Source organism: Staphylococcus sp. acrmy (assembly GCF_022690565.1).
Classification (GTDB): Bacteria; Bacillota; Bacilli; order Staphylococcales; family Staphylococcaceae; genus Staphylococcus; species Staphylococcus caledonicus.
In genome coordinates this window covers 1-57,671 of record NZ_JALCVE010000007.1, presented here as the reverse complement: position 1 = coordinate 57,671, position 57,671 = coordinate 1, and the positions used below count along the sequence as shown (strand labels likewise).

The 57,671-nt window shown below is 35.1% G+C and carries 48 protein-coding genes, 2 tRNA genes, 1 riboswitch and 2 other annotated features (1 of these 53 running past the window's edge); of the genes, 33 read left to right on the top strand and 17 right to left on the bottom strand.

Annotation, left to right across the window (positions count from 1 at the left end; genetic code table 11):
- On the bottom strand, nt 1-405 hold the start of the coding sequence (locus tag FH144_RS08560) for a mechanosensitive ion channel family protein (protein ID WP_242315125.1). It extends 471 nt beyond the left edge of the window; the window shows 405 of its 876 coding nt (coding positions 1-405); it begins with the start codon at nt 403-405; its stop codon lies beyond the left edge, outside the window.
- Between the two features lie 161 nt (nt 406-566).
- Nucleotides 567-1,394, bottom strand: a complete 828-nt coding sequence (locus FH144_RS08555; RefSeq protein ID WP_242315124.1) for a ParB/RepB/Spo0J family partition protein — start codon at nt 1,392-1,394, stop codon at nt 567-569.
- Nucleotides 1,395-1,767: 373 nt separating this feature from the next.
- Nucleotides 1,768-2,173 (top strand) — a binding site (T-box leader).
- Between the two features lie 69 nt (nt 2,174-2,242).
- Here FH144_RS08555 and FH144_RS08550 point away from each other — a divergent pair.
- The 6 genes from FH144_RS08550 to FH144_RS08525 all read left to right on the top strand — a co-directional run bounded on the left by FH144_RS08550 (nt 2,243) and on the right by FH144_RS08525 (nt 10,174).
- A complete protein-coding gene (locus FH144_RS08550; RefSeq protein ID WP_242315119.1) occupies nt 2,243-3,346 on the top strand; it encodes a PLP-dependent transferase in 1,104 nt (367 codons plus the stop codon).
- Nucleotides 3,343-4,518 carry a cystathionine beta-lyase MetC gene (gene metC / locus FH144_RS08545; protein ID WP_242315117.1) on the top strand — a complete coding sequence of 392 codons (1,176 nt, stop codon included), beginning with the start codon at nt 3,343-3,345 and terminating at the stop codon, nt 4,516-4,518. The genes FH144_RS08550 and metC overlap by 4 nt, the downstream gene beginning before the upstream one ends.
- Nucleotides 4,472-6,310 carry a bifunctional homocysteine S-methyltransferase/methylenetetrahydrofolate reductase gene (locus FH144_RS08540; RefSeq protein ID WP_242315115.1) on the top strand — a complete coding sequence of 613 codons (1,839 nt, stop codon included), beginning with the start codon at nt 4,472-4,474 and terminating at the stop codon, nt 6,308-6,310. The genes metC and FH144_RS08540 overlap by 47 nt, the downstream gene beginning before the upstream one ends.
- On the top strand, nt 6,307-8,553 hold the full coding sequence (metE, locus tag FH144_RS08535) for a 5-methyltetrahydropteroyltriglutamate--homocysteine S-methyltransferase (RefSeq protein WP_242315113.1): 2,247 nt from the start codon (nt 6,307-6,309) through the stop codon (nt 8,551-8,553). The genes FH144_RS08540 and metE overlap by 4 nt, the downstream gene beginning before the upstream one ends.
- A 151-nt stretch (nt 8,554-8,704) precedes the next feature.
- Entirely contained in the window at nt 8,705-9,448 is a 744-nt protein-coding gene (locus FH144_RS08530) for a cyclase family protein (protein WP_242315111.1), read from the top strand.
- A 258-nt stretch (nt 9,449-9,706) separates the two neighbouring features.
- Nucleotides 9,707-10,174, top strand: a complete 468-nt coding sequence (locus FH144_RS08525) for a DinB family protein (protein WP_107507679.1) — start codon at nt 9,707-9,709, stop codon at nt 10,172-10,174.
- A 79-nt stretch (nt 10,175-10,253) separates the two neighbouring features.
- Here the strand turns inward: FH144_RS08525 and FH144_RS08520 are convergent, their stop codons facing one another.
- The 3 genes from FH144_RS08520 to lepB form a co-directional block, all read right to left on the bottom strand.
- Nucleotides 10,254-11,444, bottom strand: coding sequence for an MFS transporter (locus tag FH144_RS08520; protein WP_242315109.1), 1,191 nt, complete (start codon nt 11,442-11,444; stop codon nt 10,254-10,256).
- Between the two features lie 217 nt (nt 11,445-11,661).
- A complete protein-coding gene (locus FH144_RS08515) occupies nt 11,662-12,228 on the bottom strand; it encodes a GNAT family N-acetyltransferase (protein ID WP_242315107.1) in 567 nt (188 codons plus the stop codon).
- A gap of 189 nt (nt 12,229-12,417) precedes the next feature.
- Nucleotides 12,418-12,990, bottom strand: coding sequence for a signal peptidase I (gene lepB / locus FH144_RS08510; protein ID WP_242315104.1), 573 nt, complete (start codon nt 12,988-12,990; stop codon nt 12,418-12,420).
- A 306-nt stretch (nt 12,991-13,296) separates the two neighbouring features.
- Between lepB and FH144_RS08505 the strand changes: the two genes are divergently transcribed.
- From FH144_RS08505 to FH144_RS08495, 3 genes are all read left to right on the top strand, one after another.
- On the top strand, nt 13,297-14,055 hold the full coding sequence (locus FH144_RS08505) for an ABC transporter ATP-binding protein (RefSeq protein ID WP_242315102.1): 759 nt from the start codon (nt 13,297-13,299) through the stop codon (nt 14,053-14,055).
- Nucleotides 14,045-15,928: an ABC transporter permease gene (locus FH144_RS08500; RefSeq protein ID WP_242315100.1), complete on the top strand. Its 1,884-nt coding sequence runs from the start codon at nt 14,045-14,047 to the stop codon at nt 15,926-15,928. Before FH144_RS08505 ends, FH144_RS08500 begins: the two co-directional genes overlap by 11 nt.
- Nucleotides 15,929-15,990: 62 nt before the next feature.
- The gene (locus FH144_RS08495; protein ID WP_107507674.1) at nt 15,991-16,182 is read left to right on the top strand and encodes a VraH family peptide resistance protein; all 192 of its coding nucleotides are present in this window, start codon (nt 15,991-15,993) and stop codon (nt 16,180-16,182) included.
- Nucleotides 16,183-16,398: 216 nt separating this feature from the next.
- On the opposite strand, the gene FH144_RS08490 is transcribed toward FH144_RS08495, so the two are convergent.
- The 11 genes from FH144_RS08490 to rpmH form a co-directional block, all read right to left on the bottom strand.
- Nucleotides 16,399-16,971 carry a helix-turn-helix transcriptional regulator gene (locus FH144_RS08490; protein ID WP_242315098.1) on the bottom strand — a complete coding sequence of 191 codons (573 nt, stop codon included), beginning with the start codon at nt 16,969-16,971 and terminating at the stop codon, nt 16,399-16,401.
- A 316-nt stretch (nt 16,972-17,287) separates the two neighbouring features.
- Nucleotides 17,288-17,671, bottom strand: a complete 384-nt coding sequence (locus FH144_RS08485) for a hypothetical protein (RefSeq protein ID WP_242315096.1) — start codon at nt 17,669-17,671, stop codon at nt 17,288-17,290.
- Between the two features lie 220 nt (nt 17,672-17,891).
- A complete protein-coding gene (locus FH144_RS08480; protein ID WP_242315094.1) occupies nt 17,892-18,434 on the bottom strand; it encodes a TetR/AcrR family transcriptional regulator in 543 nt (180 codons plus the stop codon).
- Complete coding sequence (locus FH144_RS08475) at nt 18,397-18,795, bottom strand: DUF3147 family protein (protein ID WP_103166491.1); 399 nt, start codon at nt 18,793-18,795, stop codon at nt 18,397-18,399. Before FH144_RS08475 ends, FH144_RS08480 begins: the two co-directional genes overlap by 38 nt.
- Before the next feature lie 18 nt (nt 18,796-18,813).
- Nucleotides 18,814-19,176 (bottom strand): DUF3147 family protein, encoded by a 363-nt coding sequence (locus FH144_RS08470; RefSeq protein ID WP_107507670.1) that lies wholly within the window; start codon nt 19,174-19,176, stop codon nt 18,814-18,816.
- Between the two features lie 191 nt (nt 19,177-19,367).
- Nucleotides 19,368-20,207, bottom strand: a complete 840-nt coding sequence (gene noc, locus FH144_RS08465; RefSeq protein WP_107507669.1) for a nucleoid occlusion protein — start codon at nt 20,205-20,207, stop codon at nt 19,368-19,370.
- Between the two features lie 45 nt (nt 20,208-20,252).
- Nucleotides 20,253-20,975, bottom strand: a complete 723-nt coding sequence (gene rsmG / locus FH144_RS08460) for a 16S rRNA (guanine(527)-N(7))-methyltransferase RsmG (RefSeq protein WP_242315093.1) — start codon at nt 20,973-20,975, stop codon at nt 20,253-20,255.
- A complete protein-coding gene (gene mnmG, locus FH144_RS08455) occupies nt 20,975-22,852 on the bottom strand; it encodes a tRNA uridine-5-carboxymethylaminomethyl(34) synthesis enzyme MnmG (protein WP_242315091.1) in 1,878 nt (625 codons plus the stop codon). The genes rsmG and mnmG overlap by 1 nt, the downstream gene beginning before the upstream one ends.
- A 111-nt stretch (nt 22,853-22,963) precedes the next feature.
- Nucleotides 22,964-24,343: a tRNA uridine-5-carboxymethylaminomethyl(34) synthesis GTPase MnmE gene (gene mnmE / locus FH144_RS08450; protein ID WP_242315089.1), complete on the bottom strand. Its 1,380-nt coding sequence runs from the start codon at nt 24,341-24,343 to the stop codon at nt 22,964-22,966.
- A 147-nt stretch (nt 24,344-24,490) separates the two neighbouring features.
- Nucleotides 24,491-24,841, bottom strand: coding sequence for a ribonuclease P protein component (rnpA, locus tag FH144_RS08445; protein WP_242315087.1), 351 nt, complete (start codon nt 24,839-24,841; stop codon nt 24,491-24,493).
- Between the two features lie 154 nt (nt 24,842-24,995).
- Entirely contained in the window at nt 24,996-25,133 is a 138-nt protein-coding gene (gene rpmH, locus FH144_RS08440) for a 50S ribosomal protein L34 (RefSeq protein ID WP_000240855.1), read from the bottom strand.
- Between the two features lie 692 nt (nt 25,134-25,825).
- Here rpmH and dnaA point away from each other — a divergent pair.
- From dnaA to gyrA, 6 genes are all read left to right on the top strand, one after another.
- Nucleotides 25,826-27,181: a chromosomal replication initiator protein DnaA gene (dnaA, locus tag FH144_RS08435; protein WP_242315077.1), complete on the top strand. Its 1,356-nt coding sequence runs from the start codon at nt 25,826-25,828 to the stop codon at nt 27,179-27,181.
- A gap of 309 nt (nt 27,182-27,490) precedes the next feature.
- Complete coding sequence (gene dnaN, locus FH144_RS08430) at nt 27,491-28,624, top strand: DNA polymerase III subunit beta (RefSeq protein WP_107507663.1); 1,134 nt, start codon at nt 27,491-27,493, stop codon at nt 28,622-28,624.
- 393 nt (nt 28,625-29,017) lie between these two features.
- Entirely contained in the window at nt 29,018-29,260 is a 243-nt protein-coding gene (gene yaaA, locus FH144_RS08425; RefSeq protein ID WP_242315075.1) for a S4 domain-containing protein YaaA, read from the top strand.
- Nucleotides 29,257-30,372, top strand: coding sequence for a DNA replication/repair protein RecF (gene recF, locus FH144_RS08420; protein ID WP_242315073.1), 1,116 nt, complete (start codon nt 29,257-29,259; stop codon nt 30,370-30,372). The genes yaaA and recF overlap by 4 nt, the downstream gene beginning before the upstream one ends.
- A gap of 9 nt (nt 30,373-30,381) precedes the next feature.
- On the top strand, nt 30,382-32,319 hold the full coding sequence (gene gyrB / locus FH144_RS08415) for a DNA topoisomerase (ATP-hydrolyzing) subunit B (protein WP_242315071.1): 1,938 nt from the start codon (nt 30,382-30,384) through the stop codon (nt 32,317-32,319).
- 146 nt (nt 32,320-32,465) lie between these two features.
- The gene (gene gyrA, locus FH144_RS08410; protein WP_242315069.1) at nt 32,466-35,153 is read left to right on the top strand and encodes a DNA gyrase subunit A; all 2,688 of its coding nucleotides are present in this window, start codon (nt 32,466-32,468) and stop codon (nt 35,151-35,153) included.
- Nucleotides 35,154-35,208: 55 nt separating this feature from the next.
- Here the strand turns inward: gyrA and FH144_RS08405 are convergent, their stop codons facing one another.
- Nucleotides 35,209-36,021, bottom strand: coding sequence for an NAD(P)H-hydrate dehydratase (locus FH144_RS08405; RefSeq protein ID WP_107507659.1), 813 nt, complete (start codon nt 36,019-36,021; stop codon nt 35,209-35,211).
- Between the two features lie 276 nt (nt 36,022-36,297).
- Nucleotides 36,298-36,504 (top strand) — a binding site (T-box leader).
- A gap of 78 nt (nt 36,505-36,582) precedes the next feature.
- On the opposite strand from FH144_RS08405, the gene serS reads away from it, so the two are divergent.
- The 18 genes from serS (at nt 36,583) to FH144_RS08315 (ending at nt 56,862) form a co-directional block, all read left to right on the top strand.
- Nucleotides 36,583-37,869 carry a serine--tRNA ligase gene (serS, locus tag FH144_RS08400; protein WP_107507658.1) on the top strand — a complete coding sequence of 429 codons (1,287 nt, stop codon included), beginning with the start codon at nt 36,583-36,585 and terminating at the stop codon, nt 37,867-37,869.
- 362 nt (nt 37,870-38,231) lie between these two features.
- A complete protein-coding gene (locus FH144_RS08395; protein WP_242315067.1) occupies nt 38,232-38,927 on the top strand; it encodes an AzlC family ABC transporter permease in 696 nt (231 codons plus the stop codon).
- Nucleotides 38,924-39,253: an AzlD domain-containing protein gene (locus FH144_RS08390; RefSeq protein WP_242315065.1), complete on the top strand. Its 330-nt coding sequence runs from the start codon at nt 38,924-38,926 to the stop codon at nt 39,251-39,253. The genes FH144_RS08395 and FH144_RS08390 overlap by 4 nt, the downstream gene beginning before the upstream one ends.
- A gap of 98 nt (nt 39,254-39,351) precedes the next feature.
- A riboswitch (SAM riboswitch) is annotated at nt 39,352-39,450 on the top strand.
- A 66-nt stretch (nt 39,451-39,516) separates the two neighbouring features.
- Nucleotides 39,517-40,485, top strand: a complete 969-nt coding sequence (metX, locus tag FH144_RS08385) for a homoserine O-acetyltransferase MetX (protein ID WP_242315064.1) — start codon at nt 39,517-39,519, stop codon at nt 40,483-40,485.
- A 121-nt stretch (nt 40,486-40,606) separates the two neighbouring features.
- A complete protein-coding gene (locus FH144_RS08380; RefSeq protein ID WP_242315062.1) occupies nt 40,607-41,533 on the top strand; it encodes a YybS family protein in 927 nt (308 codons plus the stop codon).
- A gap of 27 nt (nt 41,534-41,560) precedes the next feature.
- Nucleotides 41,561-43,528, top strand: coding sequence for a DHH family phosphoesterase (locus FH144_RS08375; RefSeq protein WP_242315060.1), 1,968 nt, complete (start codon nt 41,561-41,563; stop codon nt 43,526-43,528).
- Nucleotides 43,525-43,971: a 50S ribosomal protein L9 gene (gene rplI / locus FH144_RS08370; RefSeq protein ID WP_242315058.1), complete on the top strand. Its 447-nt coding sequence runs from the start codon at nt 43,525-43,527 to the stop codon at nt 43,969-43,971. Before FH144_RS08375 ends, rplI begins: the two co-directional genes overlap by 4 nt.
- A 63-nt stretch (nt 43,972-44,034) precedes the next feature.
- The gene (dnaB, locus tag FH144_RS08365; RefSeq protein ID WP_103166470.1) at nt 44,035-45,429 is read left to right on the top strand and encodes a replicative DNA helicase; all 1,395 of its coding nucleotides are present in this window, start codon (nt 44,035-44,037) and stop codon (nt 45,427-45,429) included.
- A 276-nt stretch (nt 45,430-45,705) separates the two neighbouring features.
- Nucleotides 45,706-46,989: an adenylosuccinate synthase gene (locus tag FH144_RS08360; RefSeq protein ID WP_242315056.1), complete on the top strand. Its 1,284-nt coding sequence runs from the start codon at nt 45,706-45,708 to the stop codon at nt 46,987-46,989.
- A gap of 484 nt (nt 46,990-47,473) precedes the next feature.
- A tRNA-Glu gene (locus FH144_RS08355) sits at nt 47,474-47,548 on the top strand.
- Nucleotides 47,549-47,555: 7 nt separating this feature from the next.
- Nucleotides 47,556-47,628: transfer RNA gene (locus FH144_RS08350), tRNA-Asp, on the top strand.
- A gap of 634 nt (nt 47,629-48,262) precedes the next feature.
- Nucleotides 48,263-48,964, top strand: coding sequence for a response regulator YycF (gene yycF / locus FH144_RS08345; RefSeq protein ID WP_103166468.1), 702 nt, complete (start codon nt 48,263-48,265; stop codon nt 48,962-48,964).
- A 12-nt stretch (nt 48,965-48,976) separates the two neighbouring features.
- The gene (walK, locus tag FH144_RS08340) at nt 48,977-50,803 is read left to right on the top strand and encodes a cell wall metabolism sensor histidine kinase WalK (RefSeq protein WP_242315054.1); all 1,827 of its coding nucleotides are present in this window, start codon (nt 48,977-48,979) and stop codon (nt 50,801-50,803) included.
- Nucleotides 50,793-52,124, top strand: a complete 1,332-nt coding sequence (locus FH144_RS08335) for a YycH family regulatory protein (protein WP_242315052.1) — start codon at nt 50,793-50,795, stop codon at nt 52,122-52,124. Before walK ends, FH144_RS08335 begins: the two co-directional genes overlap by 11 nt.
- Entirely contained in the window at nt 52,125-52,916 is a 792-nt protein-coding gene (locus FH144_RS08330) for a two-component system regulatory protein YycI (RefSeq protein ID WP_242315050.1), read from the top strand.
- A gap of 395 nt (nt 52,917-53,311) precedes the next feature.
- Nucleotides 53,312-54,112: an MBL fold metallo-hydrolase gene (locus tag FH144_RS08325; RefSeq protein ID WP_107507648.1), complete on the top strand. Its 801-nt coding sequence runs from the start codon at nt 53,312-53,314 to the stop codon at nt 54,110-54,112.
- A gap of 405 nt (nt 54,113-54,517) precedes the next feature.
- Nucleotides 54,518-54,997, top strand: coding sequence for a 23S rRNA (pseudouridine(1915)-N(3))-methyltransferase RlmH (rlmH, locus tag FH144_RS08320; protein WP_242315048.1), 480 nt, complete (start codon nt 54,518-54,520; stop codon nt 54,995-54,997).
- A gap of 545 nt (nt 54,998-55,542) precedes the next feature.
- Nucleotides 55,543-56,862 (top strand): SEFIR domain-containing protein, encoded by a 1,320-nt coding sequence (locus FH144_RS08315; RefSeq protein WP_242315046.1) that lies wholly within the window; start codon nt 55,543-55,545, stop codon nt 56,860-56,862.
- The last annotated feature ends 809 nt before the right edge of the window (nt 56,863-57,671 follow it).

Genomic DNA, 57,671 nt, shown 5'->3' with positions numbered 1-57,671 from the left:
AAATTGATTTTCGAAAATAATAAAGAAACCTGTAATGATATCTTTAACGATTGTTTGTGCGCCGAAACCAACAGCTAAACCAACTACCCCGGCACTGGCGATAATACCTTCAACGCTAATACCAAATTTACTCAATACCGTAGTAACAACGATAAACCATACTATGTAATTTACTACATTCTGAACGAGCGAAATTAATGTGCGAGAACGTTTTTTATTCCCTTTAGTACTTCTATTTTGCATTTTAAATGCTTGTTCAATAAGTTTATTTAGAATACGTGTTAATATTAGTGCCACTATAATATAAATAATTATTAAAGCGATTTTAATAGCTAAATTTTCATAAGTTTCTATTTTAGTTAGGGGTTCAAATAGTGACGATAACACACTTTTGACCTGATTCATTCGAAAGCAACCTCCCTTTAAGTTCGTTTCATAATTAAATAATTATACATTTATCTCCTATACAATGTATCCGTCTTGAGTTTTAATTTTAGTTACAAATTAGCTTGCAATCTATATTTCTTCCAAGCTTTCTTTCTACATCTAAACGAAACTCACACCATTTATTTTTCATTTAACTTATTAATTAACGTTCTAAATTCGTCTTCTGAGCCAAACTCAAACGTAATTTTACCAACCTTTTTACCAGCTGAGATATCAACTCGCGTGCCAAATTTTTCTTTTAATATTCTTTCTTGTTTTTGAATAAATTTAGGTTTGAGTACTGGTTGCTTCTTCTCATCTTTAGACTGCCTTCCGTCTTGTAACTCATTAACGATTGTTTCTAAGTATCTGACGCTCCAATTTTCCCTAATGGCTTGTTTACTTATTCTTTTCATCGTCTCGATGTCTTTAATACCTAACAACGTTCGTCCATGCGCACCGGAAAGTTTCCCATCCTTAACGAACTGCGACACTTCTTTCGGTAAGTTCAACAATCTCAACATATTAGCAATATATGGTCGAGATTTCCCGAGCCGTTTTGCGACCTCTTGTTGAGTAAGCCCTAAATCGTCCATTAAACGTCTATAACTTTCCGCTTCTTCAATTGCATTAAGGTTCTCACGTTGAAGATTTTCTATAATGGCTAATTCCATCATATCTGCATCAGAGAGGTCTTTCACGATGGCGGGTACTTCTTGTAATCCTGCTATTTGAGATGCTCGAAAGCGTCTTTCACCGACTACAATATAGTATCCTTGTACAGTTCTTCGTAAAACAATAGGTTGCAAGATTCCATGTTGTTTAATCGAATCCGCTAACTCATTTAATCTCGTTTCATCAAACGTTTTGCGTGGTTGGTATGGATTTGCTTTAATATCGGCAATAGTTATTTTTTGTATTTGTTCATGTTGTTTGGGTTGTAAGCGTTCATCTTCTTCATATTTCATTCATTGCTCCCCCTTTCCCTTAGAATTAACGACGATTATCACAATTTCTCTATTTTTTAATACTATAGGGTTCTCCAATTTCAATCCATAAAATTTCACATTTTCAATTCATGGTTAAACATTAGTAATAAAAAACCTATATAGAACCCAACTCTTTACATGCACCTATTAATTTTAAAAATTATGGCTTGTTTCTACAAGTACTTCAAACTGAGTTAAAGAAAAAATATAAATTTTTTTCTAAGACGTTATCTCAACTCTATCAATACTTCAGCCGCTTTCCTAATTAACTTTCTAATCACAATTTTCAGAAAAGTTATTGACAAATGTAATTTAAGTCTGTAAGCTATGAAATATCTTAAAAAAATACAAATTACACACTGTAATAAGGAAAGTAGAACTTACACTGCTAATACAGAGAGTCTCCTGCGCTGAGAAGAGACATTGAAAGAGAGTTTGAAAATGGCCTTTGAGTGTTGATGCCAATACGAGGTATCAACGGGATCGCCCGTTACAGCGATACAGTATTAACATTTATGTTTAATGGCGTACTGGAATCTACTACGTCACTATCCTATCGTTAATACTCATTTACTTATCCCAAGCTAAATGAGTTTTTTAATGTATGCGTTTAACAAGCGTTACATTATTTTCTAACGATATACAGTGACCACCTGTTCAGTATCGCAATCTAACATATTTGGCGTACTGTTTGAGGTTACTTTAGTAATAAAGTAATAAACAAAGGTGGTACCGCGAAACAAGCTTTCGTCCTTTACATCCGATGATTATCGGGTTTAAAGGACGGGAGCTTTTTTTATTGAAACGAAATAACAGGAGGGTTTGAAATGAAAGAGACACAATTAGCACAAATTTCATTAACACAAGATTCAACAGGTGCAATTGCCAATCCTATCTATTTATCTACTGCATATCAACATCCTCAACTTGGTCAGTCAACTGGTTATGATTATACGAGGACTAAAAATCCTACACGCTCAGCATTTGAAGAATCCTTTGCGAAATTAGAAGGCGGTATCGCTTCATTCGCCACTTCAAGTGGGATGTCAGCTGTACAACTAATTTGTAACTTATTTAAACCTGGCGATGAGGTGTTAGTTGCTTTTGATTTATATGGTGGCACATTCAGATTATTCGATTATTATGAGAAACAATATGGCGTTCGATTTATCTATGTGGACTTCTTAAACTATGAAGACGTTGTAAAACATATTACACCTAACACAAGAGCACTTTTCATAGAGCCAATTTCAAATCCACAAATGATTGAAATTGATGTCACACCATATTATGTACTCAGTAAGAAACATAACTTATTGACGATTATCGATAATACGTTCTTAACGCCTTATCTATCCACACCGCTAGAAGAAGGTGCAGATATTGTCCTTCACTCAGCCACGAAATATATTGGTGGGCACAACGATGTATTAGCCGGTGTCGTTACAGTAAAAGATCCAGAGTTAGCTGAGCAACTTGGTCAGTTTCATAATATGATTGGCGCAACGTTATCTCCTCTAGACAGTTATTTACTTCAACGAGGATTAAAGACACTTCATTTAAGGCTAGATCGTTCACAACAAAACGCAAGAAAGCTCGCGGAACGATGTAAAACTTCAGAAGCGATTGATGAAGTATTATATAGTGGCAAAACAGGAATGTTAAGTTTACGTCTAAATAAGGCCTACGACGTTGGTAAATTTTTGGAAAATTTAGAAATTTGTATCTTCGCAGAGAGTCTTGGTGGTACAGAAACACTTATAACGTTCCCTTATACGCAAACACATGTAGATATGCCCGATGAAGAAAAAGATAAACGCGGCATCGATGAATATTTAATTAGATTGTCCATTGGAATTGAAGATTATAACGATATTGAATCCGACATTATTCAAGCACTAGAGAATTCTAAAGTAGGAGTGATTTCATGAGCTTATCCAAAGAAACTGAAGTTATTTTCGATACGCATAGAGGAGTAGATTACGATTCAGCCAACCCTCCACTTTATGATTCTTCGACATTTCATCAAAAAGTGCTTGGAGGCAACGCAAAATTCGATTATGCGAGAAGTGGTAATCCCAATCGCCAATTACTCGAGGAAAAGTTAGCTAGACTTGAAGGGGGCAAATATGCTTTCGCTTTCGCATCAGGTATCGCAGCCATCTCAGCCGTATTATTAACGCTTCAAGCAGATGATCACGTCATTTTACCAGATGATGTCTATGGGGGGACATTTAGATTAACGGGACAAATACTCAACCGTTTCAACATTCAATTCACAACGGTTAATGCGACGGTTCCTGAAGAAATTGAAGCAGCCATACAACCTAATACGAAATTAATTTACGTAGAAACACCGTCCAATCCATGTTTCAAGATTACTGATATCCGAACTGTCGCTAATATCGCTAAACGACATGACCTACTCCTAGCAGTAGATAATACATTCATGACGCCACTAGGACAATCACCACTCGCCCTAGGTGCTGATATAGTCGTTCATTCCGCTACTAAATTTTTAGGCGGTCATAGCGATATTATCGCCGGCGCAACGATTACCAATCGCAAGGATATTGCTGATGCGCTTTACCTCTTACAAAATGGCACAGGTACGGCGCTCTCAGCACATGACAGTTGGACGCTAGCGAAACACTTAAAGACATTACCAATTCGATTTAAGCAATCAACATCTAATGCTGAACAACTTGTAGAATTTTTAAGCAACAGAGAGGAAATTGCCGAAGTATATTATCCAGGAAACAATGCATTACATCGATCACAAGCAATTAGTGGCGGTGCTGTCATTGGTTTCCGCTTGAAAGACGAATCAAAGGCACAAGATTTTGTGAATGCCTTAACCTTGCCGTTAGTCTCCGTGAGCTTAGGCGGGGTTGAAACAATTCTTTCCCATCCTGCGACTATGTCTCATGCAGCTGTACCAGAAGACATTCGACGTGAACGCGGTATTACATTCGGCTTATTCCGATTAAGCGTAGGGCTTGAACAGCCTCAAGAGTTGATTGCAGATATCAACTACGCATTAAAGGAGGCCTTCAATGAGTCGATTATTGAACCAATTACAGAACAACGTTTTAGTAGCTGACGGGGCAATGGGGACAATCCTCTACTCAGAGGGGCTCGATACTTGCCCGGAAGCATACAACCTGACACACCCTGAGAAAGTAGAACGCATCCATCGTTCTTACATTCAAGCAGGCACAGACATTATTCAAACGAATACGTACGGGGCTAATTTTGAAAAGTTAAAAGCCTTTGGTCTAGAACACAAAGTGAAAGAAATTCATAAAGCGGCAGTACAAATTGCGAAACGTGCAGCTAAACCCGACACTTTCATACTTGGTACGGTAGGAGGTTTCAGAGGTTTAAAACAAGAAGACTTACCCCTATCGACCATACAATATCATGCTGAAAATCAAATCGATACACTCGTTGAAGAAGGCGTTGATGGCTTACTTTTCGAAACGTATTACGACTTAGAAGAACTGAGTAATATCGTTACGGTAACACGTCGCAAATATGATATTCCGATCATCGCCCAACTCACAGCATCGAATACCAATTATTTGGTGGACGGCACCGAGATTAACGAGGCATTCAAGCAATTAGTTGAATGTGGCGCTAATGTAGTAGGTTTGAATTGTCATCACGGCCCACATCATATGCAACGGTCGTTCTCACATATCGAATTGCCAGAACATGCATATCTTTCATGTTATCCAAATGCTAGCCTACTAGATATTGAGAATAGTGAATTTAAGTATAGCGATAACGCACAATACTTTGGTGATGTGGCTCAAGAATTGATAAATGAAGGAGTAAGACTTATCGGAGGATGTTGCGGTACCACACCTGAACATATCGCCTATATCAAATCCTCCGTTAAAGATTTAAAGCCTGTAAGCGATAAGAAAGTGATTCCCATCAATCGTAAGACAAATCATTCGCGGACTCACACTTACAAGCATAATTTAACGACTAAAGTTAAAAATGGCCCAACAGTCATCGTGGAATTAGATACGCCTAAACATCTTGATACCGATCTCTTCTTTGAAAATGTAGGCAAATTAGATGAGGCTAACATCGACGCCGTAACACTTGCAGACAATTCACTGGCAACGGTGCGTGTTAGCAATATCGCCGCAGCAAGTATCATTCGACAAAGATATGATATTGAGCCACTCGTCCACATTACATGTCGGGACCGTAACTTGATTGGATTACAGTCACATTTACTGGGCTTATCACTCATAGGCGTTAATGAAATCTTAGCCGTTACCGGAGACCCTTCGAAAGTAGGTCACCTACCTGGTGCTTCTAATGTCTATGACGTAAATTCAAAAGGATTAACCGAACTCGCATTACGCTTTAACCAAGGTATCAATACTGACGGTGATGCGCTGAAGAAACATACGAACTTCAACATCGCCGGCGCGTTTGACCCTAACGTTCGTAAACTCGACGGAGCGGTGAAAAGGCTCGAGAAAAAAGTGGCGGCTGGCATGAGTTATTTCATCACACAACCTGTGTATAGTAAAGAAAAAATTAAAGAGGTATATGAGGCTACAAAACATCTTAATACTCCATTATTCATAGGTATTATGCCAATCGCAAGCTACAATAACGCACTTTTCCTACATAACGAAGTGCCCGGAATTAAAATGTCCGAAGACGTATTAAATCAATTTAAAGCAGTAAAAGATGATAAAGAGAAAACAAAAGAATTGAGTCTTAGACTTTCTAAAGAATTAATCGATACCGTATATGAATATTTTAACGGATTATATATCATTACCCCATTCCAACGTGTCGATTATTCATTAGAACTCGCAGCATATTCTAAAGCAATTACCCAAAACAAGGAGGCAATATCATGACAACAATTACAACTTCAAATTTAGGATTCCCAAGATTAGGTAGAAAAAGAGAATGGAAAAAGGCAATCGAAAGCTATTGGGCTAAAAAAATCGACAAAGCTGAATTAGATGAAACATTAACAAACTTACACAGAGAAAACTTATTACTTCAAAAAAATTACAATTTAGATAGTGTACCTGTCGGAGATTTCTCATTATACGACCATATTCTCGATACATCATTATTATTCAACATCATCCCTGAACGTTTCCAAGGTCGCGAAGTGAATGATGACTTACTATTTGATATTGCACGTGGTAATAAAGAACATGTTGCGAGCGCACTAATCAAATGGTTCAATACAAACTATCACTATATCGTACCTGAATGGGACAATGTAGATCCTAAAGTGAACCGTAATGTATTATTAGACCGCTTCAATTATGCGAAATCTTTAAACGTTAATGCGCACCCTGTGATTGTAGGACCTATTACTTTCGTCAAACTTTCTAAAGGGGGAAATCAAACGTTCGAGGAAAAAGTTAAAACCTTACTTCCATTATATAAAGAAGTCTTTCAATCATTAGTAGATGCAGGTGCTGAGTTCATTCAAGTCGATGAACCTGTCCTAGTGACTGACGAAAGCGAAGACTATGAAACAATTACTAAAGAAGCTTATGACTACTTTGCAGACGCTAACTTAGGGGATAAATTAGTAATTCAAACATATTTTGAACGTGTAAATGTGAAATTCTTAAGTTCACTTCCTGTCGGTGGTTTAGGTTTAGACTTCGTACATGACAATGGCTACAACCTAAAACAAATTGAAGCGGGCGACTTTGATGCTAAGAAAGCATTATACGCTGGTATTATTGATGGTCGTAACGTGTGGGCTACAGATATTGAAGCTAAAAAAGAATTAGTTGAAACGCTACAAAACTATACTGATCATATTGTTATCCAACCTTCATCTTCATTACTTCACGTGCCTGTATCATTAGACGATGAAACATTAGATGAAGCTATCGAAGAAGGTTTAAGTTTCGCTACTGAAAAATTAGACGAATTAGACGCATTAAAACGTTTATTTAATAACGATGACAGTAAAAAATATGATGATTTAAAAGCGCGTTATGAACGTTTCCAAAGTCAATCATTTAAAAATCTTGAGTATGATTACAATAGCGTACCAACAACTCGTAAATCACCATTCCCTGAACGTAAGAAAGCACAAGATGCGCGTTTACACTTACCAGATTTACCAACTACTACAATTGGTTCGTTCCCACAAACTCGAGAAGTGCGTAAATATCGTGCAGATTGGAAAAACAAACGTATTTCAGATGAAGAGTACAACAATTTCTTAGAAAGCGAAATTGCGCGTTGGATTAAAATCCAAGAAGACATTGGTTTAGATGTCTTAGTCCATGGTGAGTTCGAACGTAACGATATGGTAGAATTCTTCGGCGAAAAACTTCAAGGTTTCTTAGTAACTAAATTTGGTTGGGTGCAATCATACGGTTCTCGTGCGGTTAAACCACCAGTCATCTACGGAGATGTAAAATGGACTGAACCATTAACAGTCAAAGAAACAGTTTATGCGCAAAGCTTAACTGACAAACCTGTCAAAGGTATGTTAACTGGTCCTGTCACTATCTTAAACTGGTCATTCGAACGTGTCGACGTCCCACGTAAAGTAGTACAAGACCAAATCGCCTTAGCTATTGATGAAGAAGTATTAGCACTTGAAGAAGCAGGTATCAAAGTGATTCAAGTTGATGAACCAGCATTACGTGAAGGCTTACCATTACGTTCTGAATATCATGAAGATTACCTTGCAGATGCAGTTAATTCATTCAAATTAGCGACATCTTCGGTGCAAGATGAAACTCAAATTCATACGCATATGTGCTATTCTCAATTTGGTCAAATTATCCATGCGATTCATGAATTGGACGCAGATGTTATCTCAATCGAAACATCTCGTAGCCATGGTGATTTAATCAAAGACTTTGAAGATATTAACTATGATTTAGGTATTGGATTAGGTGTGTATGATATTCATAGCCCACGTATTCCAACTGAAGAAGAAATTGCGACGGCTATCGATCGTTCTTTACAACAAATTGACCGTTCATTATTCTGGGTTAACCCTGACTGTGGTTTAAAAACACGTAGAGAAGAAGAAGTTAAAGACGCGTTAACAGTACTTGTAAATACAGTTCGTAAAAAACGTGAAGAGAATAATAACCAACCAGCATAAGATTCAACGAACATGTTAAGCTTTGAAGAGTGGGGTCTCAAATGAGTTATTAATATTTTGTACTCTAGGAGCGGGCATTAGATTCCTGCTCTGCTCCCTCTCTCTATTAAAATTTGTTTTTAAATCATAAACAGTTAAAGTGGTGATAATTATGACCAATTATCCATTATGGGATCAATTGAATCAGTTAAAAGAGGCTCAATGGGTTGATTTAACACATACGTTCGACCCAGAGATTCCTCGTTTTAGTGAATTTGAAAAAGGTGAAGTTTCGACGCTATTCACTGTTAAAGATGATGGTTTTTATGTGCAACGCTGGAATATTGTTACTCAATATGGCACACATATTGATGCGCCAATCCATTTCGTTGAGAATAAACGCTATCTAGAAGAATTAGATTTGAAAGAATTAGTCTTGCCTCTTATTGTCTTAGACTTTTCAAAAGAAGCAGCTGAAAATGCGGACTTCATCGTAACACGTGACCATTTAGAACAATGGGAAGCGGACAACGGACGTATTGAAGCAGGCACGTTCGTGGCATTACGTACAGATTGGTCAAAACGTTGGCCAGATATTGAGAAATTCGAAAATAAAGATGCAGAAGGAAACCAACATTTACCAGGTTGGGGACTGGATGCCTTAAAATTCTTGCTCGAAGAACGTGGTGTGAAATCAGTCGGGCATGAAACCTTTGATACTGATGCCTCTGTCGATACAGCTAAAAATGGCGATATCGTAGGAGAACGTTATGTTCTTGGACAGGACACATTCCAACTCGAATTACTAACAAATTTAGATCAATTGCCTACTCGTGGTGCAGTCATCTATGCGATTAGTCCAAAACCGAAAGACGCACCAGGATTCCCAGTACGTGCATTTGCGATTAAACCTTAACTATTTTTGAAAAAATTTATTACTCTAGCCATTTTGTTTTAGGCTTGATAGTGAGCGATCAAAGCCATAAAACTTCCTAATATTACTAAACTGCCCTGTTACGTAAATTAGTGTGACAGGGCAATTTTATGACTTTCTGAGCTAAATACCGAGCTATTATTAAAAATCTCTTTCTTACCTTCTCTGATTGAAAATGTTGATTCTCGGGTAAATTAATTAGTGTTACAAGTTAAATCTTTAGCAGAAAGGAAGAATATGATGAGTAATAAAACAGTTTATGATGTCGTGGAAACTGGCGTGAACTATATATTATCAGTTTATGATAATTGGAATGTCGAACAAGTTTTAGATAAAGAGGATAATTTCTTCCCAAATACGTTACACTGGCAATTTGGCCATGTGTTAACGATATTTGATTCTGCCTTGTCACTAGGTAACCAAAACGCAGTAGATGTAGAGAAATATACTAAATTATTCGGTTATGGTTCAAGTCCTGCAGATTGGGAAGGACAAGACGTTCCCTCAATTGAGGACATTAAAAAAGATTTAACAACACTTCCAGAACGTGCTAAGCAATTAACTGATGAACAACTCGCTCAAGAATTAGAACAACCGATTGCCGGTTGTAAAACACTAGACGAATTATTAGTACTAAACGCCATTCACGTACCATTACACGCAGGTAAAATTGAAGAAATGGCTCGTGTGCTAAAAAAAGAAGATTAATTCAAAACGCTTAACAGATATGAAAATGCACCTGTTAAGCGTTTTTTATACATAATTTTATAAGTAATCAAACTGTGAATTAAAACTTAATATCTTCTTTTTTTACGGTTTTATCGAAGTAAACTAACACGACTAACATTAATATTGAGACAATTAAGTATGTTAGAGAATGTGAATATTTTAATATAAAACCGAATATTAAAAATGACACAGGCATTAACGATTGAGCGATGGATTGATTCAGTGAGAACACTCTGCCTTTATACTGTTCTTCAACCGTATTCTGCAAGTATATTGAGTACGGTATATTGGCTAAAGGTAATGATAAACCCGCAATGAAATAGACTAATGTAATTAATATAAATGACATGTTTACTGTGAGACTCAAAAATATTGATAAACTTAGTATCCATAGAGCAATAACTTGAAGTATTACTGATATTTCAAAAGGCCCTTTCAGTCTATGTTTTAACGGTCGTATTGATAAGCCTAAAGACACGATAAACATTCCTATTGTCATTCCAGCTTCGGTAAAACCAAATTGTTGAGACGATAATTTCATCGATTGAATTGCTATAATAGGTACCCCTACTACAATCGAGTTAACTAAAAAATTGATTACTAAGCCTACAAGCATGAAATTGAGTAGTATTTTATTTTTAATTAAATATGAACAACCAACTTTAATATCTTTTAAAAAGCTATTGCTGTTGCTTTTACTTTCTATTAATCTATTAATTTTAATAAATAAAAATACAAAAATTGACGATAATTCAGTGATAACATTTATAAGAGCTAAATATTCAATTTTTAAGATAGCTATAAGCATACCACCTAAAATAGGTGCTAAAAAACTAATTGTTACGGTATACGTTTGTCGAATTGAAACAAAACGTGCCATATCTTTTTCAGATATATTTTTAATATTTGAATTCACAATAAGACCGATTATTCCGTCTGTTAAATTTAATATAACGCCTAATATGATGATGTAAATGTAGTTGAATTTTACTATAAATATCGATAAAAAGATTACATTTATTATTTGAGCCACTATGACTAATTTTTTATTATTAAACTTATCTACCCATACGCCAAAGAGTGGTTGACTTAAGATGGTTGATAGAACGATTAATGATAAATAAATTGTATATATTAGAGGATCATTTGTATGTTTTAGAATGTAAAATGCGCATGCAAAGCTAAATATTTTCGATCCAATTGAAGAAATCACATCAAACGCTAATAAGTTGATAGATTTTATACCCATAACATCTTCTCCCTTACAAAATAAAACTAAGTATAAATATCTTAGGCCTTCAAAAGTAATCGAACGTTTTACCATGCTCTGCTTGATTAATATACTTATTTTATTTTCAGACTATTCAGTAAAATAAATATATAATACCATCTTTTTATAAAAATAATATATAATAATCAAAAAACTGTTTAACACGTATCTCTACGCATTAAACAGTTTTGGCTAATTAAAATTCATCTTTCCAATTTAGTTGTTCATATTCATAACGTAACAAACTATACACATAGCTATCTGAGAATTCACCTTGTAATCGTTCATCACTTCTCAAAATACCTTCTTGAGTGAATCCTAAACGTTCTGGTATGGCACGACTTTTAGGATTTTGAGTAGACATACATATTTCAATGCGATTGATATCAAATTCTTCATAAATATATTTAATTAATGCTTTGGTACACTTTGTCATAATTCCTTTTTTCTGGAATTGTTCTGCTAAATAATAGCCAATAGAGGTACGTTTATTTACTAAATCTAGGTAATGCAACCCTATCACACCAATAAGCTCATTTTTATACCAAATACCGCAATGAAAACCGTCGCCTTTTATAAACTTTTGTAGCGCTGATTGAATGAACTTTTTACTATGCTCTACTTGTGTAGTTTGTTCAACAAACGGTAAAAATTGTGATAAATATTGTCTATTATTATCGACTAAATTGAATAATCGTTCCGCTTCTCGTTCTTCTAAAATTTTTAATTTTAAATTATCATTCAATTGATATCCAAATACCATATAAACGCCCTCCATCCAATATTTTCTAATTATTCAGTAAATTAAAGTTATAATATCATATTTTTATATGTAATATGTAAAGACTTGGTTTCTTCTTTTCAAAATCAGTAAGTTTATTCTCTGTTCTCCACAAAAAAACTGTTTAACACGCACTTTTACGCATTAAACAGTTTTGGCTTTGTCTCAATATTAAAATGTGCCTGGATTGAATCCAGCTTTCCATTTGTTAAATGGCCAATATCTTAGTACAACTTTACCTACAAGTTGGTCTTTATCGACTAAACCAACTTCAGGGAAACGGCTATCTACACTATTTTGTCTGTTATCTCCCATGACTAAGTATTTATCTTTAGGGATTTTATTTTTACCGTTAGCACCATTAATATCACTTGTCTTTAATGAACCTGTTAAGTAGTCACCTTGTTTATGTTTCTTATTGTAGTCTAAGTAAGGTTCAGATACTTTTTTATCATTCACATATAATTGATCTTTTTTATACTCTACTTTATCTCCAGGTGTTCCGATAACACGTTTGATAAAGTCACGGTCAGCGTCTTCATGGAAAACAACTACGTCTCCATTATCGATATGATTCAATGTTTTAGATATTTTACTTACGATAACTTTATTTCTATCTTGGAAGGTCGGATACATAGAAGAACCTGATACTGTATACGATACTCCAATGAATTTCATTACAATGCCGACTACTAAGAGTGCGACTGCAATGGAAACAACCCATTCAATGATTTCTTTTTTCAATTTAACCCCGCCTATCATCTTTTATACAATACTCTACTTTATCATACATGCTTTTCAATTATGTTTCACTTATCTTACGACTTATAACATTTCTAATCTTTCATATCCGTAAGAAATAACCGTTACTTTGTAAGGTTAGATAAAGGCAGTAATGACGCCCTCCTTTTAAAATTATAAATGTAATAGCTCATAGAAGTGATGATCTTGGAACTCTTGAAAAATATTATAATCACACAATTTAAAACATTAATCATCCTATCTAAACGCAATAACATCTATCAAATAACTTAAGGAGTATTAATCAATATGCCAATCTTAAATGTAAATCATCTATCTAAAGTATACGGAAATAAACAAAAATATAAAGCCTTACACGATATCAATTTTTCAGTGGACAAAGGAGAATTCGTCGCAATTATGGGACCTTCTGGGTCAGGTAAGACTACCCTCCTTAATGTGATTAGTTCGATTGATAGTATTTCTGGCGGGACTGTGGAAGTAAGCGATAAGGTTATAAATCAATTATCTGAGAAGAAACTCGCCCGCTTCCGTAAAAAGGAACTTGGTTTTATTTTCCAAGATTACAGTGTTTTACCAACACTAACTGTTAAAGAAAATATTATGTTGCCGTTATCAGTGCAAAAAGTCAATAAAGATGAGATGGAACGTAACTATAAAGAAGTAACCGAAGCCCTTGGTATTTATGACTTAAGCGATAAATATCCTAGTGAAATTTCAGGTGGGCAACAACAACGTACTGCCGCTGCCCGAGCGTTCGTACATAAACCATCAATTATCTTTGCGGATGAACCTACTGGCGCATTAGATTCGAAAAGTGCGCAAGATTTATTAAATCGTCTGGAAGAAATGAACAAGAAATTTAATAGCACTATTATTATGGTCACGCATGATCCTTCAGCAGCAAGTTTCTCGGAACGTGTCATTATGTTGAAAGATGGCAATATTTATTCAGAACTTCACCAACAACATAAATCGAAACGTGAATTTTATGATGAAATTATTCAATTACAGTCGGCTTTAGGTGGTGTCGCAAATGACATTTAATCAGATTACACTTAAAAATTTAAAAAGTAATTTTAAAAATTTTGCGCTCTACTTATTCTCATTAATTTTAAGTATCGTTTTATATTTTAGCTTTGTAACGTTGCAGTATACTCATAGTTTAAATAATGGAGAGTCACCAATAATCATTCGACAAGGTGCTAAAGTGGGTGCTGTATTTCTATTTATTACGATTATCATTTTCTTAATGTATGCGAATCACTTATTTATAAAACGTAGAACGCGTGAGTTTGCATTATTTCAACTTATTGGGTTAACGCGTGGCAATATTTTAAGAATGTTGGCCATCGAACAACTGACATTTTTTATAGTCACTGGCATTATCGGTATTCTAGTTGGTGTTGTAGGCTCGGAAATTTTACTTAATATATTAGTGAAGATGATGCATCTCTCAATACACGTGTCAATTGGATTTGAGTTGCCTGCATTGTTCCAAACGATCTTTATGTTGGCCCTAGCGTTTATGTTGATAATGTTTCAGAACTTCCTTTTCCTAAAAAGAAGAACGATCTTATCAATGATGAAGGATAATGCGAAATCTGAGGCGACGAGAGCGAGAATTACGCCTGTGGAGTTGATTGCAGGGGTTTCGGGCGTTGTGATGATTGTGTTAGGTTATTATATTTCTACTGAAATGTTTGGCAAGTTTGAGTGGTTAACAATGATTCTGATATCGCCATTTCTTATTCTATTTTTAACGGTGGTGGGTGCGTATTTATTCTTTAAAAGTTCGGTGTCTATCATTTTTAAATCTCTGAAAAAGTCTAAACATGGGCGGGTTTCTATTACAGATGTGGTATTTACGTCATCCATTATGCATCGTATGAAGAAAAATGCGATGTCATTAACGGTTATTGCGGTAATTTCTGCGGTAACTGTGACGATTCTATGTTTTGGTGCTATTAGTAAGTCGAATACTGATTTTTCATTACAAGCGTCAACGCCTCAAGATATTAACTTCACTAAGGAAAAGTCGGCTCAAAAGTATGAAAAATTATTAAATCAAAATCACATTAACTATGATTTAACGACCTATGAAAATTCAAATACAGCGATTAAGAAAAATGAGGTATTAAAAGCTAAAACAGGTAAAACAATGCAGTCGGCTGGTATGACAATTATGGCTGATAAAAATGTGACAGGTAATCATGCGACACTTACTAATCTGCAAGGCCCTCTAAGTGGGATAGTTGATATTCACCTTAATAAAGATATTACGCTTCAAGGTAGCCAGGAAAAGACGTTTCATGTGGATAAGAAAAATGTTAACGAAGTGATTCCAATGACCGTTTCTATGGGGGGTCCAGTGCTTAAAATCAGTTCTGAAAATTATAATGCTTTAAAATCACAAGATCAGTTAACACATCATTATGGATTCAATATTAAAGATCATGGAAAACTAAACAAAGCTGAAGCATTAGCTAAAAAAGTAAGTCCTGGTGTGGAATTGAAACGTAATATGAAGCAAACGCTTGATCAAAGTAACGGCATTCTAATGTTTGTAACATCATTCTTAGGCTTGGCATTCTTAATCGCAGCTGGTTGTATCATTTATATTAAACAAATGGATGAAACTGAGGATGAAATTAACAATTATCGTATTTTAAGACGTCTCGGTTTTATGCATACGGATATGATGCCAGGTTTAGCTTTAAAGATTCTCTTCAACTTTGGCTTACCGTTAGTCGTTGCATTATTACACGCACTATTTGCGGCGATGGCCTTTATGAAATTACTAGGGGCGTTTTCTTCAACGCCGATTATTATCGTGATGGTGTTATATTCACTTGTCTATCTCATCTTCGCCATCATTTCATTTGTTCATGCAAATCGTATTATTAGATATTCAATTTAAGCAGATAACGAATTTAATTTTTGAAAATATAAACAATATAACAAACGAGAGGATGTTTCTAAATGAATATTAAAGAATTAATTAAAACGTCTTATGAGGATTTATTAAGCTTGAAAGTAAACTGGTTCAATGGGTTAATGTTAGTCTTAATCGTTTTTATCTTAAGTAGTATCGTGACTCCATTTATTGGTGTACCCGTAGGCTTACTAGGCGGCGGTTATGCATTAAAACGCTACGAAGAAAAAGATAAATAATGAAGTAAAGGGGCGGGATAGAAATCAAATGTAATTTCAAAGATTTCGTGGTCCCGCCCCGGCAAGGTTGACTAGAGATGAAGAAAGTACTGTTTTACGTATCTTCATTTCAGTCAACTACTGCCTAATTATAAATTAAGAGATAATATCCTTTTTTCTCATTGCTCGGTTCTGCTCAAATTCTAAACACTTTTGCCCCAATCGTTTTATTATCAATTAAGCTAAAAAAGTATATGACAGATAAATACTTAAACTAGCAATAGCAACAATTCCTCCAACAAAGAATATAAAAGATAATATGCTTGTTACCAAATCACGTCTTTTACTCGTCTTAACTTCACTAGGATCTTTACCATTCATAAACGCGACGATACGATCATAGTTTTCCATATTATGTTTGTATTTAATTTTATCGACTCTAGTTGAACTGTAAACACCTACTAATAAAAGAATCATAACAAAGCTATAACCCCATATATGAAAATACACTATAAGTGGCCCTAACAAAATAGCACCTAAAACAAACGGAACAAGCATCATCCACGTCCAAAAGTCCATTTCTTTTTTTAATTCTGCATTATTCATAATGGTCACGTCTCCTTTGACAAGATCATCTAAAGAAACGTTAAACAGCTCACACATCATCAACAAATTATGAATATCAGGATAACTACGTTCATTTTCCCAATTAGAGATGGTTTGTCTTGAAACATATAATGCTTCAGCTAAACCTTCTTGTGAGTAAGCTTCTTTTTCACGATATTTTTTTATTTGTTGACCGATCTCCATTATTTTAGCTCCCTAACTGTTTTTTAGAATCATCTTGCGTTGTAATAAGAGATTAACAATAAGCCTATGTATATTTTAAAGACTTTGTCTTCTCTCTTCTTACATAGAAACGCTTTCTTATCTAAAAAACTACCAAAGTTTTTTTACAATTACATCTTTTTTTGTGTCAAAATGTTTTTACATGTTGCTATATCAACATTTGAAGACTACCGGATGTCTAATGGTAAATAACTTAATGGACTGATCCGTTTTTATATTAATGTCTCAATTTATATATTTTTTTGCCAAAAAACTTCCTAAAGGAAGATCATTCCACTTATTTAGTATGGCTTGAATGACTCGAGTGGCTTGTATGGCTTGAATGGTTTATGGAATTTGAATGTCCTGCATGATTGATATTATTTGAAGACGAATGTTGTTTATTTTGTGCTTTTTGTGTTTTATTGACTTTATAAACTTTGATTATTTTACGTATTTTGTATATTTTGAGTATTTTGCCTGGTTTTTTGTTAGTGACACCATTTTTTGACTTTATATTGTGATTATTAAGGTTATTTTTTATAATTTTATGCTGTTTGACTGGCGTTTTTACTTTATGTTCTTCTTTATTTTTAGTCGCAGTATGTCCATCTTTAGGACCACACCCACTTAATAATAATGACATTACTATACCTGGTATAAGTAAATATTTTAATTTCATATCTCTCACCCTATCAATTAATCGATTAAACTTTTGCCTAGCTTAATTATTATTATTCTTTAAAATTTTTATAAAATAAATAGAGATAATATATTTTTATAAATTTAATATGAAATAATTATATTATCTTAAATACACTTGCTCAATTACTCTGTACAAAGACTTACGCATATTAAAAGACCTAAGATGAACTTTTGCCACCTTAGGTCTTTATAACAATTTATCTTACTTCATATGCTTCTAGTATAATTTTTAATAAGCGCTCTATATATGCTTTATTTAACGCTTGTGGTTTGATAAGTATATTGAAATAGATTGGAGAAAATACTAAGTCTATAAATAAATCTTGTTCATTCTCCTCAATATACTGATTAATAATCGATTTTAATGTCTGCCGATGATATATAAAATACTTATCCATAAATAGTGATTTTGCTTCGGTTTGTTGATTACTAATTAAAATTTCGATGACTGCTCTACCTAAATTAGTTTGATATACTTCCATCACTTTAGTTAAATAAGTCAACAACGCTTGATATAAACTATTATCCTCAGAAACTTTAATCTGCGTTTGTTCAGTAAACATATCGACGATGATTGAAGATTTATCTTTCCATCTTCGATAAATAGTAGCTTTTGACACGCCAGTATTTTCAGAGATTTGGTCAATCGTAATCTCTCTAAAATGTGTCGTTTCTAATAATTTGCCGAGTTCATTGAATATTTTATGATTGATTGTTGGATCTTTCGGTCTTCCAGCCATGTTTTCCCCTTCTTAAATGCGAAATCAGTTCGACCATTTCGAAAATAATCACTGCACTTACAAACCATACTATAAAGCCAACGACAATACTTAACAACCATTGGTTTGTATAGTATAGCATCCCCCACGTAGCTAAAATACTAAATAACACTCCAGTCATACCAAACACTGCTCCTCTACTGACGTGTTTAGCAATGACATTACCGTGTTGCATACCTGTTATAAATAATGATACTAAAAATACTGCAGGTAACGTCGCAAATACGCCACCCAATTCTTTCCAAGGTAAAACTACCGAAATAATATAACTTAGTGTAACTGCTAACCCACCCACAAGAAATTTAATTAACGCTAATTTCATTGAAAATGCCTCCAAATATTAATAAATGTGTCTGACTGCAAAAATAGCAATTGAAATAACTAACCAACAAACTAAGGCAAAGATTGTCCCTTGTTTATAATCTCGTTTACTAATATAAATTGATGTTAAAAAAACTGTGATGATACAAGATATTATTCCAATAATTGCGCCTGCACTAAGATGAATAGACATTTGGACGAGTTGGTTTCCACGATGATCTATAGCTAAAGCGATAATTGCTGCAAGGTAGACTGCCGGCAGTGTCGCAATAATACCTCCCATTTTACCGCCTACTTTTTCAGACATAATCGAAGCAAATGCTACTGCAAAACCTCCCATAACGAAATGAAGAATAGCACTTGATATTGATATTCCGAACACTTACAAAACCTTCTTCACTAATTATTAAACGACACGTTTCGTTTATTAATATTGTAAGCCCAAACCTTTATATTGTAAACAACTAATGAAATATTAATAATTTTCAAATTTCTTTATAAACTTCTATTGTCATAAAAAAAGATTCAAATTAAAAGCATTGCGCTCTTAACTTGAATCTCATCTAAAATTATTTACTTTTTATAAATTTTTATCTTAATTTCATAGTAATCATCATGATCTTTATCATTATGTTCTACGTGTATACCTGAATCTTCAATTGCTTGAATACTCTTACCTACTTCATCTCTCGCTTGAGTTATATCTTTCGAGAATTGGAAGGTTTGGGCTTTTACTTTTTCAGGTCCTGTTTTTTGTTTAACACGTGCTTCAGTTTGTTTTACATTTAACTTTTGGCTAATCACTTGCTCGATAAGTTCCTCTTGATCTTCATGTTCAAGAGACAACACGGCACGTGCGTGACGTTCAGTAACCTTACCTTCTCTTAAACGCGTAATAACCTTAGGCGCTAACTTAAGTAAACGTAATTTATTCGCAATAAAACTTTGGCTTTTACCAAGGCTTTTAGCGAGTTCACTTTGTGTCGTTTCTCCAATTTCAAGTAACTTTTTATAAGCTTCCGCTTCTTCAACAGCCGATAAGTTCTCACGTTGGATGTTTTCAATCAATGCGACTACCGCAGTTTGTTCATCATCCATATGGCGAATAATAACATCTGCCTGTGCTTTATGCAGTGATTGAAGCGCTCTAAATCGACGCTCCCCAGCGATAATTTCATACATATTTTCTTCAATCGGACGAACCACGATAGGTTGTAATAAACCATGTTCTTCAATAGATTCTGCTAGTTCATTAATCTTACTTGAATCAAATACCTGTCTTGGTTGATAACGGTTTGGAACGATACGCTCTATTTGAATGGATTCAACACTTGAATTGCGATCTTCTTCAATGTATCCAACGATGTCATCTTTATTCTTTAATCCAAATAATTTTGAAAAAGGTTTTTTCATTATCCATTCACTCCTCTTAAAATTAATTTTAACATGTCATTGCTATTAATTTTCTATTAAAGGAGATTTGTTAGGCGTACCGGGCTTTCTAGGATACTTTTTAGAGGTTTGGCGACGTTTATCGATAATAATCATTTGTCTTTCGCCAGCATCTTCAGGTAAATCGAATGTATAAGAATCGCTAAAGACGCCACCTAATATACCAATCCCAAATTGCGCTTCATTTAATTCTTCTTCTCCTTTTGAAGACTTCAATGCGATGAAATGGCCTCCTTTTCTAACTAAAGGAAGACATAATTCACTTAATACCGTTAATCGTGCTACGGCACGTGCAGTCACTACGTCGTAAGTTTCTCTGTACGGGCCTTTACCAAACGTTTCGGCACGGTCGTGGATGAAACTCACTTGCGTTAATCCAAGTTCAGCTGCTAAATGATTGAGAAACTGAATACGTTTGTTTAGAGAATCTACAATCGTTACTTTTAATTCTGGAAAAACAATTTTCAACGGAATACTTGGAAATCCAGCACCTGCGCCTATATCGCAGAGTATTAATGGTTGGTCAAAATCATAATAAAAGCTTGGTGTGATTGAATCATAGAAATGTTTGAGATAAACTTCATGTTCTTCTGTAATACTTGTTAAATTCATTTTTTCATTCCATTCAACAAGCAACTTATAATAAGTTTGGAATTGTTCTTTTTGTTTATCTGTTAATTCAATTCCATGTTCACTTAATTTCTCAGCTAGCCATTCTGCTCCATTCATTATCTTTCCACCCTTTGTAATTTACCTTGTTCTAAGTATACAAGTAAGATTGAAATATCTGCTGGATTTACCCCGGAAATACGTGAAGCTTGTGCAATATTTAGCGGTTTAACTTCGGCTAATTTTTCACGTGCTTCAGTTGCTAAGCTATCCACTTTGCTGTAATCCAAGTCTTCTGGAATTTTCTTCTCTTCCATACGTTTCACTTTTTCAACTTGTTGCAATGATTTATTGATATACCCTTCGTATTTCGTTTGAATTTCGACTTGTTCTTCAACCGCTTCTGGTAAACGATGGTCTTCTTCTAATATTTCTAAAATTGTATCATAAGTCATTTCAGGACGACGTAATAAATCAATCGCTAAGATACCATCTTTTAATCGTGAACCTCCATTTGCTTCAATAACAGATTGTGTATGGTCATTCGGTTTAATACGTGTATCCGTTAAACGTTGAATTTCGTCTTGAATTTGTTGACGTTTTTCATTAAAACGCGCATAACGTTCTTCACTAATCATGCCTAATTCATAACCAAGATCAGTTAAACGTAAATCTGCATTATCGTGACGTAATAATAGTCTATATTCGGCACGAGATGTTAGAAGACGATAAGGTTCATTTGTACCTTTAGTTACTAAGTCATCAATTAACACACCGATATACGCATCTGAACGGCTTAAGATTTTTTCACCTGTACCTAATACTTTACCTGCTGCATTAATACCAGCCATAATACCTTGACCAGCCGCTTCTTCATATCCTGAAGTACCATTAATTTGGCCGGCAGTATATAAATTCTTAATCGCTTTAGTTTCTAGCGTCGGCCATAATTGCGTTGGCACAATCGCATCATATTCAATGGCATAACCTGCACGCATCATGTCCGCCTTTTCAAGACCAGGAATCGTTTCCAACATTTGACGTTGCACATGTTCAGGCAAGCTTGTAGATAAACCTTGAACGTACACTTCATTAGTATGACGACCTTCTGGCTCTAGGAAAAGTTGGTGTCTAGGCTTATCGTTGAAACGCACGAATTTGTCTTCGATTGATGGACAATAACGTGGGCCTGTACCTTTAATCATTCCTGAATACATCGCAGAAAGATGTAAGTTATCATCAATTACTTGGTGCGTTTTATCATTAGTATATGTTAACCAACAAGGAAGTTGATCTAAAATATACTCAGTTGTTTCGAAACTAAATGCACGACCTACCTCATCGCCAGGTTGAATTTCTGTTTTAGAGTAGTCAATCGTTTTCGCGTTGACACGTGGTGGCGTACCTGTTTTGAAACGTACGACTTCGAAACCAAGTTCTCTTAAATTATCAGCCAATGTGATAGATGGGAGTTGGTGGTTTGGACCACTTGAGTATTTCATATTACCTAAGATAATTTCGCCACGTAAAAATGTACCAGTCGTAATAACAACTGCTTGTGAACGGTATTCCGTACCAATATTTGTACGTACACCTTTAACTTCATTATCTTCTATAATTAATTCATCTACCATACCTTGCATGATATCTAAATTCTCTTCATCTTCAATAACACGTTTCATTTCTTGTTGATAAAGAACTTTATCTGCTTGTGCACGTAACGCACGTACTGCAGGGCCTTTACCTGTGTTCAACATACGCATTTGAATATGCGTTTTATCAATCGCTTTCGCCATTTGGCCACCTAAAGCGTCAATTTCACGTACTACAATCCCTTTAGCCGGGCCACCTACTGATGGATTACATGGCATAAATGCGATATTGTCTAAATTAATCGTTAACATTAGCGTTTTAGCGCCACGTCTAGCTGATGCTAAACCTGCTTCAATACCGGCATGCCCTGCTCCAATGACGATTATATCATATTCTTGAACCACCTTAGTTACCTCCTTCATACTTTCCTAACTTTATAAATGACAATTAAGACTAACCGCCGTCTTAATTTTTTAATATGCTTTACTGTTTTCTATATTTAACGTGTTTCTCGTCTATTTACCTAAGCAGAATTGACTAAATAGTTGATCGATGAGTTCATCACTAGCTGATTCACCAATGATTTCACCTAGAAGTTCCCATGTACGTGTTAAATCGATTTGAATCATGTCCATTGGAATTCCAGACTCAGCTGCATCAATCGCATCTTGAATAGCATTTCTAGCTTGTTTTAATAATGAAATATGTCTTGAATTAGAAACATACGTCATATCTTGGTTCTGCACATCGCCACCAAAGAATAAATCTCTAATTTGAAGTTCTAATTGATCAATACCAGATTGCGTCAACATAGACGTTTGAATTAAAGGCATGTCGCCAATCATTTCTTTTACTTCATCGATATCTAATTTTTGTTCTAAATCGGTTTTATTCACGATAACAATTGCATCTTCATTTTTAATGACTTCATATAACGTACGATCTTCTTGTGTTAACGGTTCGTTGTTATTTAATACAAATAGAATTAAGTCTGCCTCACTTAATGCTTTACGTGAGCGTTCGACACCAATCTTTTCAACGATATCTTCTGTGTCACGAATACCTGCCGTATCGACAAGTCGTAATGGCACGCCACGCACATTGACATATTCTTCTAATACGTCACGCGTCGTTCCGGCGACTTCAGTAACAATCGCTTTATTATCTTGAATAAGGTTATTAAGCATAGATGATTTACCAACATTTGGTTTACCAACGATAACAGTTGAAAGACCTTCTCGCATAATCTTACCTTGTGTTCCTGTTTCTAATAGAAGATTAATTTCATTCTTAATCTTTTTAGACTGTTCGAGTAAAAATTCTGTCGTCGCATCTTCAACATCGTCGTATTCAGGATAATCAATATTTACTTCTACTTGGGCGAGAATTTCTAGAATCGATTGTCTTTGACGTTTGATTAAATCGCTTAAACGTCCTTCGATTTGATTCATTGCCACTTTTGAAGCACGATCAGTTTTAGAACGGATAAAGTCCATAACCGCTTCAGCTTGAGATAAATCGATACGTCCATTTAAGAAAGCACGTTTAGTATATTCACCTGGCTCGGCTACTCTTGCACCGTGTGTCATTGTAAGTTCTAAAATACGATTAATTGTTAGAATACCGCCATGGCAGTTAATTTCAATGATATCTTCACGTGTGAATGTTCTTGGCGCACGTAAGACTGAAATCATTACTTCTTCGACTACTTCGTTTGTTTCTGGATCTATAATATGGCCATAGTTAATGGTATGAGAGTCTACATCTTCTAATTTTTTCTTTCCTTTATATAGCTTGTCTCCAATTTCTATTGCTTGTGGTCCAGATAAACGGACTATACCAATTGCGCCTTCACCCATTGGCGTTGAAATACTCGTTATAGTATCAAAATCCATGATTACCCTCGCCTCCTTATTCAAGTAAATTTTCATTATAATATTGTAATTTTTTTCTTTTAAAATTGCGAATATCTTGATTTAAAATAGCTTAGGTAAGACTTCGGTTTGTCTGATGTAAGACTGACGTATGTCTTAAAACTTTATTTATTTAATCTTTTTATTAAATACCTTCGCAATTTTTAGCACATGTTCTAAGCTGCCCTGAATTTCAAGCGTTGTCATATTTTTTGCAGGATGCCTTGCGATAACAACAATATCTCGTGCGATAATATCTTGTTTATGCACTTTAAAATTCTCTCTAATCGCACGTTTAATTTTATTTCTCGTCACTGCGTTACCTAACTTTTTAGAAACACTAATTCCTAAGCGAAAATGTTCATTATTACTATTGTAGGTATAAACTACAAATTGTCTATTAGCTACTGATTCCCCCTTTTTATAAATGGTTTGGAAATCACTATTCTTTTTAATACGGTATGCCTTCTCCACGCTCACATCACTCGCTTATATTATTCTCTACATTTATTTATCTATTTAAATTATCTATGGGGGTAGAACGGAATTCTAAGTTCTATATTAATTATTTTCTATTATCTAGCCTTTAATCGTCATTCAAACGAAAAAAAAGACCACTGAGAAGTCAGTGATCTTATGCTGATAAAACTTTACGGCCTTTACGACGACGACGCGCTAAAACTTTACGGCCATTTTTAGTGCTCATGCGTTTTCTGAAACCATGAACTTTACTATGTTTACGTTTATTTGGTTGATAAGTACGTTTTACCATGCAAAACACCTCCATCTACATATTTATCCAGATCATTAGCAATTCTAATGAACCTGATTATTTTAATAGATAAATTATACTTTCTGATATCAGAATTCTTGATTTAATTAAATTTTATCTAGTCATAATTCAAGCAACTACTACAATATAACAAATTACCATTTATAAAGCAAGCAGCTTTTTAATTGAACGCATGATTTTATTTAAAAAGTAAACGAAAGCCTTTTTTTAATATTTATACATTTTTATTTTCTTGTTATAACGACGTTTTATTCATTTCCGATACATAGTTTATAAATTATTTCCCAGAGCTGTTATAGTACATTTTTTGATTTTCAAAAATTTAAGGAAAAATTATCCACTTATTCACATATAAGATCTGAAATACTGTGGATAATCATTGTAATATTCACAACATTATACCTGATTTAACAACATATTCACACCCATTTGACATCTATCTCGGTTAAAAAGTATAATTATGTGGATAAGTCGTCTAACTCGTTATTTTTATAGGATTTATTTATTGATTTTGTATGTATCGATAGTGTGAATAAATCATAGCATAAATAAAGTTATCCACCGAATGTTATTAACTTGTGGATAATTATTAACATGCTGTGATTATTTTTATCCACTGGGTCAAAATTCTGTGTATAAGTCTTAAATTTATAGAAAGATGGAGTTTATATATGTCAGAACAAGAAATTTGGAAAAAAGTATTAGAAGTTGCTGAATCAGAAATTTCACGAACTACTTTTAATACGTTTTTAAAAGATACAGAGCTTAAAGAAATTCGTAACAATATAGCATATATCTTTGTAATCCATGAATTTTACGCTGATTGGCTAAATTCTAATTATAAAGAAGTCATACAAACAATCATGAAAGATATTATCGGTTATGAAGTTGATCCTACATTCTTAACGGCAGAGCAATTAGCTGAATTAGATGAAACAAGTCGTAAACCTAATAATGCCAGCAAACCACAGCCACATATCATCGAAGATCACCACGAAGGCACTGATCAATTCAACACACATAATACATTCGATACTTTCGTTATTGGACCTGGCAACCGCTTCCCACATGCAGCAAGTCTAGCTGTTGCTGAAGCGCCGGCTCAAGCTTACAACCCATTATTTATTTATGGTGGCGTTGGTTTAGGTAAGACGCATCTAATGCATGCAATTGGTCACCACGTGTTAAGCAATCAACCTAATGCCAAAGTGCTATATACATCAAGTGAGAAATTCACAAATGATTTCATTAAGTCTATTCGTAACAATGAACCTGAAGCATTTAGAGAGAAATATAGAAATATTGATGTTCTATTAATTGATGACATTCAATTTATTCAAAATAAAGAACAGACTCAAGAAGAATTCTTCCATACATTCAATGAACTACATCAAAATAAAAAACAAATCGTTATTTCAAGTGATCGTCCACCAAAAGAAATTTCCAAACTAGAAGATCGTTTACGTTCACGCTTTGAATGGGGCTTAATCGTTGACATAACGCCACCTGACTATGAAACACGTATGGCAATTTTGCAAAAGAAAATCGAAGAAGAGAATCTAGAAATTCCTGCAGAATCGCTTAATTACATTGCGAATCAAATCCAATCAAACATTCGTGAATTAGAAGGTGCCTTAACGCGTCTACTCGCTTATTCAAAACTTCAAGGCAGACCTATTACAACTGAGTTAGCAGCGGAAGCACTTAAAGATATTATTCAAGTTCCTAAATCTAAAAAGATTACCATTCAAGATATCCAAAAAGTGGTTGGACATTACTATAACGTGCGTATTGAAGACTTTAGTGCTAAGAAGCGTACTAAATCAATTGCTTATCCACGTCAAATAGCAATGTATTTATCTAGAGAACTTACTGATTTCTCACTTCCTAAGATTGGTGAAGAGTTCGGAGGCCGCGACCATACTACGGTTATTCATGCTCATGAAAAAATTGCAAATGATATTAAAGCAGACAGTATCTTTAAACAGGAAGTAGAAGATTTAGAGAAAGAAATACGTAATCAATAGATAAAAATTCTTATAAATTGATTAACTGTTGTATAACAGATTACATCTTATTAAAGTGGGAAATAAAAATAGTGGAAAATTGAGCTTCATTTTAGACTTAAAAGAAGTTAAGTCGTCAAAATCACATTTAACGTAATTGTGGATAATGTTTAAAAGTAATACACAGCATCAACAGTTTATCCACATGTGTATAACTTTGGCATATCTAGATTTTTTCGACATATCCACTAATCCACAGGACCTACTACTATTACTATGAATTTAAAACCTATATAATTATATATAAACGACTGGAAGGAGTTTAAATTAATGATGGAATTTACAATTAGAAGAGATTATTTTATCAATCAATTAAACGATACATTAAAAGCCATCTCACCAAGAACAACTTTACCAATTTTAACAGGTATCAAAATTGATGCTAAAGATAATGAAGTGATTCTTACTGGTTCAGATTCTGAAATCTCAATTGAGATCACAATCCCTAAACAAATCGATGGAGAAGATATTGTTACTATTGCTGAAACAGGTTCAGTAGTACTTCCTGGTCGTTTCTTTGTAGATATTATTAAAAAATTACCAGGTAAAGATGTTAAATTATCAACGAATGAACAGTTCCAAACACTGATTACATCAGGTCATTCTGAATTTAACTTAAGTGGATTAGATCCAGATCAATATCCATTACTACCTCAAGTATCACGTGATGACGCAATTCAATTATCAGTAAAAGTATTAAAAAATATCATTGCGCAAACAAATTTCGCAGTGTCCACCTCAGAAACACGCCCAGTATTAACTGGTGTTAACTGGCTTATACAAGATAATGAATTAATATGCACTGCGACCGATTCACACCGCTTGGCTGTAAGAAAATTAAAATTAGAAGATGAGTCTGAAAATAAAAATGTCATTATTCCAGGTAAAGCATTATCTGAATTAAATAAAATTATGAGTGACAATGATGAAGAAATTGATATCTTCTTCGCTTCAAACCAAGTGTTATTCAAAGTTGGTAATGTAAACTTTATCTCACGTTTATTAGAAGGACATTATCCAGATACAACTCGTTTATTCCCAGAGAATTATGAAATTAAATTAGGAATAAATAATGGCGAATTCTACCATGCGATTGATCGTGCATCATTACTTGCACGTGAAGGTGGTAATAACGTGATTAAATTAAGTACTGGTAACGATATCGTGGAATTATCTTCAACATCTCCTGAAATTGGTACTGTAAAAGAAGAAGTTACAGCAACTGATGTTGAAGGTGGCAACTTGAAGATTTCATTCAACTCTCGCTACATGATGGATGCATTGAAAGCCATTGATAACGATGAAGTCGAAGTTGAATTCTTCGGTACAATGAAACCATTTATTTTAAAACCTAAAGATGACGATTCAGTCACACAATTAATTTTACCAATCAGAACATATTAGGAATAAAACAATATTTTCTGTTTAAGACCTTGGCATTTCAATTAAGACAATGTCATGGTCTTTTTTATTTTCACTTGAAAATCATTTACAAGCCCTCTCAGCCATTCAATAAGACGTAAATGTTAGCATTCTGTGGGTAAGTTACGTTTTAATAATTTATAAGCTAAAATACCCCTTAAAATTAAAAATTTAAGTTTTTAACCACACGTGCTTTATAGCGACCTCATTTTCAAAACCTAAAAAGTAGCTTTAAATAGACTAAATAGCTTCTTCTTTCCTCCAAAAAGTGAAATATTGAAAATATATTATAAAGTAAGCGGTTTCGCATTCCATTTTAAATGAAATTTACTCCCAAAAAAGGTATAATATATTAATGACACATAAAGAAACGGAGTGATTATTTTGGTTCAAGAAGTTGTAGTTGATGGCGAAATCACGTTAGGTCAATTTCTAAAAACAGAAGGCATTATAGAATCAGGTGGGCAGGCGAAATGGTTCCTACAAGATTTTGAAGTCTTACTTAATGGTGAACGTGAAACACGTCGCGGTAAAAAACTAGCTGACCAAGATCGAATTGATTTCCCTAATATTCCTGAAATTGATTCTGTAATCATTATTCACCAAGGTGAACAATGAAGCTTAAGACACTCCAATTAGAGAATTATCGTAACTATGAGAATGTTACGTTAGATTGTCATCCTGAAGTAAATATTCTTATCGGTGAAAATGCCCAAGGGAAGACAAATTTACTTGAATCAATTTATACGCTAGCTTTAGCTAAAAGCCATCGTACGTCTAATGACAAGGAGCTTATACGATTTAATGCAGAGTATGCTAAAATAGAGGGTGAGCTAAGTTATAGACACGGTACGATGCCACTAACGATGTTTATAACTAAAAAAGGTAAACAAGTAAAAGTGAACCACTTAGAACAAAGTCGACTAACACAGTATGTTGGACATCTTAACGTGGTTCTTTTTGCGCCAGAAGATTTAAATATTGTTAAAGGTTCTCCTCAGATCAGAAGACGCTTCATTGACATGGAATTAGGTCAAATTTCTGCGGTTTATTTAAATGATTTAGCTCAATATCAACGTATCCTTAAACAAAAGAATAATTATTTAAAACAATTACAGTTTGATCATAAAACAGATACGACAATGTTAGAAGTCTTAAACCAACAGTTTGCGCAATATGCACTAAACGTGACTTTAAGACGTGAGCATTTTATTAAAGAGCTAGAGTCGTTAGCTAAGCCGATTCATGCAGGAATTACGAATGAGCGTGAAACGTTGTCACTGAAATATTTACCAAGCATTAAATTAAGTGATACGAATAAGGATAAGAGTGAGTTATTAGACGAGGTCATTACCTTGTTAAATGACAATATTCAACGTGAAATGGATAGAGGCGTATGTTTGTATGGGCCACATAGAGACGACTTAGGTTTTAACGTCAATGAGATGGATGCCCAAACATATGGTTCACAAGGGCAACAACGGACGACTGCCCTATCTATTAAATTAGCAGAAACCGAATTAATGAATATTGAAGTAGGAGAATATCCCATCTTGCTGCTAGATGATGTACTTAGCGAGCTTGATGATTCTCGTCAGACGCATTTATTAAGTACGATTCAACATAAAGTACAAACGTTTGTAACGACGACTTCAGTAGACGGCATAGATCATGAAATTATGAATAATGCTAAGCTCTATCGAATTAATCAAGGTGAAATTATTAAGTAATAGAAAGTGATGGTGAATACATTGTCAGATGTAAACAACACGGATAATTATGGTGCTGGACAGATACAGGTATTAGAAGGCCTGGAAGCGGTACGTAAAAGACCTGGGATGTATATTGGGTCAACCTCAGAGAGAGGATTGCACCATTTAGTATGGGAAATTGTCGATAACAGTATTGATGAAGCCCTTGCCGGCTACGCTGATCAAATCGAAGTCATTATTGAAAAAGACAACTGGATTAAGGTAACTGACAATGGTCGTGGAATTCCTGTTGATATTCAGGAGAAAATGGGTCGTCCAGCAGTTGAGGTTATCTTAACAGTACTTCACGCCGGTGGTAAATTCGGCGGTGGCGGATATAAAGTTTCTGGTGGTCTACACGGTGTAGGTTCATCAGTAGTTAACGCCTTGTCTGAAGATTTAGAGGTTTATGTCCACCGTAACGAAACGATTTATCATCAAGCATATAAAAGAGGTTTACCTCAATTTGATCTTAAAGAAGTAGGTAGCACAGATAAAACAGGTACAGTGATTCGTTTTAAAGCTGACAGTGAAATTTTCACAGAGACAACAGTTTATAACTATGAAACACTTCAAAAACGTATCAGAGAGCTAGCATTCTTAAATAAAGGTATTTCAATCACATTAAGAGATGAACGTGAAGACGACGAAGAACAACGTGAAGATACGTATCATTATGAAGGCGGTATTAAATCTTACGTTGAATTACTTAATGAGAATAAAGAGCCGATTCACGAAGACCCAATCTATATTCATCAAACTAAAGATGACGTAGAAATTGAAATTGCTATGCAATATAACGGTGGCTATGCGACAAACCTATTGTCTTATGCGAACAACATTCATACATATGAAGGCGGTACGCATGAAGATGGTTTCAAACGTGCATTAACACGTGTGTTAAATAGCTACGGCACGCAAAGTAAAATCATCAAAGACGAGAAAGACAGATTATCTGGTGAAGATACACGTGAAGGCTTAACAGCGGTCGTATCAATCAAACACGGTGACCCTCAATTCGAAGGACAAACTAAAACAAAACTAGGTAACTCTGAAGTCCGTCAAATCGTGGATAAACTGTTCGCAGAGTACTTCGAACGTTTCTTATATGAGAATCCTAGCGTAGCAAGAATCGTCGTGGAAAAAGGGATGATGGCCTCACGTGCGCGTGTAGCGGCTAAAAAAGCGCGTGAAGTAACACGCCGTAAATCAGCCTTAGAAATCTCAAGTTTACCTGGTAAGCTTGCAGACTGCTCTAGTAAAAACCCTGAAGAAAGTGAAATCTTTATCGTAGAGGGTGACTCTGCCGGGGGGTCTACAAAAGAAGGCCGTGACTCTAGAACACAAGCCATTTTACCGTTAAGAGGTAAAATCTTAAACGTTGAAAAAGCCCGTTTAGATCGTATTCTAAACAATAATGAGATTCGTCAAATGATTACTGCATTTGGTACTGGGATCGGTGGCGAATTCGACATTTCTAAAGCACGTTATCATAAAATCGTGATTATGACCGATGCCGATGTCGATGGTGCGCATATTAGAACATTGTTATTAACATTCTTCTATCGTTTCATGCGTCCACTTATCGAAGCGGGATATGTCTATATCGCACAACCACCATTATTCAAGTTAACTCAAGGTAAACAAAAATATTACGTCTTTAACGATCGTGAATTAGATAAATTGAAATCAGAATTAAATCCGACACCTAAATGGCAAATTGCCCGTTATAAAGGTTTAGGAGAAATGAATGCCGACCAATTATGGGAAACTACAATGAACCCTGAAAATCGTATGATGTTACAAGTAAAACTTGAAGATGCGATAGATGCCGACCAAACATTTGAAATGTTAATGGGCGACGTCGTTGAAAACCGTAGACGCTTTATCGAAGACAATGCAGTCTATGCAAACTTAGATTTCTAAGAGATTACTTGTTAATTATTTAGGTTGAATCTTAATCGTTTAAGCTCTGAAGCTAATCAATAATGATTCAACCTCACTCTATAAACAACAGTTACGACAGTCTTACTAAGTTATGAATGAACTGATTACAGAAGGAGGATATCTTGATGGCTGACTTACCTCAATCAAGAATTAATGAACGAAATATAACCAGCGAAATGCGCGAATCATTCTTAGACTATGCAATGAGCGTTATCGTTTCACGTGCCTTACCAGATGTACGTGATGGTTTAAAACCTGTACATCGTCGTATTTTATACGGTTTAAATGAACAGGGCATGACACCTGACAAACCTTATAAAAAATCGGCACGTATCGTCGGGGACGTAATGGGTAAATATCACCCGCATGGTGACTCTTCAATTTATGACGCCATGGTTAGAATGGCTCAAACATTCAGCTATCGTTATCCGCTTATCGACGGGCAAGGTAACTTTGGTTCTATGGATGGCGATGGCGCTGCTGCCATGCGTTATACCGAAGCGAAAATGACTAAGATTACCTTGGAACTTTTACGTGATATTAATAAAGATACAATCGATTTCTTAGATAACTACGATGGTACAGAAAGAGAGCCGGAAGTCTTACCTGCTCGTTTCCCTAACCTTCTAGTGAATGGTGCATCAGGTATTGCGGTAGGTATGGCTACTAATATTCCTCCTCATAACTTAACGGAAGTCATCGATGGCGTTTTACGTTTAAGTAAAAATCCAGACGTTACTATTGCAGAACTTATGGAAGATATTCAGGGGCCTGATTTTCCAACGGCGGGCTTAATCCTAGGGAAAAGTGGTATCCGAAGAGCATTTGAAACTGGACGTGGGTCTGTTCAAATGCGTGCACGTGCGGAAATTGAAGAACGTGGTGGCGGACGTCAACGTATCGTCGTAACTGAAATTCCATATCAAGTTAACAAAGCACGTATGATTGAGAAAATCGCTGAACTTGTACGTGAGAAGAAAATTGAAGGTATTACAGACTTACGTGATGAAACAAGTTTACGTACAGGCGTAAGAGTCGTGATTGACGTACGTAAAGATGCGAATGCAAACGTTATTCTAAATAATTTATATAAACAAACACCATTACAAACGTCATTCGGTGTAAACATGATCGCGCTTGTAAATGGTCGACCTAAGTTAATCAACTTAAAAGATGCCCTAGTTGAATATTTAGAGCATCAAAAAGTCGTGGTACGTCGTCGTACGGAATATAACTTAAGAAAAGCGAAAGATCGCGCTCATATCTTAGAAGGTTTACGTATTGCGTTAGACCATATCGACCAAATCATCTCAACTATCCGTGAATCTGATACGGATAAAATTGCGATGGAAACGTTACAAGAACGTTTTAAACTTTCAGAACGTCAAGCACAAGCTATCCTTGATATGCGTTTAAGACGTTTAACAGGTTTAGAACGCGATAAGATTGAAGCGGAATATAATGATTTACTTAACTACATTTCTGAATTAGAAAAAATTCTCGCAAACGAGGAAGTCTTACTTCAATTAGTCCGTGACGAACTTACTGAGATTAAAGAACGTTACGGTGATGAACGTCGTACTGAAATCCAATTAGGCGGATTAGATGATATTGAAGATGAAGACTTAATTCCTGAAGAACAAATCGTTATTACATTAAGTCATAACAACTATATTAAACGTTTACCTGTATCTACATATCGCGCGCAAAATCGTGGCGGTCGTGGTGTACAAGGTATGAATACTTTAGAAGAAGACTTCGTAAGTCAACTTGTAACATTAAGTACGCATGATAACGTCTTATTCTTTACGAATAAAGGTCGTGTCTACAAACTTAAAGGTTACGAAGTACCTGAACTTTCACGTCAATCTAAAGGTATACCAGTCATTAACGCAATCGAACTTGATACTGATGAAGTGATTAGTACGATGATTGCTGTAAGAAACCTTGAAGATGAAGATAGCTACTTAGTCTTCGCTACTAAACGAGGTATTGTGAAACGTTCTGCGTTAAGTAACTTCTCACATATCAATAAAAACGGTAAGATTGCGATTGGTTTCAAAGAAGATGATGAACTGATTGCCGTGCGACTTACTGATGGCCATCAAGATATCTTACTTGGCACATCACATGCGTCACTTATCCGATTCCCTGAAACGAAATTACGTCCATTAGGTCGTACTGCAGCGGGCGTAAGAGGTATCTCATTACGCGATGAAGACGTTGTTGTTGGTTTAGACGTGGCTCATGCAGAGAGCGAAGATGAAGTTTTAGTAGTTACTGAAAATGGTTACGGTAAACGTACGCCAGTAAGTGAATATCGCTTATCTAACCGAGGCGGTAAAGGTATCAAGACTGCTAAAATTACAGAACGTAATGGTAATATTGTATGTATCACAACAGTAACTGGCGAAGAAGACTTGATGATTGTCACAAACGGAGGCGTAATTATTCGACTTGACGTGGAAGATATTTCACAAAATGGTCGTGCAGCTCAAGGTGTCCGTCTAATGAAATTAGGCGAAGAACAATTTGTTTCTACAGTAGCGAAAGTAATTGATAAAACAGAAGATGCAGATGCTACTGAAGCGGCTCAAGCTGAAGAAAATGAAAGCTTAGAAAGTACTGAAAGCCCTAGTGAACAAGTCGTTGAAGATGAAACGCCAGGTAACGCATTGCATACCGAAGTAGAAGAAGCGGACACAGACACTACATCTGATGATGATGAACGTATTGAAGTAAGAGAAGACTTCATGGATCGTGTTAACGAAGATATAGAAAACGCTTCTGATGACGAAGATAATAATGAATAATTAATAACAAATAAGACTACCCTGCTGAGGGTAGTCTTATTTTATATACAAATCTTTATTTTTCTAATTCTTTCATCACGTATGGGATTTCACTTATTAAATGTGAAGGTGGAACAACATACATTGTTTCAGATAATTTTTCACCAATATAACTATGCGTATATGTCGCGCTAGTTACAGCGTCTTTTAAATTATCAAACTGACCAACGAAACTAGTAATCATACCAGCTAATGTGTCACCCATGCCACCTGTCGCCATTGCAGGTGTACCGATAGCAAGTTTGTACTCTTCGTCTTTAAAGAAGATTTCTGTACCGTGTTTTTTCAACACAACCGTTGCGCCTAATTTATTCACAGCTTCCCTATTACGTTCATATGTTTGTTCTTCAATAGGGATACCGCTTAAACGTTCCCATTCTTTTTGATGTGGTGTGAAGATCACACGACATGTAGGAATATCAGGTTTCAATTTACTAAATATCGTAATTGCGTCTCCATCAACAATTAAGTTTTGGTGAGGCTGTATATTTTGAAGTAAGAATGTAATTGCATTATTACCTTTGAAATCAATACCGAGCCCTGGACCGATTAAAATACTATCTGTATTCTCAATCATTTTAGTTAACATCTTCGTATCATTAATATCAATAACCATGGCTTCCGGACAACGTGAATGAATCGCCGCATGATTAGTTGGATGTGTGGCCACTGTAATTAAGCCACTACCACTATATACACACGCACGCGCTGCTAACATAATGGCGCCCCCTAAATTGGCACTACCACCAATAAGCAAAATCTTGCCATAATCACCTTTATGCGTTTCATCATTTCTTTTAGGAATAGTAACTGAATTTAATGTTTCCATAAATAAACCTCCCTTATAAGGTGTGGAACCTTTCTACACTAAATAGATATAGCCTGAACTTTACAGTTGTAGCGAACAACTCAGACTTCTCTACGCCCTCGACTTTTAAATACAATAGAAAATATTATACCTGGATTCGACTTTCGTCAACACTATTTCAGGAATAATTTAAGTTCTAATTTTGTTGAAAATGAAAACGTTTAAATTAATAATAATTTTTAATATTAACAATTGCTTGATAATTTCAAAAGACTTTGCTATATTAACAATAACTTAATAAGTTATTGTTCGTAGGACAAGTAACATAATCGGTTAATTTCAGAGAGCTTGTGTTGAGTGTGAACAAGTAATTAATAGTTATGCGAATCTACCTACTATATATGAACAATCGGTAAGAACCGTTATATTGGTAAAGTGCAATTTGGTGCATCTTATGTATCAAGTTGTTAAATAGGGTGGCAACGCGTAGACCACGTCCCTTGTAGGGGGACGTGGTCTTTTTTATATTTAAAAGTTGCCATTCTTAATAAACTTTTAAAAAATGGGAAGGATGAAGTTAATATGTTAGACATCAGACAATTTAGAGAAGAACCTGATAAAGTTAAGAGCAAAATTGAATTACGTGGAGATGATCCAAAAGTAGTTGATGAGGTCTTAGAATTAGATAATCAACGTCGTCAACTCATTGGTAAAACTGAAGATATGAAAGCACGTCGTAACAAAGTAAGTGAAGAAATCGCTGAAAAGAAACGCAATAAAGAAAATGCTGATGACGTTATCAAAGAAATGCGTGAACTTGGTGACGAAATCAAAGAAAACGATGCTAAATTAAATGAAGTAGACAATAAAGTTAGAGATATCTTAATTCGTATTCCTAACTTAATCGCAGACGATGTGCCACAAGGTGCTTCAGACGAAGAAAACGTTGAAGTGAAAAAATGGGGTACGCCTCGTGAATTCAACTTCGAACCAAAAGCACACTGGGATTTAGTTGAAGAATTAAAAATGGCTGACTTTGAACGTGCAGCGAAAGTATCAGGAGCACGTTTCGTATACTTAACTAGAGACGGTGCGTTATTAGAACGTGCGTTAATGAACTACATGCTTACTAAACATACAACACAACACGGTTACACTGAAATGTTTACACCACAATTAGTTAACGCTGATACTATGTTTGGTACAGGCCAATTACCTAAATTCGAAGAAGATTTATTCAAAGTTGAAAAAGAAGGTCTTTACACTATTCCAACTGCAGAAGTGCCATTAACAAACTTCTACAGAGACGAAATTATCCCACCAAATGTATTACCTGAAAAATTCACTGCACAAACTGCATGTTTCCGTAGTGAAGCAGGATCTGCTGGTAGAGATACAAGAGGTTTAATCCGTTTACACCAATTCGATAAAGTTGAAATGGTACGTATCGAAAAACCTGAAGATTCTTGGGATGCTTTAGAAGATATGACTAAAAATGCTGAAGCTATCTTAGAAGAATTAAAATTACCATATCGTCGTGTCATCTTATGTACAGGAGACATCGGCTTCAGTGCAAGTAAAACATACGACTTAGAAGTTTGGTTACCAAGCTATGACAACTACAAAGAAATTAGTTCTTGCTCAAACTGTACTGATTTCCAAGCGCGTCGTGCAAACATCCGCTTCAAACGTAATGCAGATGCTAAACCAGAATTAGCACACACATTAAACGGTAGTGGTCTTGCTGTTGGACGTACATTTGCAGCTGTCGTTGAGAACTATCAAAATGAAGACGGTTCAATCACAATTCCAGATGCATTAGTTCCATACATGGGTGGTAAAACTGAAATCCGTCCAGTAAACGGCTAAGTTATAACTCATATATTTAGCGTTGAGGCTATCTTGAAAAAGATAGTTTCAACGCTTTTTTTAATTGTCATATTAACTCTATTTAAAGATAATCATTTCCCACAGTAAAATCCTGCTTTTTCTTAATAAAGTAATAAAGTAAATAACGTCTTTTTAGACTACCTGATATGGGGTAAGTAGAAATTTTGACCTAAAAATAGAGAACTCTAAAAACATTGATAAATCAACGTTTTAACACGTCTGTTAGTCTTACGTCACACAACCTGACGTCTAAGTATGTTGCTACTCTTAAACTAGTGTATTAGACTAAATTTAATTATATATTTACTTGTGGAAACGAATGGAACAAAGGGGGTAAAAGAATGACGTCACATGTGACATTTAAACAAGGGGTCAAGGAATGTATTCCTACGTTATTAGGATATATTGGAATTGGTTTGTCATTTGGAATCGTGGCGGCTTCACAGCATTTCAGTATATTAGAAATCTTATTACTATGTTTACTAGTCTATGCTGGAGCAGCGCAATTTATCATCTGCGCACTTGTCATAGCAGGTACACCGACTTCGGCCATAGTATTAACCACTTTTATCGTCAATTCACGTTTTTTCCTATTATCAATGACATTAGCGCCAAGTTATAGAAATTATAGCGTTTGGAACCGTATAGGCTTATCGTCAATCTTAACCGATGAAACATTTGGCGTAGCGGTTACACCTCATTTAAAAGGGGAGAAGATAAACGATCGTTGGTTACACGGTTTAAACTTAACTGCTTACGTATTTTGGGCGCTTGCAAGTGTGGCCGGCGCAGTATTCGGTAAATATATCTCTAATCCAGAGATGTTGGGACTTGATTTCGCTATTACGGCGATGTTCATCTTTCTAGCAATGGCACAATTTGAGTCGATTACACGTTCAAAACTCAAAGTGTATCTTGTATTAATTGCGAGTGTCATCGTGATGATGTTAATTCTAAGTTGGTTTATACCTTCATACGGCGCGATTCTTATCGCATCAATCTTTGCAGCAACATTAGGGGTGGTGATGGATAAATGACGACATCTTGGCATACGTTAATATTAATCGTTTTATGTGGGCTCGTAACGCTAATCGTCCGCGTTATCCCGTTTCTTATGATTTCACGTATTCAACTTTCAGAAACGGTAATTAAGTGGTTATCATTTATACCCATTACCTTATTCACGGCACTTATCTTAGATGGCATCATCGTCCAACAAGACGGCGTACAAGGTTACACACTCAATATTCCGTTTATCATTGCAACGATTCCGACCATTTTCATTGCACTCATTACACGTAGCCTGACGATTACCATACTAATAGGTATCGCATTCATTGCTGGTTTACGTTTTTTCTTTTAAAAGGCAGAATCCTACAGCTAGCTATTGAAGTTACAAATGTAATTAGATAAAATAAATTTAAACAAAACAGTTACAAAGTGTAAAAACTAAACAATATAAACTTATTGAGAGAAGTGGAGGGACGCGGCCCTATGAAACTTCAGCAACCGGCATTCATGTACGGTGCTACAACCAACGAGATACTCGAATGATAAGTAATAAGCACATCGCTTCATACTTCTAAAGAGTATGGAGTGATTTTTTTATCCAGAGGAGGAAAGCGTATGACACATTATACGGTAGACACATTAAACTTAGGACGATTTAGAACAGAATCAGGTGAAATGATTGAGAATCTACAATTACGCTACGAACATGTAGGATACTCAGGTCAACCACTTGTAGTCGTTTGTCATGCGCTAACCGGCAATCATTTAACGTATGGTACTGATGAACATCCTGGTTGGTGGCGTGAAATTATCGACGGTGGCTATATGCCTATCTACGATTATCAGTTCCTTACATTTAACGTTATCGGTAGCCCATTCGGCTCAAGCTCTCCCGTAACGGATACACATTTTCCGAAACAATTAACACTAAGAGATATTGCTAAAGCGATTGAAAAGGGCATTCAAGAACTCGGCTTCGAAAGAATTAACATCTTAATCGGCGGAAGTCTAGGTGGCATGCAGGTGATGGAATTACTCTATAATAACCAGTTCCAAGTTGATAAAGCGGTTATCTTAGCAGCCACTGATAAAACGTCCTCCTATAGCCGAGCATTTAATGAAATTGCGCGTGAAGCCATTCATCTTGGAGGTAAAGAAGGACTAAGTATTGCACGTCAATTAGGCTTCCTAACGTACCGGTCGTCTAAAAGTTATGATCAACGCTTCTCTCCAGACGAGGTCGTTAGTTATCAACGCTACCAAGGTAATAAGTTTAAAGAAACGTATGATTTATCCTGTTACTTAACAATGTTGAATGTCTTAGATAGCCACAATATCGACCGTGGCCGTGTAGACGTAGATGAGGTCTTTCAATCTTTAGATACTAAAGTACTTACGATGGGCTTTACAGATGATTTATTGTATCCAGATGACCAAGTGAGAGCAGTAGGGGAGCGGTTTAAATATCATCGTCATTTCTTTGTGCCAGACAATGTAGGACATGACGGTTTCTTATTAAACTTTAATGATTGGGCACCGAACTTATATCATTTTCTAAAAGTAACGAATTTCAAACGAAAATAATGGAAGCGGATTACCGCAATAGTGCCACTAAACCAACGACTAATGAGTGTGCTAAGTACTATTTCTATACATTTGTTTTAATCTTGTATAGAGGTTAAAATAGAAGTTACAGTCAAAAAGTATGGGAGTGGCAAATGTGTTTTCAAAAGTACACCTTAAAGCGACGATTTTAGGAACAATTGCGCTCGTTATTGTTGCTTTAATCACGTATGTGTTACCGATACTTGGTTTGATACTATGTTTATTCGCCACAATTCCAGGGATTATTCTATGGAACAAATCTGTTCCATCATTTGGATTTGCCGCGTTAGTCACAGTTATTTTAACCACTCTATTAGGTAATACATTTGTATTAAGTGCCATGATTTTAGTTTTACTACTTAGCTTTATTATTGGCCAATTATTAAAAGAACGTGCTTCTAAAGAACGCATCTTATATATAGCAACTACATATTTAAGTATATTTGCTTTAGTCGCATTCATGTTATTACAAGTATTTAAAAAGATACCAAGTGCAACAACACTTATTAAACCTTTCAAAGATGCAATGCATAGCGCCATTGTTACATCAGGCGTGGAGTCTGATTATAAAACGCTATTAGAAGAAAGCTTTCGCCAAATGGCAGTACAACTTCCAAGTTTTATTATTATCGGAATTTTTATTCTTGTTTTAATTAGTTTAATTATTACATTTCCGATTGTACGTAAATTTAAAGTAGCTACACCGATTTTCAAACCTTTATTTGCTTGGCAAATGAATCGTTCATTATTATGGATTTACATGATCGTCTTGCTGTGCGTAATGTTTGCGACTCAGCCAAGTACTTTCCAAAGTATCGTGTTAAATTTTGAAGTTGTGTTATCATTATTGATGTATATTCAAGGATTGAGTTTAATTCATTTCTTTGGTAAAGCAAGACGTATGCCAGATGCTGTAACGATATTGTTAATGGTCGTGGGGACAATTTTAACGCCAGCAACACATATTGTTGCATTACTTGGGGTACTTGATTTAGGAATTAATTTAAAACGAATGATTAAAAAATGACTTTAAAAAGTGAATAGAGGTGGAAGAATGAACCGTCAATCCACAAAAAAGGCATTACTTATACCTTACATTTTGATGGTACTTACTGCGATAGCACTTGTCGTTGTATGGTTTATCTTTAAGCCATTGGTAGCTACGATTGCCGCTGCTATTCTAGTCGTGATGATTATTATTAGCATCGTGTTAGTAAGACAAGCATTATTAAAAATGGATAACTATGTGGATAACTTAAGTGGTCATGTCTCGGCTGGTAGCAATAAAGCCATCAAACGTCTGCCAATTGGTATGGTCGTACTTGATGCCGATGATCATATTGAATGGATCAACCAGTATATGTCTGAACACTTAGAAACGAACGTCATCTCAGAACCAGTTAATGAAGTGTTTCCGAATATTTTAAAGCAGCTTGAAAAGATTCAAGAAGTTGAAATCGAACATGGTCCATATCATTATCATGTACGCCATGCCCAGGAAGAAAATTGTTTATACTTCTTCGATATTACGAATGAAGTACAAACACACGCATTATATGAAGAATCGAAACCTATTATTGCGACCCTTTTCCTAGATAATTATGATGAAATTACGCAAAATATGAATGATACGCAACGCTCTGAAATCAACTCAATGGTGACACGAGTGATTAGTCGTTGGGCGTCAGAATATAATATTTACTTTAAACGTTATAGCTCTGACCAATTCGTAGCGTATTTAAATCAAAAAATTCTAGCGGAAATTGAAGAATCAAACTTTGAAATTCTCAGTCAGTTACGTGAGAAAAGTGTCGGCTATCGTGCCCAATTAACACTAAGTATTGGGGTCGGTGAAGGTACCGAGAACTTAATCGATCTTGGGGAATTATCACAATCCGGTCTTGATTTAGCGTTAGGTCGTGGTGGTGACCAAGTTGCCATCAAGAATATGAATGGTAACGTCCGTTTCTACGGCGGTAAGACTGACCCAATGGAGAAACGTACACGTGTAAGAGCGCGAGTGATTTCTCACGCCTTGAAAGACATTTTAACTGAAGGCGATAAAGTAATTATTATGGGACACAAACGTCCTGACTTAGATGCGATAGGTGCCGCAATCGGGGTGTCACGTTTCGCATTAATGAATAACTTAGAGGCGTATGTCGTTCTAAATGAAGAAGATATCGATCCAACATTACGTCGTGTGATGGATGAAATCGATAAGAAACCTGAGCTTAAAGAACGTTTCGTAACGTCTGACGAAGCTTGGGATATGATGACTTCTAAATCTACTATTGTCGTCGTAGATACGCATAAACCTGAGATGGTATTAGATGAAAATATTCTAAATAAAGCGAACCGTAAAGTGGTTATTGACCATCACAGACGTGGCGAAAGCTTTATTTCTAATCCTCTGTTGGTTTATATGGAACCATACGCAAGTTCAACAGCCGAACTTGTGACGGAACTCTTAGAATATCAACCGACAGAACAACGTTTAACTCGTTTAGAATCAACGGTAATGTACGCAGGTATCATTGTCGATACACGTAACTTTACATTGCGTACAGGTTCAAGAACGTTCGATGCGGCAAGTTATCTTCGTGCCCATGGTGCAGATACTATCTTGACGCAACACTTCTTGAAAGATGATGTAGATACGTACATTAATCGTTCTGAACTGATTAGAACGGTTGAAGTACAAGATGATGGTATTGCGATTGCCCATGGTTCTAACGACAAAATTTATCATCCCGTCACAGTTGCACAAGCAGCTGATGAGTTGTTAAGTTTAGAGGGTATAGAAGCATCATACGTGGTAGCTAAACGTGAGGATAACTTAATTGGTATCTCTGCCCGATCACTAGGTTCTATCAACGTTCAACTAACGATGGAAGCACTTGGTGGTGGCGGACACTTAACTAATGCTGCCACACAATTAAAAGGATTATCGATTGAAGAAGCAATCGAACAATTACAACAAGCAATTACAGAACAAAAGAGTAGGAGTGAAGACGCATGAAAGTAATTTTCACACAAGATGTTAAAGGTAAAGGTAAAAAAGGCGAAGTTAAAGATGTACCAGTAGGCTATGCTAATAACTTTTTAATTAAAAATAACTATGCTGTTGAAGCAACTCCTGGTAACTTAAAACAATTAGAACAACAAAATAAACGTGCCGAAGCGGATAGACAACAAGAAATTAGTGAAGCGAAAGCACTTAAAGAAAAATTAGAAAATATCGAAGTAGAAGTAAGTGCGAAAACTGGTGAAGGTGGTAAATTGTTTGGTTCAGTAAGTACAAAACAAATTGCCGAAGCACTTAAATCTCAACACGATATTAAAATCGATAAACGTAAAATGGACTTACCTCAAGGTATCCATGCATTAGGTTATACTAATGTACCTGTAAAATTAGACAAAGAAGTAGAAGGTACAATTAGAGTTCATACAGTAGAAAAATAATACAATTAGCACTGGCATTTGGGTAAAATTTAGGATGGATTGGATTTAGAGGTGTAATGACGTATGGATAATATGTATGATCAAAGACAAATGCCCCATAACAATGAAGCTGAACAATCTGTCTTAGGTGCAATTATTATAGACCCGAACTTGATTAATACGACTCAGGAGGTATTACTTCCTGAGTCATTTTATAGAGGCGCCCACCAACACATCTTCCGAGCAATGATGAATTTAAGTGAAGATCAAGGTGAAATTGATGTTGTCACATTAATGGATCAATTGACGAAAGATGGTGCGTTGAGTGAAGCGGGTGGCCCCCAATATTTAGCGGAACTATCTAATAATGTGCCTACGACACGAAATATTCAGTATTATACAAATATCGTCGCTAACTTATCGTTAAAACGTAAATTAATACAAACTGCCGATAGTATTGCCAACGACGGTTATGACAATGAACTTGAATTAGATGCGATTTTAAGTGACGCTGAACGACGCATACTTGAGTTGTCCTCTAATCGTCAAAGCGATGGCTTCAAGGATATTAGAGACGTCCTTGGACAAGTGTATGAGACAGCCGAAGAATTAGACCAAAATAGCGGACAAACGCCAGGTATTCCAACTGGTTATCGTGATTTAGACCAGATGACTGCGGGCTTTAACCGTAATGATTTAATTATTTTAGCTGCGCGTCCTTCTGTAGGTAAGACTGCCTTCGCTCTTAATATTGCCCAAAAAGTGGCAACACATGAAGGAAGTTACACGGTAGGGATATTCTCGCTTGAAATGGGTGCCGATCAACTAGCAACACGTATGATTTGTAGTTCTGGTAACGTTGATTCCAATCGCTTAAGAACAGGGACGATGACAGAAGAAGACTGGAATCGTTTTACAATAGCGGTAGGTAAACTATCTCGTACGAAGATATTTATCGATGATACGCCAGGTATTCGTATTACAGATTTACGTTCTAAGTGCCGTCGGTTAAAACAAGAACATGGCTTAGATATGATTGTGATTGACTATCTACAATTACTTCAAGGTAGTGGGTCACGCTTTTCAGATAACAGACAACAAGAGGTATCTGAAATTTCACGTACGTTAAAAGCAATCGCGCGTGAATTAGAATGTCCTGTTATCGCATTGAGTCAGTTATCTCGTGGCGTAGAACAACGTCAAGATAAACGTCCAATGATGAGTGATATTCGTGAGTCAGGTTCGATTGAGCAAGATGCTGATATCGTCGCATTCTTATATCGTGATGATTATTATAATCGTGGCGAAGGTGAAGACGATGATGGCAATATGGAACCTCAGTCTAACGATGAGAATGGTGAAATTGAAATTATCATCGCTAAGCAACGTAACGGTCCAACCGGCACCGTGAAACTACACTTTATGAAACAATATAATAAATTTACAGATATCGATTATGCACATGCCGATATGATGTAATTATTTTTTACCGTACTTTAATCTTATTTTTGTATTAAATGTACGGTTTTTATTTTGTTTTGGTTGAATTTATTTCTGTTTAGTATGTATCTTGGTTTTTAAGGAAAAGTCTTTGAAATACTGATATGTAAGCGTTTATAGGCATTTATAGAAGAAATTTATTTTCAAGAAGAAAAGAGAAATGTGTAAATATTAATGTTCGATTTTTATTTGCATTATGCCAGATGGACTGATAGAATACTTATGGTTAATCGAGAAAACTTTGGAGGTGCTCACATGTCATCAATCGTAGTAGTTGGGACACAATGGGGAGACGAAGGTAAAGGTAAAATTACAGATTTCTTAGCGGAACAAGCGGATGTTATTGCACGTTTTTCAGGTGGTAATAACGCAGGACATACTATTCAGTTCGGTGGAGAAACTTATAAATTACATTTAGTACCATCAGGTATTTTTTATAAAGATAAATTAGCGGTGATTGGTAACGGCGTTGTTGTCGACCCAGTAGCGTTATTGAAAGAATTAGACGGCTTAAATGAACGTGGTATTTCTACAAGTAACTTACGTATTTCTAACCGTGCTCAAGTGATTCTTCCTTATCATTTAGCGCAAGATGAATATGAAGAACGTCGTCGTGGCGATAATAAAATTGGTACAACTAAAAAAGGTATCGGCCCAGCTTATGTAGATAAAGCGCAACGTATCGGTATCCGTATGGCTGATTTATTAGAAAAAGAAACATTTGAACGTCGCTTAAAAGAAAATATCGAAATTAAAGATGCATATTTCAAAGGTATGTTTAACGAATCATGCCCACGCTTTGATGAAATGTTTGACGAATACTATGCGGCAGGTCAACGCTTAAAAGAATTCGTTATGGACACAGCGAAAACATTAGACGACGCATTTGTTGCTGATGAAAAAGTATTATTCGAAGGCGCACAAGGCGTTATGTTAGATATCGACCACGGTACATATCCTTTCGTAACTTCAAGTAACCCTGTTGCTGGTAATGTAACAGTAGGTACTGGTGTAGGCCCAACATTCGTTTCTAAAGTAATTGGTGTATGTAAAGCTTATACATCTCGTGTAGGCGATGGCCCATTCCCAACTGAATTATTTGATGAAGATGGTCACCACATTAGAGAAGTTGGTCGTGAGTACGGTACAACAACTGGACGTCCACGTCGTGTCGGCTGGTTCGACTCAGTCGTATTACGTCACTCTCGTCGTGTGAGCGGTATTACAGACCTATCTATTAACTCTATCGACGTGCTTACAGGTTTAGATACTGTGAAAATTTGTACAGCATACGAATTAGACGGCGAAGAAATTACTGAATATCCAGCTAACCTTGATCAATTACGTCGTTGTAAACCAATCTTCGAAGAGTTACCAGGATGGAAAGAAGATATTACAAGTTGCTGTACATTGGAAGAATTACCTGACAATGCGCGTAGATATTTAGAACGTATTTCAGAATTATGTAATGTGAAGATTTCAATCTTCTCAGTAGGCCCAGACCGTGAACAAACAAACTTATTAGAACAATTATGGTAATAGATAAGAATTAAAATATTTCGTTTTAATTTCTTTATGAAAATGAAAATCCAGTTTGAGACATACCTTAATGTCCAAACTGGATTTTTTTATTTTGTGAGTAGTTTATTAAGTGACTTGGTAATTGTTAATTAAGTTTACCAATACAATAATTTACTTAGTAATTCATAATATGAAGTTATACAAGTATACGAAGTGTTGAGGGCGAGACTCCTGGGGAAACAAGACAAACTGAAGACTGGGGCCCAAACTTTAGTTAGGGCTGGCTGAAGTTGTCTCCCCGGAAAGGGAGCCCATTCAATACGAAGTATAAAATACAAAAGTGTAAAAAGGGGATAAATGAAAAAATTGTAACGATTGAAAGCCTTGATATGACAAGTTTTATCCAATAAATTAAGAAATTATAAAAAAGATTAAAATTATGTAAAAAATGTCTTGTCTTCAAAATAAGGCCTGTGCTATAATCTATCTTGTGCTTAAGAATGGCTCCTTGGTCAAGCGGTTAAGACACCGCCCTTTCACGGCGGTAACACGGGTTCGAGTCCCGTAGGAGTCACCATTTTGTAGGTCTCGTAGTGTAGCGGTTAACACGCCTGCCTGTCACGCAGGAGATCGCGGGTTCGATTCCCGTCGAGACCGTATTGCTTATCCAATAGGATAGGCATTTTTTTTTATCTTTTTATTTAGCTACTTTCACTTCACGTTAATGTCCCGCTTCATTTCCCTTTTCAAAAATAAAATACTGCTCAATAAAAAGAACATCGCTCAAGAAGCTTTGCGTTACAAGAATATGACGGCGCAATACAATTTTAATATTTCTATTTATATAAGAAGATAAATGTTGATATTTAAACGTTTGAAGTTATCACAATTTTGTAACAATGCTTGGAATAGGCGTCACTACGACTTTCGTCCCCTATCCAAGAGATTCAACATATTTGTAATATTATATTAGAGTGGTAAACTTTAAACTACTAATCTCCCGGATTATTTGTTGAATGTTGGCAATAATTGATTAGAACGAAAGGTTATTAAAGTAGTACTTTTAAATTTCTAGTCAATATTGTAAGAGGAAGATGAGGAAATCTTTGAGGTTAAATTAGATTTCTCTCTCACGCCCATAGAATTAGAAGTATATTAATGGTAAATTATATAGTAGATGAGTGTGCGTTTATAAACATTTTTTACGCGCCAAATCGTAATTATTCTTTACTAAAAACGCTAAAAAATATTGAAATAGAGAACTATAATTTGAGAAATGAGGGTTATAGATATGGCAAGAAAAGTTGTTGTAATCGATGACGAAAAGCCAATTGCAGACATCCTAGAATTTAATTTAAAAAAAGAAGGCTACGACGTTTACTGTGCCTATGACGGCAATGACGCAGTGGATTTAATTTATGAAGTAGAGCCAGATATCGTCCTATTAGACATCATGTTACCTGGACGTGACGGTATGGAAGTATGTCGTGAAGTACGTAAGAAGTATGAAATGCCAATCATTATGTTAACGGCAAAAGACTCTGAAATCGATAAAGTTTTAGGTCTTGAACTCGGTGCGGATGACTATGTGACGAAACCATTTAGCACTCGTGAATTAATTGCGCGTGTGAAAGCCAATTTACGTCGTCATTATTCACAACCAGCTCAAGAAGTAAATAATGCAACAAACGAAATTACAATTAAAGACATTGTCATCTATCCAGACGCTTACTCCATTAAAAAACGTGGCGAAGATATCGAATTGACACACCGTGAATTTGAACTCTTCCACTACCTTTCAAAACATATGGGGCAAGTAATGACGCGTGAACACTTACTTCAAACAGTTTGGGGCTATGACTACTTTGGAGACGTGCGTACAGTTGACGTAACTATCCGTCGTTTGCGTGAGAAGATTGAAGATGATCCTTCTCATCCAGAATATATCGTAACACGTAGAGGCGTTGGATATTTCCTCCAACAACATGATTAGGAGCTTGCGGATATGAAGTGGCTGAAACAGTTACAATCCCTTCACACTAAGCTTGTTATTGTCTATGTACTCTTAATTATTATTGGAATGCAGATTATTGGCCTGTATTTCACTAATAATTTGGAAAAAGAATTAACCAACAACTTCATGAAGAATATTAAGCAATATGCAACACAGCTTGAAGTCAATGTTGAGCGTATTTATAGAGACGATCCATCCAATGCGCAAAAAGAAGTTCAAAGTTTACTAAACGAGTATGCCAATCGTCAAGAAATCGAAGAAATTCGTTTTATCGATAAAGACCAAATCATCATGGCGACGGCCAAATTATCATCACATAATTTAATTAACCAGAAAGTTAATGATAATTCCGTTCAAAAAGCCTTATCACTTGGTGAATCGAATAGCCATAACGTATTAAAAGACTACGGTAACGGTAAAGAACGTATTTGGATTTACAATTTACCCGTGAAAAGTGGCAACGAGACGATTGGTAACATTTACATAGAGTCCAATATTAATAATGTATATAATCAGCTCAGCAATATTAACCAAATCTTCATCATTGGTACCGCCATATCTCTAATTATTACGGTCATACTCGGGTTCTTTATCGCAAGGACCATTACACGACCGATTACGGATATGCGTAACCAAACCGTAGAGATGTCTAAAGGTAACTATACCCAACGTGTTAAAATCTACGGGAATGACGAAATTGGTGAGCTCGCCCTTGCGTTTAATAACCTATCTAAACGTGTACAAGAAGCTCAAGCAAATACCGAGAGTGAGAAACGACGACTTGATTCGGTTATCACGCATATGAGCGACGGTATTATTGCGACAGATAGACGTGGTCGTGTGCGTATCGTTAATGATATGGCGATTAAAATGCTTGGCATGGCGAAAGAAGACTTAGTCGGTTATTACATGTTAAGTGTCTTAAATTTAGAAGAGGAATTCTCTCTAGATGAGATACAAGAGAATAATGATAGTTTCTTATTAGATATCAATGAAGACGAAGGTATTATTGCACGTGTAAACTTTAGTACGATTGTGCAAGAAACAGGCTTCGTCACAGGTTACATTGCCGTGCTACACGATGTAACAGAACAACAACAAATCGAACGTGAACGTCGTGAATTCGTAGCCAACGTATCCCACGAATTACGTACGCCATTAACATCAATGAACAGTTATATCGAAGCGCTTGAAGAAGGCGCATGGAAAGATGAGAACTTAGCACCATCCTTCCTTTCAGTAACACGTGAAGAAACTGAACGTATGATTCGACTGGTTAATGACTTACTTCAATTATCGAAAATGGACAACGAATCCGAACAGATTACGAAGGAAATTGTCGACTTCAATATGTTTATCAACAAAATCATTAATCGACATCAAATGGCAGCTAAAGATACAACATTTGTGCGAGAAATCCCTCAAGAAACTATCTTTGCGGAAATCGATCCAGATAAGATGACACAGGTATTTGATAACGTTATTACCAACGCTATGAAGTATTCTCGTGGTGAGAAACGTGTCGAGTTCCACGTGAAACAAAACACGTTATACAATCGTATGACAATTCGCATTAAAGATAATGGTATTGGTATTCCAATCAATAAAGTAGATAAAATCTTTGATCGTTTCTACCGTGTAGATAAAGCACGTACACGTAAAATGGGTGGTACTGGATTAGGTCTAGCCATTTCTAAAGAGATTGTAGCTGCGCATAATGGTCGTATTTGGGCTAATAGTGTCGAAGGACAAGGTACATCGATATTTATTACACTTCCATGTGAAGTTATAGACGATGGTGATTGGGATGAAGAGTAAAGAGTATATTAAATCAATCATTCTTATACTATTAGTCATGATGAGTGGCGTGCTTACGTATATGGTTTGGAACTTTTCTCCAGATTTAACAAATTTAGACAGCGCGGATAGTAAAAAGAGTAATACTAAAACGATTGGAAAACCTATGTCAGCGCATATTGATAATGTGATTTCACCTTACCAGATTGTGAAAGTGAATGGCGATAAAGTAAAAGGTCTAGCGCCTACACGAGATCAATTAGCTAAAATTTCAAATACGTTGAAAAACCACGATGTTAGTAAAGTTGAACACATGCAACGAGATTATAACTTAACGATTCCAACGTTAAATGATCATTTTACGGTGTTAGATTTTACCTATGATATGCCATTAAAAACGTATCTAGGGCAAGTGCTTAATTCTTCTGCCAAAATACCTAAGAATTTCAATTTTAATCGTCTTTTAGTGAATAAAAATACTAAAGGTAAATTAGAGTTATATGCGATTAGTAAAGATCGTCACCAAGTAATGAAAGTAACAATGAACGCTAAAGCTAAAAACTTTAATAATGTGATGAACCAGTTAGACAATGATATGCAGAAATATTCTGAGGTCATTACCAATAAAGATACAATCGATAAAGCAACCCATGTGTTTGCGCCAAGTCAACCTAAGAAGATGCGTTCTTACCGCATGGTGTACGATACGATTCCTGTAGAAACGATGAATGCCATTTTATTCGATGATTCAGTGATTATTCGAAGCAGTAAAAGTGGCTCAACGACTTATAACAATAATACAGGTGTCGCAAACTACAATGACGAAAGTAAGAAATATCACTACAAGAATTTATCAGAAGATGAATCAAGCTCAAGTGATATGGATACAACGATTCCAAGTACATTTGAGTATGTAAATGGACATGGTGGCTTCTTCAACGATGATTATCGACTCTTTAGTACAGATAACTCGTCAGGTGAACTGACCTATCAATTGTTCCTTAACGGTCATCCAACGTTCAATGATCAACAATTGAATGATATTGAAGTGACATGGGGCAAAAAAGGCGTATATGACTATAAACGTGCGTTACTACGTTCAAGCGTACCTTTAGAGGGTGAACAACGGGAACTTGAGAGTGTTGAAAGTGTGCGTTCTGCTCTTGCCAATAATCAGGATATTGATTTTCCAAAAGTGACGAACATGACGATTGGCTACAAAGAAGATGATCGACCTGATAAAGAAGATATCGAAGTACAACGTAACAGTGAGTTTATACCGACGTGGTATGTTGAATATAACGGCGATTGGTATGCTTACGAGGATGGGAGGCTTGAATAAATGAATTGGAAACAAACGAAGACCTTGTTTATTTTCGTATTTATTCTTGTTAACATCCTGCTTGTAATTATTTACGTGAATAAGGTGACGAAATCTCAGATTAATGAGTCTGAAAGCGACAATGAAGTTAATTTTCAGCAAGAAGAGATTCAAGTTGCGAAGGATATATTGAATAAAGACGTGAGTGGCACCGAGATGCAGATGATTACGGCGAAGTCGAAGAATTTCGATAGTGACGTTGAAAATGAATCATCGCTTGAAGCGGATGATTCAGGCTATACGTTAAACGGCGAGATTGATAAAACGGTAAACGTTAGCGACAGTAATCTAAGCGATTTGAAGGATTATATTATGGATAATGTATATCGAGGCAAATCGTATCAATTAGGCGATGTAATGTCGAACACAGTAACGTATGAGCAGACTTACGAAGGCTATCCGTTGATGAATAATAATAAGGCGCGCTTACGTTTCTATGTGGATAATGGTAAGGCGACAAGTTATAAACAAACGGTGATGAATAAGATTGAGCCAGCGACAAGTGATAGTAACCCCAAGAAACAAGTCATTACACCTCGTAAAGCTATCGAGACACTGTATTTTAACCGTTATTTAAAATCTGGCGACCAAGTGCTAGATGCTCGATTGGGTTATTACTCAGTTGTAAGAGAAACGAATGTTCAATTATTACAAGCGAACTGGGAAATTAAAGTAAAACATAAAGGTAAGAACGAGACAAAAACATATTATGTAGAAGCAACATCATCTAATCCTAAAGTGATTGATAACTAAAAGGAAAATGAAAAGTAAAGTTTTGACGAGTGCGTGGAGGTAACTTCATGCACTCGCTTTTTTTATTATTTGTGATAGGCTTGAGAGATAAACATGGAATTGGAACTTTAATTTCTGTATTGATATAGTATAATATAAAGGTATTTTAGAGGACTGGAATGAGGTTGGGACAAAAGTGTTTAGGATTTGAGCAGAACCGAACGATGAGCAAAATTGTTTTTCAAATTTTGTCGAATCGTGACGGTATCTGCCGAGAATCCTACTTTTGGGACACCGTATATCGGTTTCCCAGAGCACAAATTATTAATGTCTCAGTCTCATCATTTTCAAGAAAAGAGTGCAGATTAGACTGAAGGCACTCTAAAATATAGCGCAAGTTGTCGGAAGTAGAAAGGATGAGCCGCTTGATACGTATGAGTGTTCTGGCGAGTGGTAGTACAGGAAATGCCACGTATGTTGAAAGTGATAAAGGCAGTCTATTAGTAGATGTTGGACTCACTGGCAAAAAGATGGAAGAACTATTTAGCCAAATTGATAGAAATATAGAAGATTTGAACGGGATATTAGTCACTCATGAGCATAGCGATCACATTAAAGGATTAGGTGTTCTCGCACGTAAGTATAAACTACCTATTTATGCGAATGAGAACACGTGGAAGGCCATCGATAAAAAAGATGGTAAGATTCCTATGGACCAAAAATTTATATTTAACCCGTATGATACCCAATCTATTGCAGGATTTGATATAGAGTCATTTAATGTGTCACATGACGCAATTGACCCTCAATTTTACATCTTCCACAATGACTATAAGAAATTTACGATGATTACGGATACAGGTTATGTGTCAGATCGCATGAAAGGCATGATTCAAGGTAGTGATGCTTTCGTGTTTGAAAGTAATCATGATGTAGATATGTTGCGCATGTGCCGTTATCCTTGGAAGACGAAACAACGTATTTTAAGCGATATGGGCCACGTGTCAAATGAAGATGCTGGGCTTGCGATGACAGACGTGATTACAGGCAATACTAAACGTATTTATCTGTCACACTTATCCCAAGACAATAATATGAAAGAATTAGCACGTATGAGTGTGGGACAAGTGCTAAATGAACACGATATTGATACGGAAAAAGAAGTATTATTATGTGATACAGACAAAGCACAAGCCACACCAATTTATACATTATAATAATAATTAGACGTTCGACCTACTTATAATTTTGAAAATTAGAGTAGGTCGTTTTTTTTATATCTTGAGTTAATTATCTAATAATTTTAACTATACATGAATATTCAAAATGAAACGTCTTAAGCATGGTTTTGAGTGAAAAAGATGAATAAATATTTAAGACGGCACTGAAGTTATCCCCAAAATTAGTTAAAGTTATCCACTGTTGTGGATAATACACACAGAAATACTCACATTATTCACAGACTTACCCACATATTTGCAGGTGGATAACTTGATTTTAGTATTATTTCTTAATTTTTAGCCAGAATTTATATACATTCCTGTTATAATTAGAGGGAATTCTGTTAACAAGTTGATAACTTGTGGATAAGTAGGATAACTATTAACACCTTGGAGGACCTTATGAAGATAACAATCTTAGCAGTAGGGAAATTAAAAGAAAAATATTGGAAACAGGCAATGTCAGAATATGAAAAAAGACTAGGGCCTTACTCCAAAATTGAAATTATAGAAGTACCTGATGAAAAAGCACCAGAAAATATGAGTGACAAAGAAATAGAACAAGTTAAAGAAAAAGAAGGCCAACGCTTACTTGCGAAAATTAAACCACAAGCCACAGTCATTACTTTAGAAATAGAAGGCAAAATGTTGTCATCAGAAGGCTTAGCCAAAGAACTACAACAGCGCATGACACAAGGCCAAAGCGACTTCGTATTTATTATAGGCGGATCCAATGGCCTACATGACGACGTCTTAAAACGCAGCAACTACGCCCTCTCATTCAGCAAAATGACCTTTCCACACCAAATGATGCGTGTCGTCTTAATAGAACAAGTTTACCGTGCATTTAAAATCATGAGAGGCGAAGCATATCATAAATAATACGATTATTATTTTCTATTTATATAGTTTTTCAAAATAGCAATGTTTTTTCAGATTAATAAAAATCTTTTACTAACTACATTGCTATTTTTTTATATTTTTAAAAAACTTCATTTTCATTTCTAAGAGTTCATTACAATCTATCTTTTAGTACTTTAATTTTTGCTTCTTTTAGCTCCTCTAATCTCATTGTAGATATGGTTAACTATAGTAGAATTCATAATATACTAATTATAGAAGACGATACTATAGGTAAATATGGTTTGATGGGATTTATCTAAAATAGGTTAAGTCATTACATATAAATAACAATGTTATCCATATAAGTAGGTTTTCAAAATCAAATACATTGGTAATTAGAAGTGATTGAGCTATTGTATCTGAAAAGTGATTGACCAATAAGTTGATAAAAGAATGCCAATTGACTATAGTTCGAGCATGTTTTCTTAAATAGTATAAAAATAGCGATTGTGATATATAGTTATCTAAAATCAGAAATGTATTTAAAAAATATACTAATTATTTTAAACAAGGAGAGGGATAATATGACCAAAAAAGCTTTTATTTCTTATTCTAGAACAAGTATAGATCATTTAAATAGAGTTGTGAGAATAGCAGAGAGTTTGAGAGTTGATCATGGAATTGATGTCATTTTAGATGTTTGGGATTGTACGGAGGGGGACGACTTGAATTATTTTATGGAGTCTATGGTCAATGATGAGACAATTGATTTCGTCTTAATATTAAGTGATTTTCAGTATTTTAATAGAGCTAATGATAGAGAAGGAGGAGTTGGAAAAGAAAGTACAATAATTACTTCACAAATTTATGATAAGCAAAAAGATAGTAGGTTTATACCTGTTTTTTTAGATATTCTAGATAATGGAAAACCATCATTACCAACTTTTTGTGATACTAGATTTGCTATTGATATGACAGATATTGAATTAGATATAGAGAAAACAGAAGAGATTGCAAGAAAAATACATAACAAACCTTTATTTGAAAAACCAAAACTTGGTAAAGTACCTGATTATAACCAAAACCATAATGAACTAAAGAAAGCAGTAAAAAAATTAACTTTATCTAAAAAATATAATGAAATGAGAAATTTTGAAGAATCTTTGGACATTATTTATAAAACTTTAAAAAGTATAGAAAATAGCGTAGAGGACTATAATAAAGAAGAATTAATGGAATTAAAAGAGGTATTTGATACTTGGAAAGAGGTTATTACGTATGCGTTAAACAATGATAACTTTTATTTTAGAGAAATAATCATAGAACATTATAATAGGTGTTTAACTCTTACGGAAGAAGAATTTAAAAACCCAATGACTAGGATTTTTAATTATTTTTCATTTCTTATACTAGTAAGTGAATCTTTATCGTCAGGTGCAAATGAATTTTTGAAGGATTTATTGAATGCTAAATTTAACTTTAGTAGAAGAGAAGCAAATTATTATATATTAAGTTTATATCCCCAGGCGTTATCAAGGAAATATTCATATAATACTAATGTCAAAAAAATGTTAGCTGAAATATACTTTGAAGGGAAGGATTTAAAAAAAGTTCAAGATGCAGATGTAATTTTATATACAGAAAGTCTTATGAAAAAAGATCTTCATAGTGTGTATGAAACATGGCATGGATCTCTGTTGTATAGTAAATGGCCTATGTTTGAGCAACGTACTTTTAATGTTTTAATAAATAAATTTCGTAGTAAAAATTATCTAGCTCAATTTGACTTTTTATTTGGAAGTTCCCAAAGTGAAGTGTTTGAAAACTATGATAATATTAAACTAACATATGATATGCCTACTATTTTTAATTTTATTGATAAAGAAGAAATTGGTAGCTATTAATATAATTATTTAAAATGAGCTCAGGTAACGGGCTCATTTTTTAGTAAACTAACTAATATGGGGAAGCATATCATAAATGGTGCGACTTTTGTCTATGTTTTTAAAAATTCATAGATATATTAAAATCAAGATAATTATTCTTTATAGGCATTATGGTGATTAAAGACAATGAAAATTTTAATAATAAAGTAAGCAAAAATAGCGTTTTTATAGAAAGATTAAGAGAGAAATTATCTAAATTTTTAAAATAATATAAAGAAAATTTATTTCATAGTAATCTAAACTATTAGTATACATAAAAATTATTAGAATAAAACGGTATCATTTAAGTATATCTCGTATTAGTAGATGTATAGATAACAGACCTATAGAAGGGGGGCAAGGTATAATCCGATGAGAAATTTTTAAAAGAAAGAAAATTTTAATTTTTAATGTTATTGAAGAAGGTAAAAAAGAAATTAATGAAACATTTACTTTTTCAATAACGAACAAATTACATTGAAAATGTCTGATTCTACTTAAAGCAAAATCAACCACACACTTCAATTATTTTATTGCCTACTTGATAGGGAGCCAACTCAATTTCATATAAAAATAATTTTCAGTGAAATTATTTATAGGAAGAAGGATATTATAAGTGAAACTAAAATAACATAATAGGAGGAATTTTAAAATGTTTTGTAGGAGATCAAAAAAAAATTAAGGAATTGGAAAGTATAATTAGTAACCTAGAAAGTGAAAAAAAACAATTAGAAGAAGATAAAAAAAATATTGAAAATAAAAAAAATAATTACTACAATATTATAAAC

What these genes read in the sequence shown, in the direction of transcription:
- dnaB (WP_103166470.1), top strand. Translation starts at nt 44,035, where the DNA reads ATGGATAATATGTATGATCAAAGACAAATGCCCCATAACAATGAAGCT.
- gyrB (WP_242315071.1), top strand. Translation starts at nt 30,382, where the DNA reads ATGGTGAATACATTGTCAGATGTAAACAACACGGATAATTATGGTGCT.
- metX (WP_242315064.1), top strand. Translation starts at nt 39,517, where the DNA reads ATGACACATTATACGGTAGACACATTAAACTTAGGACGATTTAGAACA.
- rlmH (WP_242315048.1), top strand. Translation starts at nt 54,518, where the DNA reads ATGAAGATAACAATCTTAGCAGTAGGGAAATTAAAAGAAAAATATTGG.
- dnaA (WP_242315077.1), top strand. Translation starts at nt 25,826, where the DNA reads ATGTCAGAACAAGAAATTTGGAAAAAAGTATTAGAAGTTGCTGAATCA.
- FH144_RS08485 (WP_242315096.1), bottom strand. Translation starts at nt 17,671, where the DNA reads ATGAAATTAAAATATTTACTTATACCAGGTATAGTAATGTCATTATTA.
- gyrA (WP_242315069.1), top strand. Translation starts at nt 32,466, where the DNA reads ATGGCTGACTTACCTCAATCAAGAATTAATGAACGAAATATAACCAGC.
- serS (WP_107507658.1), top strand. Translation starts at nt 36,583, where the DNA reads ATGTTAGACATCAGACAATTTAGAGAAGAACCTGATAAAGTTAAGAGC.
- mnmE (WP_242315089.1), bottom strand. Translation starts at nt 24,343, where the DNA reads ATGGATTTTGATACTATAACGAGTATTTCAACGCCAATGGGTGAAGGC.
- FH144_RS08525 (WP_107507679.1), top strand. Translation starts at nt 9,707, where the DNA reads ATGAGTAATAAAACAGTTTATGATGTCGTGGAAACTGGCGTGAACTAT.
- FH144_RS08480 (WP_242315094.1), bottom strand. Translation starts at nt 18,434, where the DNA reads ATGGCTGGAAGACCGAAAGATCCAACAATCAATCATAAAATATTCAAT.
- FH144_RS08520 (WP_242315109.1), bottom strand. Translation starts at nt 11,444, where the DNA reads ATGGGTATAAAATCTATCAACTTATTAGCGTTTGATGTGATTTCTTCA.
- metC (WP_242315117.1), top strand. Translation starts at nt 3,343, where the DNA reads ATGAGCTTATCCAAAGAAACTGAAGTTATTTTCGATACGCATAGAGGA.
- FH144_RS08360 (WP_242315056.1), top strand. Translation starts at nt 45,706, where the DNA reads ATGTCATCAATCGTAGTAGTTGGGACACAATGGGGAGACGAAGGTAAA.
- FH144_RS08395 (WP_242315067.1), top strand. Translation starts at nt 38,232, where the DNA reads ATGACGTCACATGTGACATTTAAACAAGGGGTCAAGGAATGTATTCCT.
- FH144_RS08315 (WP_242315046.1), top strand. Translation starts at nt 55,543, where the DNA reads ATGACCAAAAAAGCTTTTATTTCTTATTCTAGAACAAGTATAGATCAT.
- FH144_RS08375 (WP_242315060.1), top strand. Translation starts at nt 41,561, where the DNA reads ATGAACCGTCAATCCACAAAAAAGGCATTACTTATACCTTACATTTTG.
- walK (WP_242315054.1), top strand. Translation starts at nt 48,977, where the DNA reads ATGAAGTGGCTGAAACAGTTACAATCCCTTCACACTAAGCTTGTTATT.
- FH144_RS08495 (WP_107507674.1), top strand. Translation starts at nt 15,991, where the DNA reads ATGAATATTAAAGAATTAATTAAAACGTCTTATGAGGATTTATTAAGC.
- FH144_RS08490 (WP_242315098.1), bottom strand. Translation starts at nt 16,971, where the DNA reads ATGGAGATCGGTCAACAAATAAAAAAATATCGTGAAAAAGAAGCTTAC.
- FH144_RS08515 (WP_242315107.1), bottom strand. Translation starts at nt 12,228, where the DNA reads ATGGTATTTGGATATCAATTGAATGATAATTTAAAATTAAAAATTTTA.
- rpmH (WP_000240855.1), bottom strand. Translation starts at nt 25,133, where the DNA reads ATGGTAAAACGTACTTATCAACCAAATAAACGTAAACATAGTAAAGTT.
- FH144_RS08555 (WP_242315124.1), bottom strand. Translation starts at nt 1,394, where the DNA reads ATGAAATATGAAGAAGATGAACGCTTACAACCCAAACAACATGAACAA.
- rplI (WP_242315058.1), top strand. Translation starts at nt 43,525, where the DNA reads ATGAAAGTAATTTTCACACAAGATGTTAAAGGTAAAGGTAAAAAAGGC.
- FH144_RS08530 (WP_242315111.1), top strand. Translation starts at nt 8,705, where the DNA reads ATGACCAATTATCCATTATGGGATCAATTGAATCAGTTAAAAGAGGCT.
- rsmG (WP_242315093.1), bottom strand. Translation starts at nt 20,975, where the DNA reads ATGAATGGAGCAGAATGGCTAGCTGAGAAATTAAGTGAACATGGAATT.
- FH144_RS08325 (WP_107507648.1), top strand. Translation starts at nt 53,312, where the DNA reads ATGAGCCGCTTGATACGTATGAGTGTTCTGGCGAGTGGTAGTACAGGA.
- FH144_RS08540 (WP_242315115.1), top strand. Translation starts at nt 4,472, where the DNA reads ATGAGTCGATTATTGAACCAATTACAGAACAACGTTTTAGTAGCTGAC.
- FH144_RS08500 (WP_242315100.1), top strand. Translation starts at nt 14,045, where the DNA reads ATGACATTTAATCAGATTACACTTAAAAATTTAAAAAGTAATTTTAAA.
- metE (WP_242315113.1), top strand. Translation starts at nt 6,307, where the DNA reads ATGACAACAATTACAACTTCAAATTTAGGATTCCCAAGATTAGGTAGA.
- FH144_RS08475 (WP_103166491.1), bottom strand. Translation starts at nt 18,795, where the DNA reads ATGAAATTAGCGTTAATTAAATTTCTTGTGGGTGGGTTAGCAGTTACA.
- dnaN (WP_107507663.1), top strand. Translation starts at nt 27,491, where the DNA reads ATGATGGAATTTACAATTAGAAGAGATTATTTTATCAATCAATTAAAC.
- FH144_RS08390 (WP_242315065.1), top strand. Translation starts at nt 38,924, where the DNA reads ATGACGACATCTTGGCATACGTTAATATTAATCGTTTTATGTGGGCTC.
- yycF (WP_103166468.1), top strand. Translation starts at nt 48,263, where the DNA reads ATGGCAAGAAAAGTTGTTGTAATCGATGACGAAAAGCCAATTGCAGAC.
- FH144_RS08505 (WP_242315102.1), top strand. Translation starts at nt 13,297, where the DNA reads ATGCCAATCTTAAATGTAAATCATCTATCTAAAGTATACGGAAATAAA.
- noc (WP_107507669.1), bottom strand. Translation starts at nt 20,207, where the DNA reads ATGAAAAAACCTTTTTCAAAATTATTTGGATTAAAGAATAAAGATGAC.
- FH144_RS08380 (WP_242315062.1), top strand. Translation starts at nt 40,607, where the DNA reads ATGGGAGTGGCAAATGTGTTTTCAAAAGTACACCTTAAAGCGACGATT.
- FH144_RS08550 (WP_242315119.1), top strand. Translation starts at nt 2,243, where the DNA reads ATGAAAGAGACACAATTAGCACAAATTTCATTAACACAAGATTCAACA.
- recF (WP_242315073.1), top strand. Translation starts at nt 29,257, where the DNA reads ATGAAGCTTAAGACACTCCAATTAGAGAATTATCGTAACTATGAGAAT.
- FH144_RS08335 (WP_242315052.1), top strand. Translation starts at nt 50,793, where the DNA reads ATGAAGAGTAAAGAGTATATTAAATCAATCATTCTTATACTATTAGTC.
- FH144_RS08330 (WP_242315050.1), top strand. Translation starts at nt 52,125, where the DNA reads ATGAATTGGAAACAAACGAAGACCTTGTTTATTTTCGTATTTATTCTT.
- FH144_RS08405 (WP_107507659.1), bottom strand. Translation starts at nt 36,021, where the DNA reads ATGGAAACATTAAATTCAGTTACTATTCCTAAAAGAAATGATGAAACG.